The sequence below is a fragment of the Shewanella sp. SW32 genome (genome assembly GCF_025653365.1).
Classification (GTDB): Bacteria; Pseudomonadota; Gammaproteobacteria; order Enterobacterales; family Shewanellaceae; genus Shewanella; species Shewanella oncorhynchi.
Genome location: NZ_JAKKSJ010000037.1, coordinates 1 through 51,515 on the forward strand (window position 1 = coordinate 1; position 51,515 = coordinate 51,515).

At 42.5% G+C, this 51,515-nt stretch carries 45 protein-coding genes, 3 tRNA genes and 1 pseudogene; 34 read left to right on the top strand and 15 right to left on the bottom strand.

What is annotated here, in order from left to right; genetic code table 11:
• The 18 genes and pseudogenes from L5M28_RS18960 to L5M28_RS19045 form a co-directional block, all read left to right on the top strand.
• Positions 1–194: pseudogene (locus L5M28_RS18960) on the top strand (IS5/IS1182 family transposase); the annotation flags it as partial.
• 101 nt (positions 195–295) lie between these two features.
• The gene (locus L5M28_RS18965) at positions 296–1,267 is read left to right on the top strand and encodes a class I SAM-dependent DNA methyltransferase (RefSeq protein WP_411569186.1); all 972 of its coding nucleotides are present in this window, start codon (positions 296–298) and stop codon (positions 1,265–1,267) included.
• Positions 1,264–2,436, top strand: a complete 1,173-nt coding sequence (locus L5M28_RS18970; RefSeq protein WP_263204175.1) for a restriction endonuclease subunit S — start codon at positions 1,264–1,266, stop codon at positions 2,434–2,436. Before L5M28_RS18965 ends, L5M28_RS18970 begins: the two co-directional genes overlap by 4 nt.
• 36 nt (positions 2,437–2,472) lie before the next feature.
• Positions 2,473–2,883, top strand: coding sequence for a hypothetical protein (locus L5M28_RS18975; protein ID WP_263204176.1), 411 nt, complete (start codon positions 2,473–2,475; stop codon positions 2,881–2,883).
• Positions 2,884–2,956: 73 nt separating this feature from the next.
• Positions 2,957–4,378, top strand: coding sequence for a zincin-like metallopeptidase domain-containing protein (locus L5M28_RS18980; protein WP_263204177.1), 1,422 nt, complete (start codon positions 2,957–2,959; stop codon positions 4,376–4,378).
• A 15-nt stretch (positions 4,379–4,393) separates the two neighbouring features.
• The gene (locus L5M28_RS18985) at positions 4,394–4,999 is read left to right on the top strand and encodes an amino acid adenylation (RefSeq protein WP_263204178.1); all 606 of its coding nucleotides are present in this window, start codon (positions 4,394–4,396) and stop codon (positions 4,997–4,999) included.
• 285 nt (positions 5,000–5,284) lie between these two features.
• Positions 5,285–5,452: a hypothetical protein gene (locus L5M28_RS18990; RefSeq protein ID WP_263204179.1), complete on the top strand. Its 168-nt coding sequence runs from the start codon at positions 5,285–5,287 to the stop codon at positions 5,450–5,452.
• 172 nt (positions 5,453–5,624) lie between these two features.
• Complete coding sequence (locus L5M28_RS18995) at positions 5,625–6,608, top strand: 5'-nucleotidase (protein ID WP_263166151.1); 984 nt, start codon at positions 5,625–5,627, stop codon at positions 6,606–6,608.
• A 345-nt stretch (positions 6,609–6,953) separates the two neighbouring features.
• Positions 6,954–9,989, top strand: coding sequence for a DUF726 domain-containing protein (locus L5M28_RS19000; protein WP_263204180.1), 3,036 nt, complete (start codon positions 6,954–6,956; stop codon positions 9,987–9,989).
• Complete coding sequence (locus L5M28_RS19005; RefSeq protein ID WP_263204181.1) at positions 9,989–11,695, top strand: LeoA/HP0731 family dynamin-like GTPase; 1,707 nt, start codon at positions 9,989–9,991, stop codon at positions 11,693–11,695. The genes L5M28_RS19000 and L5M28_RS19005 overlap by 1 nt, the downstream gene beginning before the upstream one ends.
• A gap of 175 nt (positions 11,696–11,870) precedes the next feature.
• Positions 11,871–12,164 carry a hypothetical protein gene (locus L5M28_RS19010; protein WP_263204182.1) on the top strand — a complete coding sequence of 98 codons (294 nt, stop codon included), beginning with the start codon at positions 11,871–11,873 and terminating at the stop codon, positions 12,162–12,164.
• 299 nt (positions 12,165–12,463) lie between these two features.
• Positions 12,464–13,138: a vWA domain-containing protein gene (locus L5M28_RS19015; protein WP_263204183.1), complete on the top strand. Its 675-nt coding sequence runs from the start codon at positions 12,464–12,466 to the stop codon at positions 13,136–13,138.
• A 30-nt stretch (positions 13,139–13,168) separates the two neighbouring features.
• A complete protein-coding gene (locus L5M28_RS19020; RefSeq protein WP_263204195.1) occupies positions 13,169–13,849 on the top strand; it encodes a PP2C family serine/threonine-protein phosphatase in 681 nt (226 codons plus the stop codon).
• Positions 13,842–15,257 carry a serine/threonine protein kinase gene (locus L5M28_RS19025; protein WP_263204184.1) on the top strand — a complete coding sequence of 472 codons (1,416 nt, stop codon included), beginning with the start codon at positions 13,842–13,844 and terminating at the stop codon, positions 15,255–15,257. Before L5M28_RS19020 ends, L5M28_RS19025 begins: the two co-directional genes overlap by 8 nt.
• Positions 15,258–15,266: 9 nt before the next feature.
• Positions 15,267–18,578 carry a DEAD/DEAH box helicase gene (locus L5M28_RS19030; protein WP_263204185.1) on the top strand — a complete coding sequence of 1,104 codons (3,312 nt, stop codon included), beginning with the start codon at positions 15,267–15,269 and terminating at the stop codon, positions 18,576–18,578.
• On the top strand, positions 18,562–20,070 hold the full coding sequence (locus L5M28_RS19035; RefSeq protein WP_263204186.1) for a hypothetical protein: 1,509 nt from the start codon (positions 18,562–18,564) through the stop codon (positions 20,068–20,070). The genes L5M28_RS19030 and L5M28_RS19035 overlap by 17 nt, the downstream gene beginning before the upstream one ends.
• Positions 20,063–22,387: an AAA family ATPase gene (locus L5M28_RS19040; protein WP_263204187.1), complete on the top strand. Its 2,325-nt coding sequence runs from the start codon at positions 20,063–20,065 to the stop codon at positions 22,385–22,387. Before L5M28_RS19035 ends, L5M28_RS19040 begins: the two co-directional genes overlap by 8 nt.
• The gene (locus L5M28_RS19045; RefSeq protein WP_263204188.1) at positions 22,387–24,180 is read left to right on the top strand and encodes a hypothetical protein; all 1,794 of its coding nucleotides are present in this window, start codon (positions 22,387–22,389) and stop codon (positions 24,178–24,180) included. The genes L5M28_RS19040 and L5M28_RS19045 overlap by 1 nt, the downstream gene beginning before the upstream one ends.
• A 644-nt stretch (positions 24,181–24,824) precedes the next feature.
• On the opposite strand, the gene L5M28_RS19050 is transcribed toward L5M28_RS19045, so the two are convergent.
• From L5M28_RS19050 to L5M28_RS19060, 3 genes are all read right to left on the bottom strand, one after another.
• Positions 24,825–24,901 (bottom strand) — tRNA-Val (locus L5M28_RS19050).
• 37 nt (positions 24,902–24,938) lie between these two features.
• Positions 24,939–25,015 (bottom strand) — tRNA-Val (locus L5M28_RS19055).
• Positions 25,016–25,265: 250 nt separating this feature from the next.
• Positions 25,266–26,645, bottom strand: a complete 1,380-nt coding sequence (locus L5M28_RS19060; RefSeq protein WP_168827724.1) for an MATE family efflux transporter — start codon at positions 26,643–26,645, stop codon at positions 25,266–25,268.
• Positions 26,646–26,678: 33 nt separating this feature from the next.
• Here L5M28_RS19060 and L5M28_RS19065 point away from each other — a divergent pair, with 33 nt between their 5' ends.
• Complete coding sequence (locus L5M28_RS19065; RefSeq protein WP_263197206.1) at positions 26,679–27,302, top strand: riboflavin synthase subunit alpha; 624 nt, start codon at positions 26,679–26,681, stop codon at positions 27,300–27,302.
• A gap of 34 nt (positions 27,303–27,336) precedes the next feature.
• On the opposite strand, the gene L5M28_RS19070 is transcribed toward L5M28_RS19065, so the two are convergent.
• Both L5M28_RS19070 and L5M28_RS19075 read right to left on the bottom strand, forming a co-directional pair.
• Positions 27,337–27,537 carry a CPXCG motif-containing cysteine-rich protein gene (locus L5M28_RS19070; protein ID WP_028759934.1) on the bottom strand — a complete coding sequence of 67 codons (201 nt, stop codon included), beginning with the start codon at positions 27,535–27,537 and terminating at the stop codon, positions 27,337–27,339.
• Between the two features lie 241 nt (positions 27,538–27,778).
• Positions 27,779–28,012, bottom strand: coding sequence for a hypothetical protein (locus tag L5M28_RS19075; protein ID WP_263197205.1), 234 nt, complete (start codon positions 28,010–28,012; stop codon positions 27,779–27,781).
• A gap of 290 nt (positions 28,013–28,302) precedes the next feature.
• On the opposite strand from L5M28_RS19075, the gene thrS reads away from it, so the two are divergent.
• The 4 genes from thrS to rplT all read left to right on the top strand — a co-directional run bounded on the left by thrS (position 28,303) and on the right by rplT (position 31,429).
• On the top strand, positions 28,303–30,231 hold the full coding sequence (gene thrS / locus L5M28_RS19080) for a threonine--tRNA ligase (protein WP_028759936.1): 1,929 nt from the start codon (positions 28,303–28,305) through the stop codon (positions 30,229–30,231).
• Positions 30,232–30,234: 3 nt separating this feature from the next.
• On the top strand, positions 30,235–30,777 hold the full coding sequence (infC, locus tag L5M28_RS19085; RefSeq protein WP_012089240.1) for a translation initiation factor IF-3: 543 nt from the start codon (positions 30,235–30,237) through the stop codon (positions 30,775–30,777).
• Positions 30,778–30,861: 84 nt separating this feature from the next.
• Positions 30,862–31,056 (top strand): 50S ribosomal protein L35, encoded by a 195-nt coding sequence (gene rpmI, locus L5M28_RS19090; RefSeq protein ID WP_006081653.1) that lies wholly within the window; start codon positions 30,862–30,864, stop codon positions 31,054–31,056.
• Between the two features lie 16 nt (positions 31,057–31,072).
• Positions 31,073–31,429, top strand: a complete 357-nt coding sequence (rplT, locus tag L5M28_RS19095) for a 50S ribosomal protein L20 (protein ID WP_006081652.1) — start codon at positions 31,073–31,075, stop codon at positions 31,427–31,429.
• A gap of 266 nt (positions 31,430–31,695) precedes the next feature.
• Here rplT and trxB read toward each other — a convergent pair whose 3' ends face one another.
• Together trxB and ald are read right to left on the bottom strand one after the other, a co-directional pair.
• Positions 31,696–32,649, bottom strand: coding sequence for a thioredoxin-disulfide reductase (trxB, locus tag L5M28_RS19100; protein ID WP_263204189.1), 954 nt, complete (start codon positions 32,647–32,649; stop codon positions 31,696–31,698).
• 331 nt (positions 32,650–32,980) lie between these two features.
• Entirely contained in the window at positions 32,981–34,096 is a 1,116-nt protein-coding gene (ald, locus tag L5M28_RS19105; protein WP_263177168.1) for an alanine dehydrogenase, read from the bottom strand.
• Positions 34,097–34,275: 179 nt separating this feature from the next.
• On the opposite strand from ald, the gene lrp reads away from it, so the two are divergent.
• From lrp to L5M28_RS19140, 7 genes are all read left to right on the top strand, one after another.
• Entirely contained in the window at positions 34,276–34,782 is a 507-nt protein-coding gene (gene lrp, locus L5M28_RS19110) for a leucine-responsive transcriptional regulator Lrp (protein ID WP_006081649.1), read from the top strand.
• Positions 34,783–35,124: 342 nt separating this feature from the next.
• On the top strand, positions 35,125–37,890 hold the full coding sequence (locus L5M28_RS19115; protein ID WP_219234164.1) for a DNA translocase FtsK: 2,766 nt from the start codon (positions 35,125–35,127) through the stop codon (positions 37,888–37,890).
• 55 nt (positions 37,891–37,945) lie between these two features.
• Positions 37,946–38,572 carry an outer membrane lipoprotein chaperone LolA gene (lolA, locus tag L5M28_RS19120; RefSeq protein ID WP_263204190.1) on the top strand — a complete coding sequence of 209 codons (627 nt, stop codon included), beginning with the start codon at positions 37,946–37,948 and terminating at the stop codon, positions 38,570–38,572.
• Between the two features lie 8 nt (positions 38,573–38,580).
• Entirely contained in the window at positions 38,581–39,912 is a 1,332-nt protein-coding gene (locus tag L5M28_RS19125) for a replication-associated recombination protein A (protein ID WP_198573993.1), read from the top strand.
• Complete coding sequence (gene crcB / locus L5M28_RS19130; RefSeq protein ID WP_028759942.1) at positions 39,905–40,279, top strand: fluoride efflux transporter CrcB; 375 nt, start codon at positions 39,905–39,907, stop codon at positions 40,277–40,279. The genes L5M28_RS19125 and crcB overlap by 8 nt, the downstream gene beginning before the upstream one ends.
• Positions 40,280–40,297: 18 nt before the next feature.
• Complete coding sequence (gene serS, locus L5M28_RS19135; protein ID WP_028759943.1) at positions 40,298–41,584, top strand: serine--tRNA ligase; 1,287 nt, start codon at positions 40,298–40,300, stop codon at positions 41,582–41,584.
• A 19-nt stretch (positions 41,585–41,603) separates the two neighbouring features.
• A complete protein-coding gene (locus L5M28_RS19140; protein WP_028759944.1) occupies positions 41,604–41,726 on the top strand; it encodes a hypothetical protein in 123 nt (40 codons plus the stop codon).
• A 99-nt stretch (positions 41,727–41,825) separates the two neighbouring features.
• On the opposite strand, the gene L5M28_RS19145 is transcribed toward L5M28_RS19140, so the two are convergent.
• The 6 genes from L5M28_RS19145 to punR form a co-directional block, all read right to left on the bottom strand.
• The gene (locus L5M28_RS19145) at positions 41,826–42,164 is read right to left on the bottom strand and encodes a TusE/DsrC/DsvC family sulfur relay protein (RefSeq protein ID WP_263204191.1); all 339 of its coding nucleotides are present in this window, start codon (positions 42,162–42,164) and stop codon (positions 41,826–41,828) included.
• Positions 42,158–42,439: a sulfurtransferase complex subunit TusB gene (gene tusB, locus L5M28_RS19150; RefSeq protein WP_105252497.1), complete on the bottom strand. Its 282-nt coding sequence runs from the start codon at positions 42,437–42,439 to the stop codon at positions 42,158–42,160. Before tusB ends, L5M28_RS19145 begins: the two co-directional genes overlap by 7 nt.
• A complete protein-coding gene (tusC, locus tag L5M28_RS19155) occupies positions 42,439–42,795 on the bottom strand; it encodes a sulfurtransferase complex subunit TusC (RefSeq protein WP_028759947.1) in 357 nt (118 codons plus the stop codon). The genes tusB and tusC overlap by 1 nt, the downstream gene beginning before the upstream one ends.
• Positions 42,796–42,809: 14 nt before the next feature.
• Positions 42,810–43,199: a sulfurtransferase complex subunit TusD gene (gene tusD / locus L5M28_RS19160; protein WP_263204192.1), complete on the bottom strand. Its 390-nt coding sequence runs from the start codon at positions 43,197–43,199 to the stop codon at positions 42,810–42,812.
• A gap of 69 nt (positions 43,200–43,268) precedes the next feature.
• Positions 43,269–43,928, bottom strand: coding sequence for a Bax inhibitor-1/YccA family protein (locus L5M28_RS19165; RefSeq protein WP_028759949.1), 660 nt, complete (start codon positions 43,926–43,928; stop codon positions 43,269–43,271).
• A gap of 339 nt (positions 43,929–44,267) precedes the next feature.
• Positions 44,268–45,170, bottom strand: a complete 903-nt coding sequence (punR, locus tag L5M28_RS19170; protein ID WP_028759950.1) for a DNA-binding transcriptional activator PunR — start codon at positions 45,168–45,170, stop codon at positions 44,268–44,270.
• Positions 45,171–45,285: 115 nt separating this feature from the next.
• Between punR and punC the strand changes: the two genes are divergently transcribed.
• Together punC and L5M28_RS19180 are read left to right on the top strand one after the other, a co-directional pair.
• Positions 45,286–46,557, top strand: a complete 1,272-nt coding sequence (punC, locus tag L5M28_RS19175) for a purine nucleoside transporter PunC (RefSeq protein ID WP_219250788.1) — start codon at positions 45,286–45,288, stop codon at positions 46,555–46,557.
• Between the two features lie 80 nt (positions 46,558–46,637).
• Positions 46,638–46,728 (top strand) — tRNA-Ser (locus L5M28_RS19180).
• A gap of 219 nt (positions 46,729–46,947) precedes the next feature.
• Here the strand turns inward: L5M28_RS19180 and L5M28_RS19185 are convergent.
• Positions 46,948–47,511, bottom strand: a complete 564-nt coding sequence (locus L5M28_RS19185) for a hypothetical protein (RefSeq protein WP_263197201.1) — start codon at positions 47,509–47,511, stop codon at positions 46,948–46,950.
• Positions 47,508–49,121 (bottom strand): MATE family efflux transporter, encoded by a 1,614-nt coding sequence (locus L5M28_RS19190; RefSeq protein WP_263204193.1) that lies wholly within the window; start codon positions 49,119–49,121, stop codon positions 47,508–47,510. Before L5M28_RS19190 ends, L5M28_RS19185 begins: the two co-directional genes overlap by 4 nt.
• 1,700 nt (positions 49,122–50,821) lie before the next feature.
• Between L5M28_RS19190 and L5M28_RS19195 the strand changes: the two genes are divergently transcribed.
• Entirely contained in the window at positions 50,822–51,070 is a 249-nt protein-coding gene (locus L5M28_RS19195) for a heavy-metal-associated domain-containing protein (protein WP_263198719.1), read from the top strand.
• A 270-nt stretch (positions 51,071–51,340) separates the two neighbouring features.
• Positions 51,341–51,515: transposase (locus L5M28_RS19200; protein WP_263148818.1), on the top strand; the 175-nt coding region annotated here is incomplete at its 3' end.

The following is a 51,515-nucleotide window of genomic DNA, read 5'->3' on the forward strand; positions in this document are numbered from 1 at the left end:
AGCAGTGGAAAAAACGATATGGTTATCATCGCCGTTCAATCTCAGAAACCGCCATGTACAGGATAAAACAACTGCTAGGAGGCACGTTGAGCATGCGGAATTATAACGCTCAGGTGGGAGAAGCTTACGCGATGATTAGGGCTTTGAACAAGCTTACTGGGCTAGGTATGCCTGAAACCCACTATGTAGCTTGATATTTGAACAATGATGAGAGTTTTGTTCGCTGACTCGATTTAGGAAACAAAGCCACCCAGCGAGTGGTACCGGTGGCTTTTTATCCATTTCTTACGAATACCTGCTCGAAAAATACACCTCAAAAGACTGTATAGAACGTGAACCATTATTTGATGAAGACGGTAAACCGCTTCTAGACAATCAAGGCCAGCAGCTTGAAAATATACTATTTTCTGGTGATTTAATCGATCAACAAGCACGCCAACACATAGACACCGACATGTTTCACGGCTTTGATTTTGATGCCACCATGCTTCGGGTTGCCGCAATGAACCTAGTGATGCACGGCATTAAACAACCCGACGTGCATTATCAAGACACCCTAAGCCAACGCTTTAGTGAAAACTTCCCACTAGATTCAAAAGAAGGCTTCGATATCATTCTTGCTAATCCGCCATTTAAAGGCAGTTTAGATGAAGAAGACGTTTGCCCTGAGCTGCTGCGAAAAGTTAAAACCAAAAAGACTGAGCTGCTGTTTGTCGCGCTGATTGAGCGCATGCTAAAAATTGGCGGTCAATCGGCCACCATCGTCCCAGACGGTGTGTTATTTGGCTCATCCAATGCCCACCAGCAGTTGCGTCAATTATTAGTCGAAAGCAACCAGCTTGAAGCGGTCATTTCATTACCAAGTGGGGTATTTAAACCTTACGCTGGCGTGTCTACTGCTATCCTTATTTTCACCAAAGGCGGCAGCACTGATTATGTATGGTTTTATGATGTCCAAGCCGATGGTTTCTCACTAGACGATAAACGCACTCCAATAAAAGCTAACGACTTACCGAGCTTAGTCGCTGAATTTAAAGCCCGTGATAAATTAGCCGCTGAAACAGAAGCCAACGATCGCACTCAAAAAGCCTTTTGGGTTAGTAAAGACGATATCGTAACGAACAAATACGACTTATCCATCAATCGCTACAAAGAAGTGGTGCATACTACAGAAGTCTATGACGACCCAAAAGTCATCCTAACCAAGCTTAAAGCACTAGAAAACGACATTCTAAAAGACTTGAATGAGCTGGAGGCAATGCTGTGAGTTGGCCAATGGTAAAATTGGGTGAGTTATTTAAAGTTACTTCAGGTGGAACACCGTCTCGTCAAAAGTCTGAATACTATGATGGAGGGGAAATTCATTGGGTAAAAACAGGTGACTTACACAACAAGTATGTTGAATCAGCTACTGAATTTATTACCCAAGCTGGATTAAAAGGCTCTTCAACCAGATTGTATCCTAAGGGTACAGTATTGGTTGCTATGTATGGAGCAACAATCGGTGCATGCTCAATTTTAAATGTTGAAGCCTGTACTAACCAAGCTTGTGCTGCCTTTGTTCCGAATAAAAATGTTGATATCGATTTTCTTTATTATTTATTAAAATATTGTAAGCCCGATTTCGTGAAAGCTGGTTCAGGTGGAGCGCAACCTAATATTTCATCGACTTTTCTAAAAGATTACAAAATTCCTTTCCCCCCATTAGCCGAGCAAAAACGCATTGCCGCGATTCTAGATAAAGCCGATGCCATCCGCCGCAAACGTAAGCAAGCTATCCAACTTGCCGACGACTTCCTCCGTGCCGTCTTCCTCGATATGTTCGGCGATCCAGTCACCAACCCGAAGGGTTTCCCAATAGGCACTATTCGTGACTTTGTAGATACGGCAAATTATGGTTCTTCCGGTAAAGCGTCTGAAACCGAAGGCGAGTTTCCTATATTGCGAATGGGAAATATTACTTATGAAGGTGGCTGGAACTTTTCTAGCTTAAAATATATCGATTTAAGTGACAAAGATAAACCTAAGTATCTAGCCCAAAAAGGTGACTTATTGTTCAATAGAACAAATAGCAAAGAGCTAGTTGGGAAGACAGCTGTTTTTGAAGAAGACATCCCTATGGCTATTGCTGGTTATCTAGTAAGGGTTCGTCCAAATCAATTAGGTAATAATTATTATCTATCAGGTTATTTAAACTCTGCTCATGGGAAAAAGACATTGGTTGGGATGTGTAAAAGTATTGTAGGTATGGCAAACATTAATGCTCAGGAATTGCAGAATATAGAAATTATGTTACCTCCAAAAAAATTACAAGATGATTTTGAATCAATAGTAAAAATTACTAATCAAAAACTGAAAAGCTTTAATGCAAGTGAAGTTTTATTATCTGATTCATTTAATTCACTAAGCCAAAAAGCTTTCGCTGGCGAGCTATAACCCTATTGTATAAAAATGAAGAACAAGGAGGTCAGTATGTCAGATAGCGCTGTTTTTGAAATTATGGCTCAATTTAAACTAGTGATAACGCATGAATTTACATCAGAGGATTTAGCTGATGCTGAAGGTGATATACCTACCATGCACGAAAATTTTGAGCATGAAGTTCAAGTGGAATTTTCACAGTGGGATGTTGATATACAGCTTGATAATGATGTAAAGATCACCGCAGAACATCAAATTGGCTTCTCAGGTTATTTGAAACGCTGCTATGAATTTAAAGCAGAAGAGTTCGATAATGATGAGCTTATAGATGGTTGTTTTGAAACGCAGTTAAATGATATGAAGCTAGAAGTGATTAACTGTTGCGATATGAGTTTGTATGAAATAACACTTATATCATACAGCTGGGCAGGGGATGAGTTTGTTGAAACCATTTTAAATTAAAGAACGATATAACTGGCTCGCTAATCAGTAAACAAGTAATGATGTTTGAATAATAAAACGGAATTTTAACAGTATGGTTAATCTTACAGAATTTAGACAGAATTTTTTCATACAACAAGAGTATGCATTAATAACAGGGTGTACAATTCAAAGCCTCTTAACTCGAAGTGCTGAATTACATGGTAATACTCGGTTCAATTCTTTCTTGTATAAAACACAATCGACCTCTAATCCAATTAATTGGTTAGATGAAAATCAATGTTTAAACGCCAGTATCAATGGTTTAAGGCAAGCATCACAAGAGATTTCTAGCTTAGAAATATGGCTCGGATTGCCTTATTCAGAGATATTAAGCGCGCTAGCGTATAAACATAATACTTCTAGCCTAGAACAATTATTTAACGGTTCGCATAATGAAGAGTGGGCTAATGTCACCAAAGGTGATGTAAAGTCTTTATTAGAAGAGTTTGATTGGTGGTGTGATTTTTTAAATACTTTAGATATACACGAACACGATTTTGAGTCAGCTCAAGACTTGTTGGTTTTTCTTGAACAACCATTATTTAAACAACTAAAACGCTTAGTTGATATTGTTCAAATTACAACATCTAATTGGGAATTAGACGCCGATGTGTTTGAAAATATTAATCGAGGTCTCAGAAAAAAGAACAAAGATTTTTTGCCAGAATGGCTCATTACGGTTAATGCAAGTGCTCATTACAACGCTAAAAGTCACCGTGAATATAAATCGCTGCACTCCTGGTTTTTTCTCTCAATAATGGCCCATGTGTATGGCTACAACAGCAATTTATGGGCTACAAAGTCTCAATGGGAAAAACTTGGTTATGAATTAAAGCAAGAAGCAAAAATAGCACCTGTATTTCATTACTTTAAAGTAGGGAATGTAGATGAGCTCGGTAGCTTTGACAGTGAGGATAAGCAATTAACTGAAAGTAGTTTTGGTCGAAAAATTTCCATAGTATATAACGCAGATGAAGTTATAGGTTATACCGGTAAAAGTTTTGCTGACGCTAAGGTAAAAGACTTAGCCGTATTAACCCGACGTATTGAAGAGTTATCCATTAATATCGAATATTCAAACGTAGATGGTACTGCTGCTTATCATTATGAGTCGGATCTTATTAAAATGCCTCATAAAGCGTTGTTTAAAGCTAAAGATAGTACTAAAGCTTATTACGCAACCTTACTACATGAGATGGTACATTGGACTGGCCATGCAACACGTTGTAATCGTGAGTTCGGGTGTTTTGGCGACAATAAGTATGCTTTTGAAGAATTAATCGCCGAAATAGGGTCTTCCTTCTTGTGTGCTCGTTTTGGTATTACTAAAAAGGTTAGGGCATCCTCTATTCAATATATTGCACACTGGCTTGAGCAACTAGATGATAAAGAATGGATGAATCATGTAGACAAAAGTGCGACCTTTGCGAACCGAGCCAGTAATTTTATTTATGTTCCTAAAAGAGACGATTAATAGAATTAACCACATATGAAATTATTACTCTCTACCACAAACGCCCTTAATAAATGGTTAAAGGCTGATTTACCGCGCTTACCTGCACAAGAGGGCCAAAGAGTAGGGGTTCATGGGTTAGTGTCAGATGAACAAGTGTTTTGCTGGCAACTGCATATTATCGATAATGCCTATAAATCAGGCTATAAAACCATTATTGCCTGTGAAGCCAACAGCCGTTTTACGATGTTTATTCCTGTAACGGGCATTTTGTCACTTGAAGAACTCACAAAGCGCCTATTAATGGAATGGCAATATGCGCTTGCCGAAACCCTGCAACAACTGCGTGCTATGCCCAATAGCGACACTGCGGTGTTTTTAAGTGATTTGTCTGAAGTTACATTTGAAACTAACAGGGTAAAAAATACCGACATCAGCATTAGCGGTCATATTAGCGATGCCAGTATTTGGATAACCCAAACAATCGCAGAGCAAGGGCTTGATGACCTGCCCAGTGAAATAAATACGGATTTATCGATTCATTTAAATACCCAAATGAAACGTACAAAAAATGAAAGGAAGAAGTTTATGCCGATAGTAAAGGTGATGGATTACTGCCAGGGCATATTGATGGAACCGTAACCATTACCAACAAAGCCTGTTTTAGCGTCAGCGACTAATTACGGCTTCAGAGAGTTCGGCTGAAAGTAGTACTCTTGCTGGTGACAATATAGTGCAATTGAGTGATTACAGAAAGTAATAATAATTACCAATTATTAAGATTGATTACCTAGTTTAATTAGCGTGATTAAACGTGTTTATCGCAAGCAATTGAAATGTAAACATTTAAATGGCTTATAGCTGTTGGCGTGATTGTGGTGCAGTTCTGGCATTAGTCGTCATACATTTATTGAAAAGGTATGAGCAATGTCCAAGCTGTTGTTACTGTTAGCCCTGTTAATTGTGATTTTGATCATCAACGCCATCGCCTTGCTAGTATACCTTGTCAAAGGTGACACCTATGAAGTGCCTGTTAGTAAAAACATAGCAAGCCAGGATACCGAGCTTGACCAGCAAAAACAGTTAAAGGATTAATATGACTAGCTTAGGAATAGTATTAAACAAAGGTAACAAGCCGAATTCCATTAAATGGATATGCTGTGTATTCAGCAGTATTTTTTATGATTATTTAACTTTTCTATCAAAAAAAATTGAGTTCAGCAAAGCTTCATGCTTGAATACAAGCCACTGAAACAAGGATGTTTTTATGCCACTAGATCTCTCTAATACATTAGTCGTTGGTATTTCAGCCACGGCCTTATTCGATATGGCTGAATCTGACCAAATTTTCAGAAAAACCTTTGAATCAGATCCTGATACTGCCATAGAAAAATACCGCGAGTTTATGCTGGCACACGAAGATGAGCCGCTAAAACCTGGGACCGGTTACCCTCTGATCAAAGCTTTACTTGGCCTTAATCAATATCAGCAGGGCAATAGCCCTCTTGTTGAAGTTGTGGTGATGTCACAAAACAGCCCAGATACCGGTCTTCGGGTGCTTAATACTATTCGCCACGACAAGCTCAACATTACCCGTTCAGCCTTTACAGCGGGCGAAACCGTAGCCGATTATCTCGATGCCTTTGATGTGGACCTGTTTCTCACCACCAATGTTAAAGATGCTCAGCAGGTGATTGATTCCAAGAACTGCGCCGCGGCAATATTAAAAGCGCCGCCAACGGATGCACCTGAAATACCCGAGGGTCAAGTCCGCATCGCCTTCGATGGTGATGCCGTATTGTTTTCCGATGAAAGTGAATTGGTTTACAAAACCCAAGGTATGGAAGCCTTTCATGCTCAAGAAGACGCAAAACAAAATATCCCAATGGCAGAGGGACCTTACGCCAGTTTATTGCATAAGTTGTCTCGCTTGCAGGATAGATTACCCATTCGCGTTGAATACTCACCGATCCGCATTGCATTAGTCACTGCTCGTAATAGCCCTTCGGAGATGCGAGTAATTAAAACCTTAAGGCATTGGGGCGTGTATGTTGATGAGGCTTTTTTCTTAGGAGGAGTAGAGAAGACTAAAGTGTTAAAAGCCTTTCGGCCTCACATCTTCTTCGATGATCAGGACGTGCACCTTGATGCTGCTGCTAATTTAGTTCCTTCCGGAAAAGTCCCTTATCTTAGTGATTCAGCATTGTCTGAAAAGTTAGCAAGTGATCTCATGTCAAAACACAGGGAGTAATTAATAATGGTTATGCCACTTGGAAATATGGCTTGGCAGTGTGAGAACTGCGGTTGGAAAAAAGAGCAATACTGTAGATCTGATGTCATCATTGGGCCTCCACAAGAGTGTCCAGAATGTCAACACACAAATTTTAAGTTTATAAAAATGCCTAAGTCAGCATCTATGTTTGAGATTTTAAAAAATCTAGTTAACAAAAAATAAAAATGACACTCTAGCTTAGAGCAAGTTTATACGGTGTTAGATAATATGATTAAACTTGTAGTGTATTACAAGCATATTACTATGGGTGTAAAGCTAAAAATCCTATAGTGTTACGTCAAGGAACATAAAACCCTTGCTTATATGGTTAAAGAAGAATCAATTAATTTAATGAACAAAAAATTTAAATTCCACTCCCTTCAGACTTTCAGTGATAAAGCGTCAGAAGCTAATATTTTTATCCACGGATATAGTGCAGGGCATAATGCTGAAGATCGAGAAAAATTAATTGGCAGTATTCCTGAATCCATTAAAGTGCATACAAATATTTTTGCTTTCTGGCCATCGAGTCATTTTACCAGTATTAATAGTCGCACACGGGAATTGCTTGTTGCTTCGACCCGAATACATTGGTCTGCTTTTCCATTAGTTTGTGTAGCCGATAGAGCGACACATTTTTACAAAATTCGTTCGCGCGCCGAAATAATGGGTGAACAGCTATTAACGCAACTGGAAGACTATTTGTCTAGAAAGCATCCTGAAATTAATACCATTAACTTGATTGGTCATTCTCTAGGTGGCCGTTTGATTATCAGTTGTTTGAGAAAATTAGGTGAAACAGCTGATTGCAAGGTGATAATTAACGATGTGTTACTAATGGCTGCGGCTGTTACTGTTGAACCTAATGAGGCAAAACAGCTTCGAAGCTTGGTAAAGGGGCGAATACTGAATGCATACTCCAAGGCTGATTGGAGCTTGCTGATGAACATAGGGGAGACTTGTTTAGGACGCAATCAGGTTGAGCACTTTGAGAATGTTGAAATTTGTGGGTTTAGCCACTGCGATTACTGGGAGAAGTTGGCCGAAGTATTAATAATTACAGAGTTTAAATTATCTAAAGAAAACCCAAAACCTTATGTAGAGAGGCTTACCTTTACCTCTAATAACCTTTACTACCAACCGACATTGGAACGACATAATATTATGTTTGAACTGAATAGCCCAAGTGATATTTACCAACGTATAAATGATGAACTTAATCGGATCATCGGCTCTATAGATAACAAATCAAATAACGAAGCCCTTGGCCAGGTACAAAATAATGCAAGGGTCTTGCTATTAGAGAACCAAGCACAATTAAGAACACAGCTTGCTACACTGGAGAAAAGTGCTGAATGGAATAATTTTACCATCGCATTTTATGGTGAAACAGGGGCTGGTAAGTCGACCATTATAGAAACGTTGCGTATTCTTTTACAAGAACCAAGTAAACTTGCTAGCCAGCAATTGTTTCGCGAACTGCAGCACAAATATGACCTTAACGAGGAAAGTTGGTATAAATTACAACAAGACGCTAAGCAATCCGATGTTCGGCTCAGTGAATTGGATCAAACCCTGAATACGGCAGTTGAGTTGCATGAACAAAAAAATAATGACGCTGTGAATTCAGTTGAACAGTTAAAAGCACTGATTGAACAGCGCAAGCTAACCGCTACATTTTGGCAGAAAATACTGTATGCCTTTAGAAAGTTTCCTGAAGAAAAACAGTTGATTGAATTAGAACTGCTGTTAACTAGTTTAATTGCCGAGCACAATGATGCGATTACATTGCTCACAGAGCAAAAATTGATTGCCACACAAGCTAAACAAGATTTAGAGTTGAAGCTTAAAGAAGCTGAAACACACACCGAAGAACTGAACATGTTCGCCGATGGGGAAATCATTGGTGATGGCCGCGCTGATTTTACCCGTAAAACCCATCGTTATACATTCGACTTTAACGGTCAGTCCTTTGTTCTGTTGGATGTGCCGGGTATTGAAGGCAATGAAGGGTTAATCAGTGAAGAAATTGAGCATGCTGTACAGACAGCACATGCAGTATTTTATGTTACAAATCAGGCCGCACCTCCTCAAACTGGCGATGAGCAACGTAAAGGCACCCTCGAAAAAATAAAAGAGCATCTTGGTGCGCAAACCGAGGTTTGGACCATTTTTAATAAGAAAATCACCAATCCTAAACATTCGTTGACGGATCGGCCGTTAACATCTGAAGATGAAAATACCAGTTTGGCTGGCCTTAATACGAAAATGCGTGAGCAGCTAGGCAAACATTATCGTGAAGTGTTCTCATTAACAGCTTTACCAGCATTTTTGGCATCAACAAATCATTTTTCTCCCAATACACAAAATGCTAAAAGACGCAATAAATTTCTTGTTGATTTCAGTGCTGAAAATCTGCTCGACAAATCTCGAATGCGAGACTTTATACAACTGCTCAGTGAGCAATTGCTGAGTGGTAGTAAACAGAAAATTACTAAAGCAAACTTTCATAAAGCCAATGATGCGGTCAACCAAACCGTCAATACTCTCACAGATATAAAGTGTAAGTTTGATGAGCTTACTAAATCGCTATGTGTCGATAGTAACAGTGCTAAAGCGCAGTTAACGGGAAGTGTTAGTAGTTTTAAAATACGTTTAGGATCCTGCGGGGACACCTTGATTCAACAGTTTAAGAGCAACGTGCAAAACAAGATGTACGAGATTATTGATAATGATATCGGCAATGATGAATTTAAGCAGAAACTTAAAGGCTATATTGAGAGTGAGCAAGAAAACCTGATTAAACAGTTGCCACAGAAAATGACTGTAGTGATAAAAGGGTTTCAAGAAGACGTTGAAGATATTCTTCAACGTTTTGAAGAGCAAGCAAGGGAACTCTCCGATATCTACAACAAATTTAATAGTATACAGTTAAACGGTAAGTTTGAACTTAAGCTCAATTTAGATAACGGTATTCAAGTTGGAAGTCTGCTTTTAACTTTTGTGGGAGCAATTGCAGCAGTTCTAGGGACTGGTGGCTGGGTACTAGTACTGGGTTTGGCTGGATTGGTTTTCTCTTTTGCAAAATCGATATGGAGTGCTTTTGATTCAGATTATAAAAAAGCTCAACAACGTAAATCCACTGATGAAAATTTGCGCAAAATAACTGCTCAGCTCAGTGAGTCTCTTAAAACTAGCTTAGAGAGTGTGCACAGTGAGATGAAGCCTCAAATAGATTTACTTGAGCAAGCACTTACAGCACCAGCGGAACAAATGAAAACCCTATTGCAGTTATTGAGTCAATCGACTCATCAATTACAAACTCTTTCCACACAAATCGAAAACCTAGGATCTAAATAATGAAAAAGACACTTGAATCTTTTAAAGTTCAGCAGTCGCGTTCGTTAACGCTACTGGAAAAGTTATTACAGTTTCTTAAACAAGGGGAAGAAGTAGGCGTAGTTGTTGACCCTTCCTTAAGCCACAAATTGCAAACTGCAATCGATAGTGTAGCGGGTGAAAAACTTAAAGTAGCCCTAATTGGTGGTTTTTCAGAGGGTAAAACTTCGATTGCTGCCGCTTGGATGGAGAAACTTGATAAGACTAGCATGAAAATAAGTCATCAGGAGTCTTCCAATGAAGTGAAGATTTACGAAGTTGACGAAGAATTTGTATTGATCGACACTCCAGGTCTTTTTGGTTTTAAGGAGCAGGAAAACGCAGATACTCATGCGATTGAAAAATACAAAGACATCACAAAAAAGTATGTCAGTGAGGCTCACATCGTACTATATGTGATGAATTCGACTAATCCAATTAAAGAAAGCCACAAGGATGATTTAGTTTGGTTATTCCGCACATTGGATTTGCTGCCTCGTACTGTTTTTGTGCTTAGTCGGTTCGATGAAGTGGCTGATGTTGAAGATGAGCAAGATTACCTCGATAATTTGAACGTTAAACGTAGCAACGTGTGTGGGCGTTTACGAGAACTGGTAGGTTTGAATGATGAGGAAACGGCTGATCTTTCTATCGTCGCAGTGGCTGCTAATCCATTTGATTTAGGCACCGAGCACTGGTTGGAAAATATTGAACAGTTTAAGAAGCTGTCCCAAATTGCTACTTTGCAAGCTGCTACTTCTCATAAAATTAATCATAATGGCGGTAGCACAGCATTGGTTAATGAGATGCGCTCCAGTGTGATCCGTGATGTCTTAAACAATCAATTACCATTAGCCATAGAGAACGATGAAAAAGTGACACAAGAGGTTAGTAAACTCAGTGAACTTCATGCTCGATTGAAATCTCAGCTTGCTACGACAGATAGAAAAATTGAAGATGTGTGTATCAGTCTACGTGATTTTATTACGCACTATTTTTCTGATTTAATCGTACAGGCTAAGGGATGTAGTCTTGAGTCTTTTAGTGATTTTTTTGAGAACGAAATTGGGGCCGAAGGTATCGTGCTGAATACTCGTATTCAGAATGAATTTAGCAGGCAGACCCAATCAATTAATCTAGATATAAAAAAAATGCAGCTAGGTTTCGATACCGAAGTTAATCACTTTAATAATATAATCAGAGGTTTAGGCAAGCAAGGGGTGAATCACCTTCTAAAAGGCAACCTGATTAACAACACAACGATATTAGCCACTCGTGATGGCATTATCACCGTAGCCAAAACGGTTGGTTTGGATATAGGCAAGTATCTTAAATTCAAACCATGGGGGGCGATGAAATTTGCTAAGGGTGCTAATGGAGCGTTAGCAATTATTGGAATTGCTATCGAAGCTTGGGATAGTTGGGAACAGCAGAAACGCGAAGACAACTTCCGCCAAGCGATTGTTGAAATGGTGGAAAATTTTGAACTACAGCGTAAAGAATTAGTTGAGCTAATCAACGCTGAGCAATTTAAACAACAATTTTTCAGCGATTACCTCGAACTTAAGCATAACTTCGAGTCACTGGAGGCAAGCCTGATAGAGAGTCAAAAGCGTCAGTTAAGTTTTAAAGCATGGCGCGAGACTGCTGAAGTCATTGACGCAGAATTTAGCGAGCTGACAAGTTAATAGAAACTGCTTGTAAATAATATTTTTAAATTAATTATCAGAGTGACTCAATGCTTGGGAAATAGCATTGAATCACTCCTAATATTCGCCATTTTATATTAACTATAGATACCATCTTGAAAAACATCGAGAGTAGTTTGACATCATTTCGTATAATAGCGCCGAATCAGCTTACTTGGCCGAAGTCCTAGGGAAAGTAAAAGAGTTACTTGAAAAGCAATGCTATATAGAGGCTGCGATCTATTTGCAAATCGCCTGTACATACGAAAGTATGTTGTTGATATCGGCTATTAAGTTTGATTACGTAAATCTTGTGATGGCGGGCCTTGCACTGGGAAATAAGGTTGAACAGAGAGCTTGGGGTGGAATAGGATACCCGCTAACTGAAGCTATGATTTTAAATAATGTTGATATTGTCAACCTGCTATTGCTTGTTCCAAATATCAACGTGAATGTGAGGCAGAAATAAATGGGGAGTGAGGAAGTCGAAGGATGTGGGTACATTAAAAATAAGATTGTGCTTAATTAGCTATTTCGATGTTAAAGAGGTTTATTAATACAATGGTTGTTTCTTTTTAAACCAAGTTTAAACGCACTATAAGTTGTTTTATTAGGTAAAATAAATTACTTAAAAATGTGAAATATAACTATATATTGCCGTTCTTTTTTATAGCTAGCCTGATAATTGCATGATACTAATAGGGATTCTGTTCTGGCATAAGTCTTGATATGTAAGCTGGACGTTTTATAGATAAGGAAATTAATTTTATGGGTATTAATGATTTTGTTGCCAAATCCGCGCGGCCATTACCAGTCATTATTCTGGCTGATGTGAGCGGCAGTATGAGCGCTGATGGCAAAATCGAAGCGTTAAACCAAGCTTTAAAAGATATGATTGAGAGTTTCGCGCAAGAAGGCCGAATGAATGCAGAGATTCAGCTTGGTTTGATAACTTTTGGTGAGAGCGTTACACAGCATTTGCCGTTATCGCCAGCGCACAGTATTAAAGCATTTAGCCGTCTTGACGCATCAGGTCGTACCCCAATGGGAGCTGCGTTCGACCTGGTTACTGAGCTTTTGGAAGACAAAGAGCTGATCCCATCACGAGCTTATCGTCCAGTTGTCATTTTGGTTTCTGATGGCCATCCTACTGATGAAATAAGACGACCCTTTGAACGGCTTGTTTCTGGCGAGCGTTCACAAAAAGTAACTCGGCTAGCTTTAGCTATTGGCTCTGATGCTGACCTGAATTTCCTCCAAGAATTTACCAATGACTTAGAAGCGCCATTATTTCAGGCAAACGATGCGCGTGATATTCGCAATTTTTTCCAGGCTGTAACCATGAGTGTGTGCGCTCGTTCGCGAAGTGTGAAGCCTAATGAATCGGTTAAAATTGAGTATCTACCAGGAGACGATGACGATCTGCTTGAACTAGGTTTCTAACTAGTGAAGCTGCGTTTCTATCAGTGTTCTGTGATTGGGCCTGCTCATATCCGTGACAGTTTACCAAACCAAGATTGCCAGTCAGCCAGGTGTTGGAAACAGTGTTGGGCTGCCGTTGTTTGTGATGGTATGGGCTCTCGTCCCAAGTCAGATATTGGGTCACGAGAGGCCGCGAAGGCAGCCATATTAAGCGTTCAAAAGCACGATTTTAATGCTGATGATAGAACCATAGTCCGGGCGCTTTATTTGTGCTGGCTGGCAGAATTAAAAGCTTTGAACGTTGAACCATCAGATGCCGTCACAACGTGCATTTTGGTTTGGGGCATGGCGGACGGACGCTTTCGTTATGCCCATTTAGGCGATGGCATGATTGCTTCGCCCACCTCGGTACTTTCCAACGCTAAGACGACAGGTTTTAGCAATGAAACCACAGGGCTAGGTATCTCCCGGCATTTATCGGATTGGCGTTTTGGTTCTGGTTATCTTCAAGAACACAGAGATAGTCTGTTATTGATGACTGATGGTATTAGTGAAGATTTGTTAGATCCCACAGCATTTAGTCAGTGTTTAACTGATGGACTAGTTAAGAAAAGCCGGAGGCTGGGCAAGCTTTGGCTGAGGCGTCAACTAATAAACTGGCCAACCCCTGGGCATAGTGATGACAAAACAGTGATAGCGGTATGCCTACCGCAAGGATGTATCAATGAGTGAACAACCGGTATTAACAAAGGATAAACCAAAAGCTTTTTCAAAAAGGCGAGTTGTTCAGGACCAATATGGTGCTGATTATGACTGTTTGGAGCTTTTGGGTGAGGGCGGCCAAGGGAAGGTTTGGAAGACAAATCATCAGAACACCTTAGTTAAAACCTTCTATAAGAAAGATAAAGTAAAACAAGAGCAATGGTTCAATCATATCCAGTGGGTTTTGCGCCAGGATCTGGATGGCCTGGCAATCGCGGCGCCCAAGGCATTAATTAATAAACCTGTGCCAGGTTATGTGATGGAGTTGATGGACGGACTCCATTCATTAACTAGTGAAATGGAGCGAAGTTTTGTTGCCTTAGTTGAAGGTAAAGGTCTCCATGGCTTCCTGCAAACAGGTGGCTTAAAAAGACGTTTACAACTTTTGGCCCAACTTGCTGACACTCTCTCTCGACTTCATGCGCGCGGAATGGCGTATGGCGACCTATCACCGAGTAACATTTTTGTCTCTGAAAATGTTAATGATGCGCGGGTATGGCTCATTGATTGCGACAATATTTGTATCAGTGAACGTGCCAGTTCTATGCACCTCTACTCACCAGGTTTTGGCGCGCCAGAGGTCGTAAGGGGCGAATCAGGTGTGAATAGTCTTACCGATGCTTGGTCTTTTGCGGTGATTGCCTATCAATTGCTGACTATGCAACATCCGTTGATAGGGATGTTGGTAGAGGATGGAGAGCCTGATTTACAGGAACAAGCTTATCGTGGCGAATTGCCGTGGGTTGGTGATAGTTCTGATGATTGTAACGCATCCAGCGGTGGGATCCCGCTGGGGATGGTTGCAACGAAAAAATTACAGACTTTATTCCAGCGATGTTTTGAGCAAGGTAAAAATTGTTCATGGGAACGTCCAACCATCACTGAGTGGCGCAGCACCGTTGATGAAGCAATATCGCTGTTATTAAACTGCCATAACCCAAAATGCCGCAGTACTTTTAACCGAAATAGTGCTTGTCCATTTTGTAAAAACGAAGCAAACCCGACGGACTCCGTGTTGTTGACCGCGCTTTTATACACTACAGATCCTAATCTTGAACAAAAATTATTGAAAACTGGTTTCGGTCAAATTGTGAATTTAGGTGAGGTAATGACATTGAAACGAGTACCTGCGGGTACACAGTTATATCAAGAATCAAGTGAGGTATGTCAGATCCGTTTTAATGAAAATGGCTTGGCGTTAAAAGTTGTTCCGGGCAACAAGATAATTTTGTTAGCGGATGGTAAAGAACAGGAAATTACAAGGGGTGTATTGCTGGCTCCTGAAATCAAACGCGGAAAAACCTACTTTGTACATTTGACACCTCCAATGCCTTCGGATGATGTCACGACTCACCCTGTTTGGGCATTTCGTTGGTAAGGGGCTGATATGAGGTTAAAGGACTTTCGCTATTTCGACAAAAAACTCCATTGCGTCAACTTTATTGACAGTAATGCCACTACGTTAAACTGGGAAGTAGGGCATGCAATTCAAGTTGTAAACGACAGTGGTAACTTAGTTGTTGCTCAGCATGGTCAGGTTGCACTGGTAAATCCAAAAGATTTGAAAACTGCCGATTTGGCGTCTGCTCAACCAGGGTTGTGGCGTCTGGCGCAAAAAGGCTTGGACCATCTACATCTTGAATATCTTGGCTTTTCAACCAGACTGCCGTTAGATCTAAAAATTGCTGTCGATTCATATATATCGACGCAACTTCATCAGGACCAATTGATAACCAGTAATAGCATCATCGAGGCAACGGCTTGGCTTAAGCACTCATTTGTCATTGAACTGGAAGAGCCATTATTAATTGCTCAATATTACAGGCAACAATCTCATTTAGATTTTAAGGTCATCGGTAAAGATCATGCATTGTCTGTTGTAAATGACCAGGGTGTTTGGAAAGCGAAGAGGCTGACTAAATTACGTCGAGACACTTATGATTTTATAGCAATTGTCGGCAACGTGGATTTTGTTGATGGTACCTCGGCTGCACTATTAAAAACGGGTGCAATAGACTTATTAGAACAACATATTAACGATACCGGGAGCTACCTAAGTCTTTGGGAGTCATACAGCCAGCTTCAGTGGGAGCAGGCGACAAGAACTGCCAAAACGTTGGGCTATGTTAATTACTCCGAACCTAAGCATACTGGTGGTGAAACGCCCCGATTTAGGTTGCACTTGAGTCATGGTCAATCAGCTGCTTTTGCAGAAAGAATAAATAATCTGCAAAAGAGCGATGATCTGAGTATTCAAGATCTGACCTTTGAAATTTCCGAGGAAGTTCCTGAGTGGCTTTCAGATATATCAGGCTCGTTTAAAAAGTCACCAGATGGGCGTCGGCCGCTGTTAGCAAGTAATCTTAAGTTTTTTCCTACCTATATTGAAGTTGATTTAAGTCAGCCTGTTCCACCACGCAAAGGCGTTATGTTTCTTTCTATTCAAGGGGATAAAACTGCAAACGATCGACGGGAACGAGCTTATACCGCGATAAAAACGCACCACAATCCAATGCCGCAACTACGGATGATTTTTGAGGGCTTAGAGCCACCTGTTGAACGAAAATCAAAATTAAGGGCAATTTCGCCAAAAGCAAAACAACGCTTTAAAGGTGAGCCGACGATTCGTCAGAAAAAGGCATTGGAGATTGCGCTTAACACGCCTGATGTCGCATTGATTATTGGCCCCCCTGGTACCGGTAAAACGCAGGTGATTGCGGCGCTTCAACAACGTATCGCTGAAGAGTTTTCTCCCGGAGAATCATTGAGTCATCAGGTGTTGCTGACAAGTTTTCAGCATGATGCCGTTGATAATGTTATTGAACGTTCTGGGGTATTTGGGCTGCCAGCTATTAAGGTTGGCGGCAGACGGTTTGGTAATGATAGTTCTGAAATAATGGTGACAAAGTGGCGCTTGAATAAATTACTTGAGCTAAAGCCTGGGCTTGAATTGGAAATGCGCTCCTGGCCAGTGTTTGCCCAATTTGAAAAAATCAAAAAAGCGATGCTGCAGTTAAGAATTGCAAGGGAGCCTAGTGTCAGAAAAGTGATTTCAAATGAAATTCAAGAACTGCTGAACGAGTTTTCTCAGCTACATGGTATGCATTTGTCTCATGAGATGAACGATTTTTGGCTGACCACATATGACAACCTTAATAAAAATTCGTCGTTAACTTTATCAAATAGTGTTCGCCGACAGTTACTGCAAAAAGTTCGTGGAATTCGTACTGAGCTTGTGGCTTTTAATGACGACGGTTTTGAACGATTACAAGATTTTTTAAGCTTTTGCAAAAGTATAGCTGACTTGAACACCGCTCCCTTGGTCAGTCAATTTAAGCAACTTTTTACAGCATTGAATGATTTAAAAGTGCCATCAGAAAGTCAGCTTCAGCAGCTAAGCGAGCTAAAACACCAAATGATAGATTTGGTGCGTCCTGACTACAGACCTTTCTTACTCCGCTCCTACACATCAGAAACAGATTGCAACACATTAGACATGCTGGAGCGAGAGTTATACCAATCAATTGCAAACTCAAGAACCCTGGGGCCACTCCTGGCTCGGTATGATTATGTCAAAGCTTTGGAGGAGCGGGCGTTGGATGTTGAGGATAGTATTAAAGATTACGTAACGGTAATAGGCGCTACTTGTCAGCAATCTGACAGCGATCACATGGCAAGCATCAAGGAGAACTCTGAGCGTCTTGGCATTTCATTTAATACAGTGATTGTCGATGAGGCAGCCAGAGCTGCGCCACTGGACCTGATGATCCCCATGTCAATGGCAAAGTTTCGTATTGTGTTGGTCGGCGATCATCTCCAACTTCCTCACATGCTAGAACCTAGGGTGGAAAAAGAACTTCAAGAACAGCAAGAGCTTGATCTGGTAAAGAGCGAGCTTTTGCGCATGAGTTTATTTGAATATTTGCACCGAAAATTTAAAACGATGCACGAAAAAGGCGGGCCGGAACGCGTCGTGATGCTCGACACTCAGTTCCGGATGCATCCTGAGCTTGGTAGCTTTGTCAGTCAAGAATTTTATGAGCGGCAAGGCTTCGAACCAATCAAGTCTGGTTTAGAGGCAGGAGATTTCGAGCACCAGATAGATGGCTATAAAGGTTTCCACTCAGCATGGATTGATGTTCCAAAAAGTCAAGGGCTTGAGAAACGCAATAATGCTAGCCGACTGAGAATAGCTGAAGCGAAACGGTGTGCCGCTGAGGCTTTTAAAATCCTTAGTGATCACCCTGATTTGAGTGTTGGTGTAATCACATTCTATAGCGCTCAACGCGATGCAATTTATCAGGAACTAGAAGCCTTTGGTTGTGCAATACACTCAGATGATGGCTGGCAAATAGCTGGAGAATTTCGTTTAACCAAAACCGGGGACGAACGTCTTCGAGTTGGCTCTGTCGATGCTTTCCAAGGCAAGGAGTTTGACGTTGTCATTCTCTCCGTTGTTAGAACCTGGGATTCTGAAATCGAAATGACTGAAGAAGAGTTAAATAAAAAACTCGGTTTTTTGCGGCTAGCAAATCGTATTAACGTTGCAATGAGTCGCCAGAAAAGATTGCTTATTGTGGTGGGAGACAAAGAGCTGGGGACCATAAACAGCGGGAATCTTGAGGATGGAATGCCTTTGCTTCCCGGTTTGCCGGCATTTTATAAACTTTGTGAGGGACCACATGGCAAAGTTTTCTGATGAATTTATCTGTTTCGTCAAACAAGCGCCTGTCAATGATCGGCGTGCAGTTAGACCAGTACTTTTACCAATTTATGTATGGCAGGTGTATGGGCCAGATTTAAAAACAAAACGCGCCAACGTTTTTGAAAAGGCTTTGTTATCACAACTGTCTATGGGCAGAGGAAAGGGTATCGATTCCCAGCGGGTCGAGGAGCTTGCAAGGTGGCATGGTTTAGAGCCTGAGCTCGTCAGTTTTATCATTAATCAACAGTTGATACCCAAAGGCTGGATTGCTCGAAAGACGGGAACTCTCACCAAAGACGGCATTGATATGCTAAACAATGATGTTTCCGGTGCTAGCAGCTTAAAAACCGGTTACGTTTTTCAGGATGCCATTAAAGGGAGCTTTTTACCAAGGTACAGTAATGCGCTTGATATGATTGAGCCTGTTTCAGATTCAAATACTCAGCTTGAGTTTTCGATGTCTAAATCTTCAACTAGATTATGGCAGCCGATGATACTGCCAGACCGAGTCAGGCCATTTGAACCAAATCGTGAAACGCTTAAAAGTATCATGTCCTCAACCCAAGCTGCACAGCGTAACGCGCGTTCAATGGGTTCAAAAGAGGAATTTGAGTCCATTTATCAGATGGACGTTTTGAAGCTGTCAGATAAAGAACCCTTTGCAGCATTCTTATGGGGTTGGGTTTATTCAGATGTCGGATTGGAAGAGCTTTGGGGGGTATCGGATCCTTTTGGTCTTCATCATGATGTGCTTTGGATGCGAGAAAAAATTCGTGATTTATGTTTATCTGTGCCAAAACTTTCTAAAGAAGTTGCGAGCCTGATTGGTGGCAAAACTGAAGGCGAGTTCTCTTCGCTAGAGGATGCAGCAGCCGCTCGTGAGGAGCAGGTAAAATTAGAAGTTTTAGCGGAGTTTCATAAAGCAGATTTAGTTGATGGTTTGGTTGGCTTACTGAACGGTTGGACAAGCCGGAAACTGGATGTTGAAACCTCAGAATCTGAAGACAGATACCATGATTATCGTGATCTGATTACTCAAAGTTCAGGGGTTATCGAGCATTGTCTTCGTTATTGTTTGCAAAAATTCCCGCTAAAAAACCTTTATATATTTCCTAGAACTATTGAAAAATCAGATATTGAAAAGCTTTTTTGGGCAACCTCGCCCTTTTTGACAAAAGCTCAGGTGCATGAGGCTATTCAGGTCAAACCGACAAGCCTTTTCAGTACCGCACGGAATAAACAAGGCTCATTCCGTTTATGTATGGCGGTATGTTTAATGTCGATGCCCGACTACCCGAATCACCCGCTTAGACACTTCGTTATCAATGAATCACATTTTCTGGCTGCCTACCAGTTATCACATTGGCGCGACAGTGCAGCACATGTGGATAGCAGCGCTGATAATTCCAAAAAGAAAGCATTGGAAGCGGCAGCAATAACTACCTATTTTTTAAATATATTTTTCGAAGGATTGGAACGTGGTTAAACGTAACAAACAAGCTGGTATTCCGGCATCATATATGACACCGAAATCATCAAAAACTGCGATTGCAGATAAGGTTGAAGCTGTTACCGGTGAGAGGCCGGACAATTCAGTTTTAAGTGTGTTAGAAAAAGATCAAACTGAAAAATTAAACCAACTAGTGGATCAACTCACTGAATCAAAAAAACAGTATGAAGCTGAACTTCAAGCGATTACTGAAGCCCGAGCTCAGGCCGATATCCTTAAAGCTTCCCTAGAGGCTGAAAAATTAAAATTATCGGCTTTAATTTCTGAACACGATAAAAGTAGTAAAGAGACCCAAGAGATTCGGACAGCTTTGTTAATAATGGAAAAAGATGTTCTTAGAAAAGCGGAAGAACTGTTAGCCCGAGAAGCTGAAGCCGAAGCTGGCTTTATTACTCAACATAGTCAATCCCTTGCGATGTTGACAGCAGAATTGGCAAAAGCTCGTGCCGAGCACATGCAGTCGTTGGCAAAAAGTCAGAACGAATTTTTGCAAGCCGCGAATGTGGAAGAAGAGCAGATCAGATCGCTTTCTGCGGATTTTTTGGCAGCATCCAAGGAAATTCAGCAGAGCAAATTTGAACTAGAGAAAGCTAAAGCAGACTTGGTAGCGCGTAAAGCAGAACTATCTTCGAAAGAGACGCTTCTTGAAACAACAGTTCAAACAAGGAAAGCTCAGCTTGAACAGGAATTTAGTCAGCAGAACGCAATATTAGAATCTGAAATTGAACGATTAAAAAGTTACCGAAAACGTGACGAAATTAATGTGCTCGATTTGAAGACACGATTAATGGATTTCTCTGAGTTGGAGAGAGCGCTCAAGCAAAAAGGTATGGAGTCAGCTGAGGAGCTTTTACTCCATGTAGAAAAAATTGAATCGGCAATGAGAGAGTACCGGCAAAAACTTTCTGGACGTCCTGTTGAAGATTTAGAGGATGAAGTTGAGCATCTAAGAGATTTAAATCGTTCGTTTGAAGAGCAACTTCGAGACCTAAAGCAAGAGCTAAACGAGGCTAATGCAGAGCGTCATCAAAGAGCCATTGGTATAATGGAACGCGAAAATTTGATGATGAAAAATCGCGTTCTGAAGCAACATAACGATGCAATTTCACTTGCGACAGAGCAATTAAAGCAAGAAATTGATGAGTTAAAAGATCGTCAACAAGGGCAGGCTGTCTTCCCCGCGTTAACTCGGATGGACACGATATATAACGAAAGCCCGTCAACTCAACCTGTTGGATCACTAACTGAATTTGTTGACGAGCTTCAGTTAAGAATTTTTCAAAGTGATCGTAATAACCCCCTGTATTTTGATAAAGAGACACTGCAGTTATTCTTGGGTGGCTTGGCGATGAGCCAGTTGCATATTTTTCAAGGGATTTCCGGTACTGGAAAAACCACCTTAGCGAAAGCATTCGCAAATGCGGTTGGCGGACATTGTACCGTGGTGCCTGTTCAGGCTGGTTGGCGTGATCGGGATGATCTTGTTGGCCACTACAATGCCTTTGAAAAACGATATTACGAAAAAGAGTGTTTACAGGCTCTTTACCGTGCCCAGACGCCAACATACCAAGACCGTTTTAATATCATTCTCCTTGACGAAATGAACCTTTCGCGGCCAGAACAATATTTTGCTGAGTTTCTTTCAGCGCTGGAATTATCTGGTGAGGATAGACAAGTTGTATTGATGGAAGATTCCCCTGCAAAAACACCTCGGTATTTAAGAGAGGGCCGCAAGATACCTGTCGCAGATAATGTGTGGTTCATCGGTACCGCCAACCATGATGAAACTACGTTTGAGTTTGCGGATAAAACCCAAGACAGAAGCTTTGTTTTGGAGTTAGGCCGAAATGGTATTCAGCAGTTGCCAAGCACATTAAAGAGATCTGTCATTTATAGCTTTTCATCACTTCAAACTTGCTTTCAAAATGCCATCAGCGAATATCGTACAGATGTTGATATGATATTCAATACGCTTTACGCGCATGACGTTACTAATGTTTTGGCTAAACGGTTTGGGATTGGCTGGGGTAATCGATTAGAGCGGCAGGCCAGAAAATTTTTACCGGTAGTTGTTGCATCTGGTGGCTCGATGAGTGATGCCTTAGATCATCTTTTATCAGTAAGACTTTTCCGGAACGGCAAGGTCACAGGGCGCTATGACACAAAGCCAGAACATTTATCGGAATTGCAAAAACAGTTAAGCGATGTGTGGCATAAATTATTTAAAGCAGACATTGCTATTAGGTGCGAAGAACGAATTGAGCATGAATTAGAGCGAAAGGAAATTGCTTGATGCTGCGCCTTCTTGATTGTGTTACAGGTGATATTTTTGAATGTAATACCTCTGTGCCAATAGATTCGGGACGCTTTGCGCTCCTTGAAAAAGCCTCTTTGGGAGCCCTTGGTGTATGGCCTGAAGGTACACTTTTATTTGACGACGGAAGAGGGCAAATAGTAGTTAGCAATATTTTACTTCGGTTTAATACGGTAAAAACTGACAGCATGCTTTTAGCAAAAAGACAGTTAGCTTTTGATGCACTTGAGAACATTAAATTAAGTTTCGATAAGCTTGATACTGACCATCTGGTATCGCCGGTTATACCAGCTGAAATAGCAAAAAGCTTGGAGCCAACTGAGCTACAGATAGCATTGAACAGAGTGCTTAGTTTGGGACATTTACAGGCTATTGCTAAGGCCCCGCGTATTACTATGCGCTATGATGAAGAGCTTTTACCTGTATCCAGGGTAAAGCGCACGGCAAATAATTATCAGCGGCATTTAGCCGCCCACTCCGAATGTTGGCAACAACGAACGTTTATAGGGATTGTACCAAGTAAGCTTAGAGCAAAGATTAGTGAGGATGAAGTTCATATCTATGAGAATCGTGTATTTGCCAGACTGCTCGATCATCTGGAACGATTTCTAAGAACTCTTATTGCTCAGGTTAAGCAACTGAATGAAGCCATGCGTCAGGGATTAGACCTAGAGGGCAGTTCATCTCTCCATCGCAGTCTAAGGCATTCTGTTTGTGAAACGTGGGGGGAGTCTTTTAAGGATAACGAAGCTGAGCAATTAAAACAGTACTCGGAACATCAATTAATCAGTTTGGAAGAACAATTAAGAAAAATTCTTCAGTTAAAGCAAACCGAAACATATCGCTGTATTCCAAGGGATGCGGCAGTTTCTTTAGTGTTAAAAAATACCAATATTTTACACAACGACCCGCACTATATCCAAGTTCGTCAGCTGTGGGAATTGTGGGTAAAAGAAATAGAGTTTGTTTCTAGGAATTACCAACAAATCTTTAAAAAGGCGCAATTCCATGTTGAATGCTATCGAGATTTCATTGGTTTGCTTCTTCTTCGTTCGCATAAAAAATTGGGATGGACGATTTCTAATCGGTCAAAAAAGAACTGGGTGTTAACTCATCCTTGTGGCATTGAAGGGCAACTTTATTTTCGGGATGGTAATTGGCATTTATTATGTAAAAACGCCGGTTTTGACAAAAAAGTCTTGTTTGTACCTTTGATTAACGCTTCTCAGGACATTGAAGCTGTTTGTGGACGCATTTTGTGCTGTTTGAATTGGAAAGGAGATGCAGAGGGTATTATCAATTGTTCTCCAGAAGATCTGTTTTCTGAAGAGTTGATGATTGTGATTATCCAGAGATGGTGGAGTAACATTTTTGCATCAGAGTATGGAGAGGTAGTTTCAAACCTACCCCAAACGATTCTAGAACAGTGGCCAAAATTGCACGCTTCCGGAGTTTTTTATGCCCAGACCAATGAGGGTTTCAATATTTATGCTTGGATTGATAATTTTCAATTGGCGCCAACAAATAAAGATGCTGTTCTCAGGCGATACTTTGCAGCAGAAGCTTTGAAGTTTTGTCCATGCTGTGGAGTTAAAACGATAGGATCAAATTTGGTCCCTAGAAGCGGAAAAGGATTTAAAGCTAGTTGTGAATTATGTTCGGCAACTTGGCAAATTCGTTCTAATGGCTCTTTATGGGTCTTTGAGATCGGTAGTAATATCAAAGTGGAGAAAGCAGGTCGATGGCAACAGACAATTAACTTATTTTTCTAAAGTGGTGTCCACTACTGTCTGGAGATCTCTTGAAAGTGATTTTTAGACAGCATGGCAAGATGTTATTATTTATTTGCTTCGCCAAAAGAAACCATAATCTCAAGCCAAGCAAGGCTTATGCTAACTGATGTAGGCAGGGTTAGGCTATTAGTCTATTTGTATTAGTTCAGACGAGATCTGACACATCATATGAAAAGATTAGAGTGCTTACCAAAAAATAAGACTCATCACATAATTCTTTTTTTTATATACTTTCACTTCCAAACATTTGGTAAAACAAAAACTTTATACACTTTTCGGATAATTCCTTTGATAGTTTCAAGCAGAGTTGAATTTTAAGCTGCTGTTGTGTGCCAACTATGGTGGGGGTCAACAAAGAAATAGTCAAAAGCATCTTGTGCCAACAGGTTTGGCACAAGATGGGCACAAATTTAGAAAAACGGCGAATTTTGGGGGAACAGCGGTAAATGTGAGCTAAGCAATGGAGGTATATTCAGTCAGAACAGACGCGCAGGGTGTGTTTGAATGTTTATGGAAAAACATAGTTTAGGCACGAAAGTTTTACATTAGACACAAATAAAAATTGAGAATCTTAATGGAAGATTATAGTAAATTGAAGTTTTATAAGGAGTTAAAGCTAGAAATGGTACACCCGAGTGGACTCGAACCACCGACCCCTACCATGTCAAGGTAGTGCTCTAACCAACTGAGCTACGGGTGCACTGTTTGAATTTCAAATTTAGACTCTTTGAAGAGAGTGGTACACCCGAGTGGACTCGAACCACCGACCCCTACCATGTCAAGGTAGTGCTCTAACCAACTGAGCTACGGGTGCATCGCAAAATTTAACAAGCTATTCAAAAGCGTTGCGCCTTGGAACGAGCGCTATATTAGGTGCATAGCGCAGGGCTGGCAAGCAAAAAAAACAAATTTGTCGTCAAATGGTGAATTGCTGCGCAACTTGCCCAGTGTTTCAACAACGCCGCTGATAAAACCGCAATTTCTTATTCGCTTTACTTCAGAGAATGCATCGAAATCAAACTGATAAACCAAAAGGCGAGCACTGTCGCTCGCCATTAATGCAATCAATGGTGAACACTGTCACCTTCAATAAGGCTCAAATGCACGCCATGCTTTTGGATGTAACGCAGACGAATGAAAAATAACAGCGCTGCTGAGGTCAAGCCCGCAATCAATCCTGCCCAGAATCCATGGGCGCCCATCGCGGGAACGATATGGTCCGTATAAGCTAAGGTATAACCGAGTGACATACCAATGCCCCAGTAGGAAAACAGCGTGATATAAAAAGCGCTGCGCGTATCTTTATAACCGCGAAGAGCACCCGCTGCGACCACTTGAACTGAATCAGATAATTGATACAGGGCTGCCATCAACATCAAGCTGCCGGCTAAGGCAACCACTTCAGGATCACCATTATAAAGTTTCGCAATTTGGAATCTAAATAATACGGTCAAAACAGCTGTCGTTAGAGCAAGGGATAGTGCCAGCCATAAGCCCACTTTAGTGACCACAGCGGAAATATCGGCGCGATCACGGCCTAAGTAATAACCAATCCGAATCGATACCGCGATACCTATCGATAACGGCAGCATAAATACGATGGCAGAAAAGTTGAGCGCAATCTGGTGACTTGCGACCACTGTTGCGCCAAGTGGCGCGAGTAATAGCGCTATGATGGCAAATAAACTCACTTCAAAAAACAGCGCCATTGCTATCGGCATGCCGAGTTTGGTCATTTTCTTCATAGTTTCAAAGTCTGGGCGATGAAATTTACTGAAGGGAGCTAAAGCCGCGAATTTTTTATGTAACTGCATGTAAATGGTCATGGCAACTAGCATGGCCCAGAATACGAGAGCAGTGGCGATACCACAGCCTGCGCCGCCCATGGCCGGTACGCCAAAGTGTCCATAAATAAAAATATAGTTAGCGGGGATGTTCACTGCTAAGCCGACAAAGCCAATGACCATAGTAGGTAAAGTGTAAGAAATCCCTTCACTACAGCCGCGTAGCACTTGATAAAGCACAAATGCGGGCGCGCCCCATAAAATACCGTCGAGATATCCTATGGTTAAGCGGTATAATTCAGGCTCCAAGTCCATGTGGCCAAGCACAAAGGGGGCTGATGCAAGGAAAACCATCACACCAATGCCGCCTATAATGGCAAGATAGGCACCTTGAAAGGCCAAAGGTTGGATAGCTTTTTGATTATTCGCGCCATTATAGTGGGCAAATAAAGGCGTAAAAGCCATCAGCAAACCTTGGACGAACAGAATAGCGGGTAACCAAAGGCTAGTGCCGACTGCGACGGCGGCCATATCGACAGCACTAACACGGCCCGCCATAACAGTATCAATAAAGCCCATCATGGTCTGAGTGACCTGAGCTATCAGTACCGGCAGCGCCAGTTGGATTAAACGTTTGGCTTGATAGCCTGAATGATTCATAAATACAGCCTTTAACGATTAAGCGAGCAAAAAATGTTTACAGGTATAGTTCAAGCCACCTGCGAAGTGGTTGCAATACATAAGAAAGATGGTCTAAATACCCTTGAGGTAGCGTTTGAACCTGATTTGCATGAGGGACTTGCGATAGGAGCAAGTGTGGCAAATAACGGGGTATGTCTTACTGTGACTCAGGTCGCTGATGATAGGGTATTTTTCGATGTAGTGGAAGAGACCTTGCGACTGACGAATCTGGCTAATTTGTCAGTAGGTCAAAGTGTTAATGTTGAGCGTTCGTTAACTTTCGGTAGTGAAATTGGTGGCCACATTCTCTCTGGCCATATCCATACTAAAGCCAAAGTCATCGATATTAGCCATACAGAACAACATTATGATCTGACACTGGGCATTGAGCCTAAATGGATGGATTACATTTTTTATAAAGGTTTTGTTGGCATTAATGGCTGTAGTTTAACGGTTGGCGAGGTGAGTGACTCCGGTTTTAAGTTGCACTTAATTCCTGAAACCCTAAAACTGACCAATTTAAGTCAGTATAAAGTGGGTGATGAACTCAATATTGAGATCGACAGCCAAACACAAATTATCGTCGACACAGTCGAGCGCGTGCTGGCCAGGCGTTTTAACGAACAAGCACGTTAGTTTAGTGACATCGCAGCGTGTAGTGCAATCTCGTTTAATAGATTTGCTCGTCGTCTGAATCGATATACAGCTCAACCGTTCGTCTCGATTCATCGATGTGTAAGCGTAAGTGAATCGGATTACAACAAATTCGGCAGTCATCGTAATAATCTTGGTCTCCACAGCTGGCATCGATACTGATATCTTGATGGTGCCCGCAGTGGGGACAAGCAATAACTTTGTTCATGACTCTCATGGTGCAACTCCTTATCGCCAATAGAGCGAATCGCTCTGCTCAATCAACGCATCTCACACTTCGTACGCTTATATTGTCTGCGCTTTGTCGATATTCGAAACCTGAGTGCGCTTTATGTGCTTCCTATTTGAGTATACAGCAGAGTGCAGTGCACTGACTTAGATGAAGTCGGTCTCAAAACGCAGCATGATAGACCTTCTGGTTAAATATTTTCTTGTTGGATCATTATCTCTTCTAAAAACTAGTCCTTTGCCGTCACTAACCCCTCCATTTCATTGCTGTGTAACACGCCATCGCGGGCATTTTGGGTAATATCCAGCGTTAAACGCTGCATCTGTTGCTCAAGTTCACTTTTAATATCAACGAGTAACACTTGAGTATCAATCAAAGATTTGCTTGTGATTTTCACCTGCGGCTCAGGTAAAGTGGTTGCTGTGTGCGTGAGTGTTACAGCCAGTAGAATGCAGTTCAACATATCAACTCCCTTGTCATGTTTTCAGTGATGCCCAATAACTGGCGCTAGAATAGGGGAGTTAGATGACCAAGAAGTTACCAAGACACTGCAAAATCATGAATTTGCTTTTTGTTTCCAATCCCAATTCTGGTCAATATGCTTGCGCCTTTTAGCTACAATCCCTTAGAATAAACGCCCTGCTACGCAAGGCGGCTAAGACTCCTGTACTGTCTTAACCTAGCGAGCATTTCTCTTACATTAACTAAAACCAAGTGGCCCTACGTGTGGGTCACCACTGGAAAGGACATTTCATGCCTGTAATTACACTTCCCGATGGTAGCAAACGCGAGTTTGCCCATGCTGTATCGACCCTCGATGTTGCCGCTGATATTGGCCCTGGTTTAGCGAAAGCTTGTATCGCTGGCCGCGTTAATGGCGAATTAAAAGATGCTTGCGATCTCATTGAAACCGATGCTGAGCTATCAATCATTACCGCCAAAGACGAAGAAGGTGTTGAAATTCTTCGCCATTCTTGCGCGCATTTATTAGGTCACGCGATTAAGCAAATGTGGCCAGAAACCAAGATGGCGATTGGTCCTGTTATCGATAATGGCTTCTACTATGATATCGACCTTGAGCACAAGTTGACTCAAGATGACATCGACGCCTTAGAAAAGCGCATGCTTCAACTGGCAAAAACCAACTATGACGTAGTAAAACGTGTCGTTAGCTGGCAAGAAGCCCGTGATACATTCGCTGCGCGCGGTGAAGATTATAAGATTGCCATTCTGGATGAGAACATCAGCAAAGACGCGACGCCTGCGCTGTATCATCACGAAGAATACACTGACATGTGTCGTGGACCGCACGTACCTAACATGCGTTTCTGCCAACATTTTAAATTAATGAGCATTGCCGGCGCTTATTGGCGTGGCAACTCAGAAAACAAGATGTTGCAACGTATCTATGGTACCGCTTGGGCCGACAAAAAAGCCCTTAGCACACACTTAACCCGTCTTGAAGAAGCGGCTAAGCGTGACCACCGTAAAATCGGTAAGCAGCTCGACTTGTATCACATGCAAGAAGAAGCACCGGGTATGGTGTTTTGGCATAACGACGGTTGGAGCATCTTCCTCGAATTAGAAAGATTCATTCGCCGTAAGCTAAACCAATACACTTACCAAGAAGTGAAAGGCCCATTAATGATGGACCGCGTGTTGTGGGAACGTTCTGGTCACTGGGATAAATACTCAGAAGCCATGTTCACGACCAGCAGCGAAAACCGCGAATACGCCATCAAACCAATGAACTGCCCAGGCCACGTGCAGATCTTCAACCAAGGGTTGAAATCTTACCGTGATCTGCCATTGCGTATGGCTGAATTTGGTTGCTGTCACCGTAATGAACCTTCAGGCTCGTTACATGGATTAATGCGTGTACGTGGTTTTACGCAAGACGACGCCCATATTTTCTGTACTGACAGCCAAGTTCAAGAAGAAGTGAGTGCCTGTATCCAGATGGTTTACGATACTTACGCCACCTTCGGCTTTGAAAATATCGTAGTAAAACTGTCTACTCGCCCAGAGAAACGTATCGGTGACGATGCGATGTGGGACAGAGCGGAAGAAGCACTTAAGCAAGCTCTGCGTGCCAATAATATTGAATTCACTATTTTGCCAGGCGAAGGCGCGTTCTACGGACCAAAAATCGAATTTACTTTACACGATTGTTTGGACCGAGCGTGGCAATGTGGTACTGTGCAGCTCGATTATGCGTTGCCAAGCCGTCTTGGTGCAACTTACGTTGCCGAAGATAACAGCCGTCAGACCCCAGTGATGATCCATCGTGCTATTTTAGGCTCTTTGGAACGATTCTTGGGTATCTTGATAGAAGAATATGCAGGACGTTTCCCAACTTGGTTAGCCCCAATGCAAGTTGTCGTGATGAATATCACCGATAAACAGGCTGATTATGTTGAAGAAGTCGTAAAATTCTTCAAAGAACAAGGTATTCGAGCGTCTTTTGACTTGAGGAATGAGAAAATAGGCTTTAAAATACGCGAGCACACCTTAAGGCGTGTCCCTTATTTGTTGGTCGTTGGCGATCAAGAAATGGAAAATAAGGAAGTAGCGGTGCGTACCCGTGATGGTATCGATTTAGGTAAGATGCGACTTGAAGATTTCGCCACTAAAATCCATCAACAGATTTCGCTCCGTAGTCTCAAATTGTTGGAGGAATAGGTCATAAAGATCAAAAAAACAGCAGGGCGTCAGCCGGCCCCTAATAGAATCAATGAAGAAATCACAGGTGTACCAGAAGTACGCTTAACAGGCATTGATGGTGAAGCTATTGGTGTGGTAAGCATCAGAGATGCTCAGAATTTGGCAGATGAAGCAGGTGTAGACCTAGTAGAAATCAGCCCAAATGCTGAACCTCCAGTATGTCGCATTATGGACTACGGTAAGTTCCTTTTTGATAAGGCTAAGTCAGCCAAGGAACAAAAGAAGAAGCAAAAGCAGGTTCAGGTCAAGGAAATTAAATTCCGTCCTGGAACTGACGAAAACGACTATCAGGTAAAACTACGCAACCTGATACGTTTTCTGGAAGACGGGGACAAAGCGAAGATTACGCTTCGTTTCCGAGGTCGCGAAATGGCACACCAAAACCTGGGGATGGATCTATTGAACCGTATCAAGGCTGATTTGGACGAGTATGCGGTTGTTGAATCTTTCCCGAAAATGGAAGGCCGACAAGCAATTATGGTGCTAGCGCCTAAAAAGAAATAAGTAGGGCAAAACTTAAAGTAGCAAAGGTCTATGGCCTTTGCTCGCCTTGCTTTTTATTAAACATCCCAATGCGGAGTTTTAGAAATGCCTAAAATGAAAACAGACAAGGGTGTAGCGAAGCGTTTTAAGAAAACCGCTAATGGTTTCAAGCGCAAGCAAGCACACTTACGTCACATTTTGACGAAAAAAAGCACTAAACGTAAACGTCACTTACGTGCCAAATGTTTAGTATCAAAAGCTGACGTTCCAGCAATCGCGCGTCAATTACCTTACGCTTAATTTAGGAGATTAGAAAATGCCAAGAGTTAAGCGTGGTGTAACCGCTCGTGCTCGTCACAAGAAAGTTTTAAAACTAGCTAAAGGTTATTATGGCGCTCGTAGCCGTACTTACCGTGTTGCTGTTCAAGCAGTAACTAAAGCTGGTCAATATGCTTACCGTGACCGTCGTCAGAAAAAACGTCAATTCCGTCAACTTTGGATTGCACGTATTAATGCTGCCGCTCGTCAAAATGGTCTGTCTTACAGCCGTTTCATCAACGGTCTGAAAAAGGCGTCTATCGAAATCGATCGTAAGATTTTGGCTGACATCGCTGTATTCGATAAAGTTGTATTTGCAACTTTAGTTGAAAAAGCAAAAGAAGCGTTAAACTAAGAAATTAGTTTGTTGCTGTAGAGAAGGGACCATTTGGTCCCTTTTTTTGTGCGCCATTTTAGGCTCAACGAAATGATTTTACTTACCTAAGAACTTATATAAGTACTATCTAAGTGGTGCGGAATTAAGAATCGCAAAGGAAAGAAATGTACGTGCGTGAACAATATTAATTGGCACAGCCTGCAAAAAATTTTGCTATTACTTAACGATTTTGACCTAAAAAAATAGCAGGCTAAGCCTGCTATTCGTTGAAAAATCGAGTCTAATTATTTTTTAGCGTCTAAATAACGCTCTGCATCGAGTGCGGCCATACAGCCTGTACCGGCAGAAGTAATGGCTTGACGATAATGTTGGTCCATCACATCACCACAGGCATAAACACCTTCGATACTGGTTTGCGTGGCGTTACCTTGCAAGCCACTCTGAACGTTTAAATAACCGTGGTTCATTTCCAACTGGCCTTCAAAAATACCGGTATTAGGGCTGTGACCAATAGCGACGAACACGCCAGCAACGGATAAGTCAGTGATCGAGCCATCTTTAGTGCTCTTCATCTTTAGACCTGTCACACCCATGGCATCACCAACCACTTCATCCATGGTTTGATCTAAGTGAAGGATGATGTTGCCATTGGCGACTTTGTCCATCAGACGGTCGATCAAGATTTTTTCTGAGCGGAAGGTGTCACGGCGATGGATGAGGTGAACTTCAGCAGCAATATTGCTTAAATATAATGCTTCTTCAACGGCGGTATTGCCGCCACCGATCACAGCGACTTTTTGATTGCGATAGAAGAAGCCATCACAGGTTGCACAGGCTGATACACCGCGACCTTTGAAAGCTTCTTCTGACTCTAACCCTAAGTAACGGGCAGAAGCGCCAGTTGCGATGATCAGCGCATCACAGGTGTACTCGCCGTTATCGCCTTTCAGACGGAAAGGGCGCTCGGTAAGGGTTACTTCGTTGATATGATCGAACAAGATTTCAGTATCGAACTTTTCAGCATGCTTCTGCATACGTTCCATCAAGGCCGGACCTGTTAAGTCGTCCGCATCGCCTGGCCAGTTTTCAACTTCAGTCGTCGTGGTTAATTGACCACCTTGTTGCATACCTGTGATCATCACAGGTTTTAAATTCGCACGCGCAGCATAAACGGCTGCGGTATATCCTGCTGGGCCTGAACCCAAAATCAATAAGTTACAATGTCTGACCTGGCTCATTTTTATCTCCGTGCCTTTAGCAAATTGCAAGGATTGTAGGGAATTTACCTGTGGGGGTAAAGTGTTGGAGGGCGATTCTTTTAGATTGCACTAATCGAGTCCATCCGTTTTAGTATGGAGAGTGTCAGTTTTACTTTACTGTGAATAAATAGCTTAAGTGTGAACCACGAAATGAAGCACGGGATGAGCTTGTATAAATATGATGGTGCGATCGCAGTGTAGCCTATTTCTACCCAATAAAAATCGGCCTCAATTGTATCGAGACCGATTTGAATTACATACTAAGTAAAGCTAGCTCAAATCCACATAAAAAGTTAAGTTAATTAAAAACTTATACTAATAGTGTCGCAGGAGATGTGAACGCTAAGTTTAGGGCGTGAGCCACTTCCTTACACACCACTTTACCGTGCATGACGTTTAAGCCATTAAGAAAATGCTTGTCTTGCAACAGCGCTTCTTTATAGCCTAAATTTGCTAACTTGAGAATGTACGGTAAGGTTGCATTGTTAAGCGCAAATGTTGAAGTGCGAGCGACCGCACCAGGCATATTTGCAACACAGTAATGCACAACATCATCAACGATATAGGTAGGATCTTGGTGAGTAGTGGCATGTGAAGTTTCAACACAACCGCCTTGATCGATCGCCACGTCAACGATAGCGCTGCCAGGCTTCATACGTGAAATCATGCTACGAGTAACCAATTTTGGCGCCGCAGCACCTGGAATTAGTACACCACCAATCACAAGATCGGCCTCAATAACATGACGTTCAATTGCATCCGCAGTTGAGTAAATGGCTTTTACAGCAGAACCGAATTGCACATTTAAACGACGCAGAGCATCAATACTGCGATCAAGAACAACAACATCAGCACCCATACCAACTGCTACTTGTGCTGCATTAGTACCAACCATACCGCCGCCAATAATGACGACTTTAGCAGGCTCAACTCCCGGTACGCCGCCCAGCAACATACCGCGGCCACCAGAAGATTTCTCTAATGCCATAGCGCCAGCTTGGATTGACATACGACCAGCGACTTCAGACATAGGAGCAAGCAAAGGCAGGCCACCACGATCGTCTGTCACAGTTTCGTAAGCGATACATACGGCACCACTTTTGATTAAATCTTCAGTTTGCGGTAAATCTGGAGCAAGATGCAGATAAGTAAATAAAATCTGATCGTGACGCAACATAGCGCGTTCAACTGCTTGAGGCTCTTTTACTTTTACAATCATCTGCGCTTTAGCAAAAACTTCAGTAGCAGTCGCTAAAATTGTGGCGCCAGCATCAATATAATCTTGATCTGAAAAACCAATACCTATGCCTGCATTTGTTTCAACAAAAACGTCGTGACCTTTGATCGCCAACTCGCGAACACTAGAAGGAACCATACCGACACGATATTCGTGGTTTTTAATTTCCTTGGGAACACCAATAATCATCTTTGAGCCTCAATTGCCTGAAATCCCACTTTTAATGGGCATAATTGTTATTTTATCGTGACCTGAACGTGATTAATTCAGGGATATCTAGTATAGTATCGGCGACGCAGTTTATGCTGCTGAACTTTCGGCATACGTAGAATAAAATGTTGTTTTAGTGATAAAGCAAGGTTAAATAAATGGCATATAATAAAAAGAGTCCTGTAAAAGACTTGGATCGCATCGATCGCAACATTCTTAATGAACTACAACTTGATGGCCGCATTTCAAATGTGGAATTGTCAAAAAGAGTCGGACTAAGTCCAACTCCGTGTTTAGAAAGAGTAAAACGTCTCGAAAAGCAAGGTTACATCAATGGCTATACCGCATTGGTGAATCCTCATTTCTTGGGTGCATCCCTACTGGTATTCGTGGAAATCACATTAAGCCGTGATACTCCCGAAGTGTTTGATAAGTTTAACCGTGCAGTGCAACTACTCGATGATATTCAAGAATGTCATCTGGTTTCAGGCGATTTTGACTACTTACTGAAAACTCGTGTTTCAGATATGTCGGCTTATCGTCGCTTGTTAGGTGAAACGTTATTGAAATTACCTTCTGTTTCCGACACGCGTACTTATGTTGTGATGGAAGAAGTTAAGCACACCAGTCGTGTAGCGATAAATCATCTACTCTCAGATATCTAAATTACCCTGATTGTTTGGTTTTACAATAAGGGGCTTAGGCCCCTTATTTATCAGTAACGTCGATATATCCATCTCATTTAACGCTTATTACTATTCGCCTTGTATTGCCCTTAAGTTTACGAACTTAGGGGCTTCTTTTTGTGGCATTTTTAAACAAATTTGTTAACGGAAGTGTTTGTGTAATAACTCATTCCTCCCCAAAAGCACACTAAAACACCTCAATAGACTAAATTTTGCCAATCATGACCAATTCTGTATAGAAAAACAGGCTAATGTGCTCCACATTTAGTGGGATTCTGGTATCGTTAGCCCACCTGTTTTCACTTTTATGGATTACGTCGTTTGTCTCAAGGAAATAGTGTACGCACGCTCACTGGCCTGCAACGTCTGCTGGAAGGCGGACTCATCATTTGTTGTGTTCTCGCCACTTATATTTTACTCGCATTGACGAGTTTTAGTCCGTCTGATCCTGGTTGGAGTCAGTCGCATTTTCAAGGCGATATTAAAAACTGGACCGGAGCAGTAGGGGCTTGGATTGCCGATATTCTGTTATATTTCTTCGGCGTTACGGCTTATATCATGCCAATCATTGTCGCATCGACGGGCTGGTTATTGTTCAAACGTGCCCATCATTTACTTGAAATTGATTACTTTTCAGTGGCCCTGAGATTGATTGGATTTTTACTGATCATTCTGGGATTTTCTGCTTTGGCGAGCATGAATGCCAACAACATCTACGAGTTTTCGGCAGGCGGAGTGGCGGGTGATGTGATCGGTCAAGCCATGTTGCCGTATTTTAATAAACTCGGCACTACCTTATTACTGCTGTGTTTCTTGGGCTCAGGTTTTACGCTGTTGACTGGGATTAGCTGGCTGACTGTGGTCGAGAAAATCGGCTTAGTCTCTATTTGGATTTATAAAAAGTTAAAATTATTGCCGCAAGCGATGAAGCGTGAGCATGAAACCGAGGATACCCGTGGTTTTATGTCCGTGGTGGATAAGTTTAAACAGCGCCGTGAATCCCAATATGTGCTAGAAAAGCCCCCCATAGTTGAAAAGCCTAAGGTGCGTGAGCGTCATATTGGTCGTAGAGCTGAGATAACCCCAACGCTATATGCTGCCACTGATGATATGGTCATTGAACCAGAAGGTATTATTACCGAAACTGAGAATAATTCGTCGCCAAAAAATAAACTATCGGCGCTTGCAAAAATTCTGAGCTTGAATGGCAGTAAAAGTAAGAGTGCACAACGGGTTGAGCCACAAATCGATAATGATGATTTGGCCGCCCATGGCAATTTTGAAGCACCACCTTGGTTAGCTGAACCTCAGCATTCAAATGCCGATGAGCAAGACAGTGCCGATTTTAATTCGCATTCATTCGATCATGATGACAATGAGCCTGTGTTTAGCAGTCAAGCATTTACAGAAGATGAAGACGATGAAAGTCTCGGTTTTAGCGATGATGACGTCATTGATTTTGATACTAAAGTGTCAACAGGTGCAGTGAATCAAGCGCAGCGTAATAAGCAAGATCAAAAAGCTAAAATTGTCGATGGCATTGTGGTATTGCCAGGACAAGAAGACAAACCCGCACCGAAAAAACCGATGGATCCTCTGCCGAGTATTAACTTGCTCGACATACCTGACCGTAAGAAGAATCCGATCAGCCCAGAGGAATTAGATCAAGTCGCTCGCCTTGTTGAGCTTAAATTGGCCGATTTCAACATCATCGCCAATGTGGTGGGTGTGTATCCAGGCCCTGTGATCACACGCTTTGAATTAGAATTAGCGCCGGGCGTTAAAGCGTCAAAAATCTCTAATCTATCAAAGGATTTAGCTCGTTCATTACTGGCTGAAAGTGTGCGCGTGGTTGAAGTTATTCCGGGTAAGGCTTATGTCGGACTCGAATTGCCCAATAAATTCCGCGAAACCGTGTTTATGCGCGATGTGTTAGATTGTGCCGCCTTTACTGAGAGTAAATCCAACTTAACTATGGTGTTAGGCCAAGATATTGCTGGTGACCCTGTTGTTGTTGATCTTGGTAAAATGCCACATTTATTGGTAGCCGGTACTACAGGCTCTGGTAAGTCTGTGGGTGTAAACGTGATGATCACCAGCTTACTGTATAAGTCTGGCCCAGAAGATGTACGCTTTATCATGATCGACCCCAAAATGTTGGAATTGTCTGTCTATGAAGGTATTCCGCATTTGCTATGTGAGGTAGTTACCGACATGAAAGAAGCTGCCAATGCGCTGCGTTGGTGTGTCGGCGAGATGGAACGTCGCTACAAGCTGATGTCTATGATGGGCGTACGTAACATCAAGGGCTATAACGCTAAAATTGCCGAGGCGAAGGCCAATGGCGAAGTGATTTTAGATCCTATGTGGAAGTCTTCTGACAGCATGGAGCCTGAAGCGCCTGCGTTAGATAAGCTGCCATCGATTGTTGTCGTGGTCGATGAATTTGCTGACATGATGATGATTGTTGGTAAAAAAGTTGAAGAGTTGATTGCCCGTATTGCCCAAAAAGCGCGTGCCGCAGGCATACATTTGATTCTCGCAACCCAAAGACCGTCAGTGGATGTAATTACTGGCTTGATTAAAGCCAACATTCCCACACGTATGGCATTCCAAGTGTCATCGCGTATCGATTCGCGCACCATTTTAGACCAACAGGGTGCTGAAACCTTGCTTGGTATGGGTGACATGTTATTTTTGCCACCGGGTACCGCGGTACCGAATCGTGTTCATGGTGCGTTCGTTGATGATCATGAAGTTCACCGTGTCGTTGCCGACTGGTGCGCCCGTGGCAAACCGCAATATATCGAAGAAATCCTCAACGGTGCCAGTGATGGTGAACAAGTATTATTGCCTGGTGAAACCGCTGAATCAGACGAAGAATACGATCCGTTATACGATGAAGCAGTCGCCTTTGTGACTGAAACTCGTCGCGGCTCGATTTCAAGCGTACAGCGTAAATTTAAGATTGGTTATAACCGTGCAGCACGCATTATTGAACAGATGGAAGCACAAGGTATTGTTTCTGCTCAAGGCCACAACGGTAACCGTGAAGTCTTAGCGCCGCCAGCACCAAAACATTATTAAGCCGCGCTAAGGCGTAGCTTTGATACACCCAAGGGTTTACAGGGTAAGGAATAAAATGAAAAAACGATTATGCGCTGTGTTGTTAGCTTCACCTTTGCTATTTAGCGCGGCTGTGTTTGCCGATGATGCGCAGCAGCTCAGGGAAAAATTGATTGGTACCGCGTCACTAAAAGCCGATTTCAAACAAACCGTAACAGACGTTAATAAAAAGGTTATTCAAACGGGGTCAGGCATTTTTGCCTTGGCGTATCCGAATCAATTTTATTGGCATTTAACCCAGCCCGATGAATCACAGATTGTCGCTGATGGTAAAGATTTGTGGATCTACAATCCTTTCGCCGAAGAGGTGGTCATCATGGATTTTGCTGAAGCAATCAATGCATCTCCCATAGCATTGCTCGTCCACCGCGACGATGCGACTTGGTCACAGTATTCTGTGTCCAAGAAACAAGATTGCTATGAGATCAAACCTAAGGCGATTGATTCGGGCATATTGTCCGTTAATGTTTGTTTCAAAAATGCCCAGTTAGTCAACTTTAATGTTGCCGATGATAAAGGTAATTTAAGCCTGTTTGATTTAAGCAATCAGCAAGCCATCACAAATAAAGACAAAGCCTTGTTCACCTTTGTGATCCCAGACAGCGTCGATGTTGATGATCAACGTCGTAAAGCAGTACATTAGGCTATCGCGTGAGCAGTTTATCGTTTAATTTTGCGCCCGATTTTCGTCCCTTGGCCGCGCGCATGCGGCCAAGAACGATTGGCGAGTACATAGGTCAAGCCCATTTACTGGGTGAAGGCCAACCACTACGCAAAGCATTGGAAGCAGGGCGCGCCCATTCAATGATGTTGTGGGGACCGCCGGGCACAGGTAAAACAACCTTAGCCGAATTAATCGCACATTATTCAAATGCTCACGTTGAACGCATTTCCGCGGTCACCTCTGGCGTTAAGGACATTCGCGCCGCGATTGAGCAAGCAAAAGCCGTTGCAGAATCCCGTGGCCAACGTACCTTATTGTTTGTCGATGAAGTCCACCGATTCAATAAGAGTCAACAGGATGCTTTTCTGCCATTTATTGAAGATGGCACAGTGATCTTTATCGGCGCGACAACAGAAAATCCGTCTTTTGAAATCAACAATGCCTTACTCTCGCGGGCAAGGGTCTATCTTATCAAGCGCTTAAGCCATGATGAAATCGCCCATATAGTAACTCAAGCCTTAAACGATAACGAGCGCGGTTTAGGCCTACGACAATTTGTAATGCCGACCGATGTGCTCACCACATTGGCACAACTTTGTGATGGTGATGCCCGTAAAGCGTTAAATCTTATTGAGTTGATGAGTGATATGCTCATCGACGGTGGCACCTTTACCACTGAAATGTTAATTCAAGTGGCGGGGCACCAAGTTGCTGGTTTTGATAAGAACGGCGATCAGTTTTACGATCTTATTTCAGCGGTGCATAAATCCATCCGTGGCTCGGCACCCGATGCGGCTTTATATTGGTTTTGTCGAATTCTAGAGGGCGGCGGCGATCCGCTTTACGTGGCAAGGCGCTTACTGGCGATTGCCTCTGAAGATGTGGGCAATGCCGATCCTGCGGCGATGACAATCGCACTGAATGCCTGGGATTGTTTTCACCGTGTTGGCCCCGCCGAAGGTGAGAGAGCAATAGCACAAGCCATTGTTTATCTTGCCAGTGCGCCTAAGAGCAACGCTGTGTATACCGCATTTAAGGCGGCGCGTGCGTTAGCTCGCGAAACAGGGCAAGTCGAAGTGCCACACCATTTACGCAATGCACCGACTCAGTTAATGAAAGACATCGGCATGGGAGCTGGGTATCGATATGCCCACGATGAAGCCAATGCCTATGCCAGTGGTGAAAATTATTTCCCCGAATCCCTGCAAACAGCACAGTTTTATTTTCCGACTGAGCGAGGGTTTGAGAAGCGGATCAAAGATAAATTGGCGCAATTAGCCCAGTTAGATCAAGCCAGTGAGAACAAAAGATATGACTAACATCTTATTAGTGGCTTTCGGCGGGTCAATTGGAGCAGTTTTACGCTATCTTATTTCAATATTCATGATCCAAGTATTTGGCAGCAGTTTTCCTTTTGGTACACTGTTGGTTAATGTTATAGGTTCATTTTTTATGGGCGTAATTTACGCTCTGGGGCAAATGAGTCATATCAGCCCTGAACTCAAAGCGCTTATAGGTATCGGTCTATTAGGTGCTTTGACAACGTTTTCGACTTTCTCTAATGAAACCTTGTTGCTGATGCAAGAAGGGGATTGGCTGAAGGCGATTTTGAATGTGGTGTTGAATCTAAGTCTATGTTTATTCATGGTGTACTTAGGTCAACAACTGGTTTTTTCTCGCATTTAACTATTAAGAATATATCACATGTTAGATCCTAAATTTTTGCGCAACGAATTAGAAGTTACCGCTGAGCGACTGGCTACCCGTGGCTTTATTTTAGACATAGCTCATCTCATTCAATTAGAAGAAAAGCGTAAGTCACTGCAAGTGGCTACCGAAGAATTACAAGCGTCGCGTAATGCCATCTCCAAATCTATTGGCCAAGCTAAAGCCCGTGGTGAAGATGTTGACGCGATCATGGCGCAAGTGGGCGATTTAGGTTCACAGTTGGATGCCAAAAAGATTGAACTGGCCGCCGTACTTGAAGAAGTCAATGCCATTGCCATGTCTATGCCTAACCTGCCTGATGAATCAGTACCAATGGGTGCCGATGAAACAGAGAACGTTGAAGTGAGACGTTGGGGTACGCCACGCACTTTTGATTTCCCGATTAAAGATCATATCGATTTAGGCGAAGGCCTAAACGGCTTAGATTTTAAAAATGCCGTTAAAATTACTGGCTCACGTTTTATCGTAATGAAAGGCCAAGTCGCCCGCTTAAACCGCGCCATTGGTCAGTTCATGTTGGACTTACATACCACAGAGCACGGTTATACCGAAGCCTATGTGCCATTACTGGTTAACGAGGCAAGCTTACTCGGCACAGGCCAGCTACCTAAGTTTGGTGAAGATTTATTCCACACTAAACCTGCAACTGAAGAAGGCCAAGGTTTGAGCCTTATCCCAACTGCAGAAGTGCCATTAACGAACTTAGTTCGCGATAGCATTGTTGATGAAGACGAGCTGCCAATAAAGTTAACTGCGCATACTGCATGTTTCCGCAGCGAAGCGGGCTCATACGGCAAAGATACCCGTGGTCTGATCCGTCAGCACCAATTCGATAAAGTTGAAATGGTGCAAATTGTTAAGCCTGAAGATTCAATGGCGGCACTTGAAGCGCTGACAGGTCATGCTGAAACAGTGTTGCAGCGTTTAGGTTTACCGTATCGAACTGTGATTTTATGTACTGGCGATATGGGCTTTGGCTCAAGCAAAACCTACGATATCGAAGTCTGGTTACCAGCACAAAATACCTATCGTGAGATTTCTTCTTGCTCAAACATGAAGGATTTCCAAGCCCGTCGTATGCAAGCACGTTACCGCGTGAAAGCAGATAATAAGCCTGCGCTATTGCATACGTTAAACGGCTCAGGTTTAGCTGTGGGTCGTACTTTAGTGGCTATTTTAGAAAACTATCAAAATGCTGATGGCAGTATCACAGTCCCTGAAGTTCTGCGTCCTTACATGGGCGGTTTGACTCAAATAGGCTAATGGAACACAAAATAATACTATGGATAAAGGCCAGCGCTATCTCCGTTGGCTTTCCTATACCGCTGTGATTGCAGTATTTTTTGCTGTAATGCTTGCCACCGTAGGCAAAGCCATCTGGGTTGTGTTAGAAAACGTCAAATAACCCTATCAACTTTGTTCAAGTAAAAAGAAAGGCATGTTTCCCAAGGGAACATGCCTTTTTGTTTGTGTCATGTTTACGTGATGACTTAACCCTTTGCCATTAAATACACTTAGCTGGTTTGGGCAGGCCCGCGATTTTCGTTGCTTGTTTCGCAGGTCCAATCGGGAATAGGGTATATAAGTATTTTGAATTGCCTTTGTCTGGTCCTAAGGCTTGGCCAATGGCTTTAACTAATACACGGATAGCAGGGCTCGTTTTATATTCAAGATAGAAATCTCGAATAAAGTTAATAACTTCCCAATGGGCTGGCGTAAGTACAATTTGCTCTTCTGCCGCTAACAACAGGGCCATATCGGGTTGCCAATCGTTAAGATTTTTTAAATAACCTTGATGGTCACGGGCGATTTCTGCGCCATTAAATTGCAATGGATTTACCACGTTATCACCTTGTCATGGAGTAATGATTGAGCCACAAACTCATTGTAATCGATAAGCATGACGTTCTTTAAACGTTCGGATAGGCCACGTGCGACAACATCGTCTTTTAAGACCATCAACTTGAAGGGCGATAATGCCATTGCCCACTGGCGCAGCAGTAACGCGTTAACGCCATCGCTCGATAATAAAATTGCATCTTCCTTACAGGCGTAACGTAAACAAAGTTTCAGCGCGCTATCTCGACTGGGAGATGTTTGAATATGATGTAAAATCATTAGAATACTAAGACCTCATCCACTTGGTTTAAATGGGCTGCGATGGCTTCATCGTTGACCACTGTCACTGGGATCGACAGTAAGCCATGGCTTAAGCCGTAATCGGCTAAGGATTGCTTACAGACAAACACAGAGCCAATATCATACAGCGGCAGTGCTTTAAAGGTGGAGATGTAATCTTTAGCACCGATAAGCTCAGGCTGTTGATCTTTAATCAAATGCAACACACCTTCATCCACAAACACTAAACTCACTTCTTGTTCGAAGCTAGCGCTAAGCAGGGCAAGATCTAAACCTTCGCGGCCACGAACAGTACCATGTGGCGAGCAGCGAAATAGAATACACAATTTTTTCATAGTAGCCCTGAGAGTTAAAAACTGATCAAACGATCGGCCGATTCAATACCTGTGATTAGCTCACCTAAGCCGCCCATAATAAATGACTCGCCCACATTCCAGTGGCTAAGGCCATTCTCGCTAGCATCTTGGTGACTCACAATGCCGCGACGTAGCGCTGCAGAAACGCAATTGACTAACGGGGCCTGATGGGATTGCGCCAGCTGTTTCCAGTCACTGATCACATCGTTTTCATCGGAGGCGGGTAAGCTTAAATCTGTGGAGTTATACACGCCATCTTGATAAAAAAACACACAGATAATCTGATGCCCAGCTAAAAGTACAGCTTGGGAGAAGCGTAAGGCATTAACACTCGCCGACGTGCCATAAGCGGGCCCGTTCACTTGGATAATAAATTTGCTCATTTAAAATAAAAATGGCCCTAAAAGTAGGGCCATTCTAACGCAAGTTAAGCTAAAAATCGCTAACTAGGATTAGTCATCGTTGCCTATGCCCATCAGGTGCAACAGCGCGATGAAGAGGTTTAAGAAGTCTAGGTATAACGAGATAGTCGCGCGAATGTAATTAGTTTCGCCGCCATTGACGATACGGCTAGTATCAAACAGGATAAAACCTGTCATCAGTAACGCCAAGCCCGCGTTAATTGCCATAAAGGCAACACTGTTACCCATAAAAATATTAATCACAGCGGCGGCGATCACCACAATCAAGCCGGCAAATAAGAATCCACGTAGGAAAGAGAAATCTTTCTTAGTGGTCACGGCATAGGCTGATAACGCAACGAAAATCACTGACGTTAACCCCAGTGCTTGCATGATCAGCTGTGGACCGTTTGCCATACCCGCGTAGTGATTGAGCATGTAGCCCAGTGAAGCACCTTCCATACCCGTAAAGGCAAACACCCAGAAGATACCCGCTGCAGACTCGGCTTTACGTAAAGTGACAAACAACAGTACTAGGCCACCAATCGATAAACCAATGGAGACTAATGGACTGATATTTAATGCCATTGCCAAACCCGCACACAGTGCAGAGAAGGCCAATGTCATCGATAACAGCATATAAGTGTTTTTAAGAAGTTTGTTCACTTCCAGTGTTGACGCACTCGTCGAATATAAGGTTTCTTGGGTCATGTTGATCTCCGTTGACACATTTCCAAACTGATCATTTTGATTTTTTACAGCACACTAAGTTCCCGTAAAATCCTAAAATGAACTTAACTGGTGCAATGATACCGTACATGAGATACGGGTGAAAGTCATAGAACCATGAATAACAAATTGTTAATCTTCAAAATTTTACTCAATTATTTATTTCAACTTTAACTGCAAAGCATAAAAAATAAGATTCTTGTATCTGCGTCTTCATCCACTATGAAGGTAAAGATTTAGTCTGTACATAAGCAGACGATACACAATCACATTCAATGCTGATTTCAATGACTAAATCAGCATATTGAGTTTAAACCAAGCTTAAGCCAGCCACTCTTTGTGCAATTTTTCAGTATCGCCAAGATATTCCAGCACCCAAGCGAGAGCAGGCGACATCTTGTCAGCATTCCAGGCCAAGCAACAAGGGCTTGTCTGCTTTGGATTTTCCAGTTGTTTTTCAACAAGCGCACCCGCCTTAATAAACACGCTCGCTAAATGCACTGGCATATAACCGACGCCTAAACCTTCGCGGAAACAGTTAATGGCACGGATCCAATCAGGTACGACTAACCTGCGTTGATTCTCTAGCAACCAAGTCATACGTTTTGGAATTTCCCGAGAGGTATCTTCTAAACAAATCGAGGGAAAAGGGCGCAGCTCATCGTCACTTAATGGGCGGTCAATACTGGCCAAGGGATGATTTTTACTAACAAGAAACGCCCACTCAATATCCCCCATGTCTTTATATTGGTAAACACCACCGACTGGAATTGCGGTTGTCGCACCAATAGCAATATCACTGCGACCCGTGGCGAGCGCTTCCCAAACCCCGTTAAAGACTTCAATTCGAATAATTAATTCAATATCATGGAAGTGTCGATAAAAGTCAGCAATTAATACGCTGATCCTGTCGGCACGGACGATATTATCAAGGGCTATGGACAAGGTGGGTTGCCAACCATTTGCCACGCGCTGAGTGCCACGTTTCATCTCGTCCATCTGCGTGAGCAAGGTTCTGGCTTGCTTCACAAAATGTTCACCCGCTGGTGTTAAGGTTACACTGCGATGATGCCGTTCAAAAAGAATGACGCCGAGTTCTTCTTCTATTTGCTTGACCGCGTAGCTCACGGCAGAGGGCACTTTATGTAGCCGATTCGCCGCCGCGGTGAAACTACCTACACGAGCCACAATATCAATGAGTTCTAGCGCTTGTTCTGAGAGCATAACTGACGTCCATTCCAATGAAAATAATTGATAGCACAAGTCAAAAATAAACGTTTCCAATAAATTTAACAAGTCATTAGACTGCACACTTTAGTCAATCTGACACGATTATTTTATGAAAACGTCTAGTAACACCTTTGTAAACATAAAGTTCTTTATGTTTCTATTCTATTTAGCCATGTTGAGCATGCTTGGCTTTATTGCCACTGACATGTATTTGCCTGCTTTCAAAGCAATTGAAGGCTCATTTGACAGCACACCATCACAGGTGGCGATGTCATTGACCTGTTTCCTTGCGGGTCTTGCCTTAGGTCAGCTGCTTTACGGCCCGTTAGTCAATAAAATCGGCAAACGTTGGGCACTGATCTTTGGCCTTGTTTTATTTGCCATTGCTAGCGTGTTTATTGCCAACAGTGATTCTATATTAATGCTCAATACCGCGCGCTTCTTCCAAGCCATTGGCGCCTGTAGTGCAGGGGTTATTTGGCAAGCTATTGTGGTTGAACAATATGATGCCGATAAAGCCCAAGGTATTTTCAGCAACATTATGCCATTGGTCGCATTATCGCCTGCATTAGCACCGATCCTTGGCGCTTATATTCTGAACGAATTAGGCTGGCGTGCAATCTTTATCTCCTTGTGTGTTATCGCTTTTCTGCTGGTATTGATGACCTTGTACTTTGTTCCAGGCAAGAGTCAACATAAACACAGTGAACATGTTGCTGTATCTTATGGGCAAATTTTGAAAAACACCCGCTATTTAGGCAACGTCGTGATCTTCGGTGCCTGTTCCGGTGCTTTCTTTGCCTACTTAACTGTGTGGCCGATTGTGATGGAAATGCACGGTTATCAAGCGACTGAAATTGGGTTAAGTTTTATCCCGCAAACCATCATGTTTATTGTCGGTGGTTATGCGAGTAAGTTACTGATAAAACGCATTGGCGGGCATCAAACACTCAATATCTTGTTGTCAGTTTTCGCAGCCTGCGTTATTTCGATCATCATGTTCACGCTGATTTATCCCGCGAGCACGATTTTCCCACTGCTTATTTCGTTCTCGATTTTAGCGGCGGCCAATGGTGCAATTTATCCAATAGTCGTGAACAGCGCGCTACAGCAGTTTAGTCAGAATGCCGCTAAGGCCGCAGGATTACAGAACTTCTTACAGATCAGCATTGCCTTTGGTGCATCAAGCTTAGTCGCTATGTGGGCAAGTCTTGGTGAAGTGGCGATTGGTTGGGGTATCCTATGTTGCGCTATTTTAGTTGTGGTCGGCTATATACTTAAGAGTCAACAAGAGTGGGGCGACTTTGCCAAACATTTCACTAAGCCAGATCCCGCACGGGTAGGCATAATGTCCGATGTGAAGCAAAATCCAGCGGATTGAGTGTAATAGCAACAATTGGCGCATAATTGAGAGTTAGTGCTTTACAGTCAACAGACTTACTTATATTATGCGCCTCGTTCGGAGGGGTGGCAGAGTGGTTTAATGCACCGGTCTTGAAAACCGGCGTGGGTTTATAGCCCACCCAGGGTTCAAATCCCTGCTCCTCCGCCATATTTAGTCAAAAAGCCGCTAAGCAATTAGCGGCTTTTTGCATTTTAGCTGTTTTAGCTGTTTTAGCTGTTTTAGCTGTTTTAGCCTTACGTTGCTGATTCGAAACGCAGTGTTTCAGCCATATTTCACAAGCAAAGCCATCAGCAATGATGACTTTGCTTGTATTATTTAACTCTAGATTTCCTCATTCAACATGATGCCAGACAATCTCAGCCATCATTACACTTTGGGGAGTTTGTGTTGGACCATGGCAAGAGCAAAGGAATGCCAATCTGCATTAGCATAGCTGCTCACCAGATCCTGGAGTGTTGTCGGTTCGCCAGCGTTATCCACTGGTTGCAAAATTATCTGCAAATTCAGCGCATTGCAGTAATCCTGCCGCTCCACTACAAAAAACTGCTTCTTGTAGGGGAGTAGCAATGTGTCCTCAGCTTGCGCATTAAACTCACGCGCGGCTAAATAGCCAGTAAACCAATGATTGAGTAATGTGTCGCATTGCTTAGTGTGGAATAAGCCTCCCCAATCATCCCCGAGTATGGCTTGACCCGACAGGACTCGCTGGCAATGATGAAAATCGATAAAACCTAGCTCACGTGTGATCACTTGTTGGCAATGCTTAAGCTGGAGAGCTGAGTGTGATATGCCCAATTTCGCCATTAAGGTCGCGACTCTTTGCTTGGCTAACGGCTCATCCTGCTGACAAGCTTTGAGCAGTTTTTTAGCGCGAACTTTGGTTTCATTTAATGCGATGGCGCTTGAGTCTTTCATCTTGGCTAACTTCATTTTGCATTACCTCCATGACTGACTCGATTTGCTCGCGGCACGTGAATGAAAGGCCAAATACTGATGATCAATAAACTCAAGAGACAACCTAAGATGTCCGCAATTGGAAAGGCCATCCATAACTCAATCAAAGCGTTTTGCATAATATTAATGTTTAATGCACCTGTGATAAATGAAATATCTGCAAAGGATAGTTGAGGTAACAGGACCAGCAGGGGCAGTAACAAACCATAGATTTTTATCCCAGATAATAGCAATGCAAGCTTAGGGCGATTTGTGCCTTGATACACAGCAATCGCAATACCTGTGATCCCCGCCAAAGGTAAAGCGATAAACGTCACACTCGAAATCTTAATACAAGCGCCAATGAGTGCTGGATCATCGGTGAAAATACCAAAAACCAAGGTAGGAAACCCCATAAGTATAATTGTCACGACACTCAGATAACAGCAGGTCAAGACGATCCCCCATTTAGCACACGCTAACACCCGAGAAGATGCCATCGCCCCATAGTTATACGCACTGATTGTTTGTGCTGCACTGGTGAGAGCCATGAGCGGCAGGGCGATAAAGATATTAAAGCGTCCGATCAAACCATAAGCGCTGATCATGTACGCAACCTCATTCGCGGCTGGCGTATTGGGCGCTACATTGGCTAAATGACTGACTAAAATATGATTTACCGATGAGATCACGCAGGCAATCCCAAGATATGACAATAATATAGGGCTACCCAAGCCAAGAATCGCTTTTATCTCAGTGAGGTTGAGCTTTATCTGCTCCATTCTAAAAAAAATAGGCTGGGTAGCTTGCTTATGAAGCACCTGTTTACTGGCAAAGCGGTTATTTGGGACAAAATAGACAACAGCGATAAATAGACTCACACATTGACCCGCCACCGTTGCCCACGCCGCACCACTCACGCCCATCTCCAAAACAGCAATAAAGAGTGTATCGAACAAGATGTTCATGACCGCCGACAACAAGATAACCAGCAGCATCACCACGACTTTTCCTTGTGCTCTGAGTAAATCGCCGCTAAGAGATAACAAAAAAGTGAATAGACTAAAACAGAGAATGGGTTGTAGATACTCTGTAGCAACTAAGGCAAGTGTTGAGCTTACCCCAATAAACGCCAATAAATTATCAAGCTGGGCGAGTGACACGATAGTCACTATCACGCCGCAACATAGGGCTAACGCAAAACCAGTGTTCGCGATTTGACTCGCCTTATCAAACGCATTTGCCCCTAAAAATCGGCTTACTAAGGTCGCAGTACCATTTCCTATCATGCAGGCCAAAGCAAAAATCATCATTTGTAACGGGAAGGCAATCGTCACCCCAGCTAATGCATCGGCACCGATGTATTTCAAAATAAAATAAGAGTCAACTAAGTTGTAGCTGCCGCTGAGCATCATGGCCAATGCCATGGGTAACGCAAAGCGCAAATACAAAGTAGGGATAGCTAACGTACCTAAGGACTCAGTTGACTGAGATCCTGAGTGAGATTTCCCGTGGGAGGGCGTTTCGGTGGCTGCCAAGGGTACAATGTCAGAAAGTTCAACATTGATACCGGCGGGTTTGAAAGTGTTAGCGGTTGCATGTTTCACAAACAATTCTCCTAAGTTTATTGGCATTCCGCTAAGCCAAACTTATTTGATTGCTGTGGGTTCGATATGAAATCGATTCGCAACGCTGTTAATTTATCAGAGTGATATCATCTTTTGCGGACAGGCTTCTCTGCAGCCTGCCGCGTATTATTCTTACTCATCCGCCCGATGTCAATCATCAGCTTGTCGTATTTGACGGTGGCATTTAACCACTTCACATGTTAGTAGTAGATGAGCGATAAATGACGCCATCCAACAAGCCACTTAAACCACTTTCTGTACAGCAAGTTATCGAAGATTCATTGCCTAGCGATAATATAATAGTCCTTGTACAAACTTCCTTTTAGTTACGACACAAGCTGTCGCACTTCTGCGTATAATATTAAAAAATAACGAATTGAGGTGCACTATGGATGGTCTAGTTATTGTGTCAATCAGCCTACTTACCTTGCTTGAAGTGGGTGATGTTCCATATACCTATCTGATGTTATGTTTCGCAAGCTGCCGTTTGCTGTAGTAAAAAACGTTATTGTTGATTTTACAGCTCGGGTGCAGGGTGTTGGTTCGACCTTATTTAAGGAAATTGAATTTTTTGCATAAATACTAACGACTTTAAGATCATGCTTCTTAAAACCCACATCATTACCGATGACGAATGTGGGTTTTAACCTTAGTGTCTATGCTTTAAGCTAAATCGTAAGTATATAAGTTTTAACAGGCAACATTGCTTCATTATATGAGTGATAATTGCATCGGTTTTTGTTGCTGGCGTATTTGCAGTACATCTTCAAATTGGCAAAGTGCCAGCACGCGCGACGAGAGGTAGCAACAAACCATCATCAAGTCCCCAAGCACAAACTTAGTTGATCGTACTAATACCCAAATAAGAGCAGGTAAGATGGCCAGAAGATATCGGCGAAAAAAAGCAAATCTCAGTCTGCCGCCAAACCTCATTTTGAGTGGCCACGCACACAAAACTGTGGCTTTTCATACAAAATGAGTTTGGGAAATACGTAGAAACTTTGTCAAAAAATATGATTTTAAGCGCTAATAAATCAATCTGCATCTGATTGAAGATTGCCGAAATATGACTTTATTTATATTTAATAATATAGTTTTTAAGTAATTTATCACTCTATTTTTATCAGAAGTGTAAGTATGGAATTAAAACGAAGACTATTTGAATTCAACGAAGACAATCTTTTGAGATAAAAAAGCATGATCAAAATAACTATAGGCCCTCCGGTATGATGGTTTTTTCTTGGTCGAAAGTTCCGATCACTTGAAGGGCTATTAGTTCAACATTTCTTATCCCGAGTTCAAGTTAAATAAGGCTCCACGCACTAAAGCCAGCTACTGTATAACTTTCAGCAATTACAACTGTTGGAGTTTATAGCTCGCGCCAGAAGATAGGGGGGGCATTAGATGACATTTTATCCTTACTGTAGCTCTGGTGCGATCTAGAGCGGGAAAGCCGTAAAGTCAAACAGCTGCAGCATTAAAGGGAAGAGCAGTGAGCTACAGCAAATGCAGCAAAAGTACTGCAGTAGCTATCAGATTGCAGCACTGGCGACCCCTGCTCACATTGTGCCATTTGGGCACAACTGGTACTGGGTAACATCACAGAAAATAAGCCTTGACCTTCTCCCTGTAGCAAGGTGCAGAATTTTAGCTGCCCACTTTAGCAAAGGAGATTTACGATGTTAACGTTAAAAATTACCGATATGACCTGCAACCACTGCTTTGGCTTGATCAACCGTGCAATAAAGGAATTGGACGCCGATGCAGTCGTAACAGCAGATCTCTCCAGCCGTAGTATCAATGTACAAAGCAGCCAATCGCAAGACGAAATACTCGACACTCTGGAGGAAATTGGATATCCGGCCAAACCTGAGTCAACCTGTTGCAGTGTAGATAGAAGCAGCAAGTCGCAAAATACCGCCAATTGACAGTGCACCTTAGTGGAGGCTTGAGCTGTGTGCAGTGAAAGTTGCATGTACGGTTCTTAGGAGAGCAGCACCTAGTAACAGAGGTGCTGCTTATCCGCCCATAACGAGTTATAAATGGATATAATTTAAGGACAGAGTAATTGAATTTGTTTCCAAAAATGTAATATCACCGCCAATATAATGGTCTGACTCTGTATGTAGTGGCACACTAATTTTGGCCACCTAAATAGAGGTGATATTATTACCTCGTAGATGACTTTAGGTGAACACATGAGATCGACAACCAGAAAAACATTTAGTGCTGAATTCAAACTTGAAGCAGCCCAATTAGTCCTCGATAAAAACCATAGCATCATCGAAGCTGCAAAGGCGATGAACGTAGGTAAGTCCACTATGGATAAATGGGTGAGACAGTTAAAACTAGAACGCCAGGGTGGCACACCAA

Bases quoted from the DNA above. Each gene is read 5' to 3' on its own strand.
- L5M28_RS18975 (WP_263204176.1), top strand. From the start codon at position 2,473: ATGTCAGATAGCGCTGTTTTTGAAATTATGGCTCAATTTAAACTAGTG.
- L5M28_RS18980 (WP_263204177.1), top strand. From the start codon at position 2,957: ATGGTTAATCTTACAGAATTTAGACAGAATTTTTTCATACAACAAGAG.
- L5M28_RS18985 (WP_263204178.1), top strand. From the start codon at position 4,394: ATGAAATTATTACTCTCTACCACAAACGCCCTTAATAAATGGTTAAAG.
- L5M28_RS18990 (WP_263204179.1), top strand. From the start codon at position 5,285: ATGTCCAAGCTGTTGTTACTGTTAGCCCTGTTAATTGTGATTTTGATC.
- L5M28_RS18995 (WP_263166151.1), top strand. From the start codon at position 5,625: ATGCCACTAGATCTCTCTAATACATTAGTCGTTGGTATTTCAGCCACG.
- L5M28_RS19000 (WP_263204180.1), top strand. From the start codon at position 6,954: ATGGTTAAAGAAGAATCAATTAATTTAATGAACAAAAAATTTAAATTC.
- L5M28_RS19005 (WP_263204181.1), top strand. From the start codon at position 9,989: ATGAAAAAGACACTTGAATCTTTTAAAGTTCAGCAGTCGCGTTCGTTA.
- L5M28_RS19015 (WP_263204183.1), top strand. From the start codon at position 12,464: ATGGGTATTAATGATTTTGTTGCCAAATCCGCGCGGCCATTACCAGTC.
- L5M28_RS19025 (WP_263204184.1), top strand. From the start codon at position 13,842: ATGAGTGAACAACCGGTATTAACAAAGGATAAACCAAAAGCTTTTTCA.
- L5M28_RS19030 (WP_263204185.1), top strand. From the start codon at position 15,267: ATGAGGTTAAAGGACTTTCGCTATTTCGACAAAAAACTCCATTGCGTC.
- L5M28_RS19035 (WP_263204186.1), top strand. From the start codon at position 18,562: ATGGCAAAGTTTTCTGATGAATTTATCTGTTTCGTCAAACAAGCGCCT.
- L5M28_RS19045 (WP_263204188.1), top strand. From the start codon at position 22,387: ATGCTGCGCCTTCTTGATTGTGTTACAGGTGATATTTTTGAATGTAAT.
- L5M28_RS19060 (WP_168827724.1), bottom strand. From the start codon at position 26,645: ATGAATCATTCAGGCTATCAAGCCAAACGTTTAATCCAACTGGCGCTG.
- L5M28_RS19065 (WP_263197206.1), top strand. From the start codon at position 26,679: ATGTTTACAGGTATAGTTCAAGCCACCTGCGAAGTGGTTGCAATACAT.
- L5M28_RS19070 (WP_028759934.1), bottom strand. From the start codon at position 27,537: ATGAGAGTCATGAACAAAGTTATTGCTTGTCCCCACTGCGGGCACCAT.
- L5M28_RS19075 (WP_263197205.1), bottom strand. From the start codon at position 28,012: ATGTTGAACTGCATTCTACTGGCTGTAACACTCACGCACACAGCAACC.
- thrS (WP_028759936.1), top strand. From the start codon at position 28,303: ATGCCTGTAATTACACTTCCCGATGGTAGCAAACGCGAGTTTGCCCAT.
- rpmI (WP_006081653.1), top strand. From the start codon at position 30,862: ATGCCTAAAATGAAAACAGACAAGGGTGTAGCGAAGCGTTTTAAGAAA.
- rplT (WP_006081652.1), top strand. From the start codon at position 31,073: ATGCCAAGAGTTAAGCGTGGTGTAACCGCTCGTGCTCGTCACAAGAAA.
- trxB (WP_263204189.1), bottom strand. From the start codon at position 32,649: ATGAGCCAGGTCAGACATTGTAACTTATTGATTTTGGGTTCAGGCCCA.
- ald (WP_263177168.1), bottom strand. From the start codon at position 34,096: ATGATTATTGGTGTTCCCAAGGAAATTAAAAACCACGAATATCGTGTC.
- lrp (WP_006081649.1), top strand. From the start codon at position 34,276: ATGGCATATAATAAAAAGAGTCCTGTAAAAGACTTGGATCGCATCGAT.
- lolA (WP_263204190.1), top strand. From the start codon at position 37,946: ATGAAAAAACGATTATGCGCTGTGTTGTTAGCTTCACCTTTGCTATTT.
- crcB (WP_028759942.1), top strand. From the start codon at position 39,905: ATGACTAACATCTTATTAGTGGCTTTCGGCGGGTCAATTGGAGCAGTT.
- serS (WP_028759943.1), top strand. From the start codon at position 40,298: ATGTTAGATCCTAAATTTTTGCGCAACGAATTAGAAGTTACCGCTGAG.
- L5M28_RS19140 (WP_028759944.1), top strand. From the start codon at position 41,604: ATGGATAAAGGCCAGCGCTATCTCCGTTGGCTTTCCTATACCGCTGTG.
- tusB (WP_105252497.1), bottom strand. From the start codon at position 42,439: ATGATTTTACATCATATTCAAACATCTCCCAGTCGAGATAGCGCGCTG.
- tusC (WP_028759947.1), bottom strand. From the start codon at position 42,795: ATGAAAAAATTGTGTATTCTATTTCGCTGCTCGCCACATGGTACTGTT.
- tusD (WP_263204192.1), bottom strand. From the start codon at position 43,199: ATGAGCAAATTTATTATCCAAGTGAACGGGCCCGCTTATGGCACGTCG.
- L5M28_RS19165 (WP_028759949.1), bottom strand. From the start codon at position 43,928: ATGACCCAAGAAACCTTATATTCGACGAGTGCGTCAACACTGGAAGTG.
- punR (WP_028759950.1), bottom strand. From the start codon at position 45,170: ATGCTCTCAGAACAAGCGCTAGAACTCATTGATATTGTGGCTCGTGTA.
- punC (WP_219250788.1), top strand. From the start codon at position 45,286: ATGAAAACGTCTAGTAACACCTTTGTAAACATAAAGTTCTTTATGTTT.
- L5M28_RS19185 (WP_263197201.1), bottom strand. From the start codon at position 47,511: ATGAAGTTAGCCAAGATGAAAGACTCAAGCGCCATCGCATTAAATGAA.
- L5M28_RS19195 (WP_263198719.1), top strand. From the start codon at position 50,822: ATGTTAACGTTAAAAATTACCGATATGACCTGCAACCACTGCTTTGGC.